Origin of the sequence: Microvirga sp. TS319 (assembly GCF_041276405.1) — a bacterium.
Classification (GTDB): domain Bacteria; phylum Pseudomonadota; class Alphaproteobacteria; order Rhizobiales; family Beijerinckiaceae; genus Microvirga.
Map to the genome: position 1 here is coordinate 734,399 of NZ_JBGGGT010000001.1, position 57,671 is coordinate 792,069.

Annotated in this window: 44 protein-coding genes and 1 riboswitch (2 of these 45 running past the window's edge); of the genes, 26 read left to right on the forward strand and 18 right to left on the reverse strand. The window is 62.8% G+C overall.

Annotated elements, in window-relative coordinates; all coding sequences use genetic code 11:
* Positions 1-470, reverse strand: the 5' portion of a protein-coding gene (locus AB8841_RS03360) for a polyprenyl synthetase family protein (protein ID WP_370434444.1). It extends 550 nt beyond the left edge of the window; only the first 470 of its 1,020 coding nucleotides appear in the window; the start codon lies at positions 468-470; its stop codon lies off the left edge, out of view.
* Positions 471-582: 112 nt separating this feature from the next.
* Between AB8841_RS03360 and AB8841_RS03365 the strand changes: the two genes are divergently transcribed.
* Together AB8841_RS03365 and AB8841_RS03370 are read left to right on the forward strand one after the other, a co-directional pair.
* On the forward strand, positions 583-807 hold the full coding sequence (locus tag AB8841_RS03365) for a DUF2007 domain-containing protein (RefSeq protein WP_370434445.1): 225 nt from the start codon (positions 583-585) through the stop codon (positions 805-807).
* A 4-nt stretch (positions 808-811) separates the two neighbouring features.
* Positions 812-1,552: a tRNA1(Val) (adenine(37)-N6)-methyltransferase gene (locus tag AB8841_RS03370; protein WP_370434446.1), complete on the forward strand. Its 741-nt coding sequence runs from the start codon at positions 812-814 to the stop codon at positions 1,550-1,552.
* 38 nt (positions 1,553-1,590) lie between these two features.
* Here AB8841_RS03370 and AB8841_RS03375 read toward each other — a convergent pair whose 3' ends face one another.
* Positions 1,591-1,884, reverse strand: a complete 294-nt coding sequence (locus AB8841_RS03375) for a hypothetical protein (protein WP_370434447.1) — start codon at positions 1,882-1,884, stop codon at positions 1,591-1,593.
* Between the two features lie 161 nt (positions 1,885-2,045).
* Here AB8841_RS03375 and AB8841_RS03380 point away from each other — a divergent pair, with 161 nt between their 5' ends.
* The 8 genes from AB8841_RS03380 to AB8841_RS03415 all read left to right on the forward strand — a co-directional run bounded on the left by AB8841_RS03380 (position 2,046) and on the right by AB8841_RS03415 (position 11,148).
* Complete coding sequence (locus AB8841_RS03380; protein ID WP_370434448.1) at positions 2,046-2,930, forward strand: S49 family peptidase; 885 nt, start codon at positions 2,046-2,048, stop codon at positions 2,928-2,930.
* Positions 2,931-3,144: 214 nt separating this feature from the next.
* Positions 3,145-4,086, forward strand: coding sequence for a glycine--tRNA ligase subunit alpha (locus AB8841_RS03385; RefSeq protein ID WP_370434449.1), 942 nt, complete (start codon positions 3,145-3,147; stop codon positions 4,084-4,086).
* A gap of 81 nt (positions 4,087-4,167) precedes the next feature.
* On the forward strand, positions 4,168-4,596 hold the full coding sequence (locus AB8841_RS03390) for an endonuclease domain-containing protein (RefSeq protein ID WP_370434450.1): 429 nt from the start codon (positions 4,168-4,170) through the stop codon (positions 4,594-4,596).
* Positions 4,597-4,609: 13 nt separating this feature from the next.
* Entirely contained in the window at positions 4,610-6,865 is a 2,256-nt protein-coding gene (gene glyS, locus AB8841_RS03395; RefSeq protein WP_370434451.1) for a glycine--tRNA ligase subunit beta, read from the forward strand.
* Positions 6,866-6,965: 100 nt separating this feature from the next.
* Positions 6,966-7,616 (forward strand): L,D-transpeptidase, encoded by a 651-nt coding sequence (locus AB8841_RS03400; RefSeq protein WP_370434452.1) that lies wholly within the window; start codon positions 6,966-6,968, stop codon positions 7,614-7,616.
* Between the two features lie 219 nt (positions 7,617-7,835).
* The gene (gene ppdK / locus AB8841_RS03405; protein ID WP_370434453.1) at positions 7,836-10,514 is read left to right on the forward strand and encodes a pyruvate, phosphate dikinase; all 2,679 of its coding nucleotides are present in this window, start codon (positions 7,836-7,838) and stop codon (positions 10,512-10,514) included.
* Position 10,515: 1 nt separating this feature from the next.
* Positions 10,516-10,779: a hypothetical protein gene (locus tag AB8841_RS03410; RefSeq protein ID WP_370434454.1), complete on the forward strand. Its 264-nt coding sequence runs from the start codon at positions 10,516-10,518 to the stop codon at positions 10,777-10,779.
* Positions 10,780-10,797: 18 nt separating this feature from the next.
* Entirely contained in the window at positions 10,798-11,148 is a 351-nt protein-coding gene (locus AB8841_RS03415; protein ID WP_370434455.1) for a GFA family protein, read from the forward strand.
* 334 nt (positions 11,149-11,482) lie between these two features.
* On the opposite strand, the gene AB8841_RS03420 is transcribed toward AB8841_RS03415, so the two are convergent.
* Positions 11,483-11,881: a hypothetical protein gene (locus tag AB8841_RS03420; RefSeq protein ID WP_370434456.1), complete on the reverse strand. Its 399-nt coding sequence runs from the start codon at positions 11,879-11,881 to the stop codon at positions 11,483-11,485.
* A 124-nt stretch (positions 11,882-12,005) separates the two neighbouring features.
* On the opposite strand from AB8841_RS03420, the gene AB8841_RS03425 reads away from it, so the two are divergent.
* The 4 genes from AB8841_RS03425 (at position 12,006) to AB8841_RS03440 (ending at position 16,630) form a co-directional block, all read left to right on the forward strand.
* Positions 12,006-12,845: a helix-turn-helix domain-containing protein gene (locus tag AB8841_RS03425; RefSeq protein WP_370435523.1), complete on the forward strand. Its 840-nt coding sequence runs from the start codon at positions 12,006-12,008 to the stop codon at positions 12,843-12,845.
* 106 nt (positions 12,846-12,951) lie between these two features.
* Positions 12,952-14,181, forward strand: coding sequence for a cell wall hydrolase (locus tag AB8841_RS03430; protein ID WP_370434457.1), 1,230 nt, complete (start codon positions 12,952-12,954; stop codon positions 14,179-14,181).
* A 136-nt stretch (positions 14,182-14,317) separates the two neighbouring features.
* Positions 14,318-15,556, forward strand: a complete 1,239-nt coding sequence (locus tag AB8841_RS03435) for an MFS transporter (RefSeq protein ID WP_370434458.1) — start codon at positions 14,318-14,320, stop codon at positions 15,554-15,556.
* An 87-nt stretch (positions 15,557-15,643) separates the two neighbouring features.
* Positions 15,644-16,630: an MDR family oxidoreductase gene (locus AB8841_RS03440; protein WP_370434459.1), complete on the forward strand. Its 987-nt coding sequence runs from the start codon at positions 15,644-15,646 to the stop codon at positions 16,628-16,630.
* A 206-nt stretch (positions 16,631-16,836) separates the two neighbouring features.
* On the opposite strand, the gene AB8841_RS03445 is transcribed toward AB8841_RS03440, so the two are convergent.
* Positions 16,837-17,769 (reverse strand): LysR family transcriptional regulator, encoded by a 933-nt coding sequence (locus tag AB8841_RS03445; RefSeq protein ID WP_370434460.1) that lies wholly within the window; start codon positions 17,767-17,769, stop codon positions 16,837-16,839.
* 143 nt (positions 17,770-17,912) lie between these two features.
* Here AB8841_RS03445 and wrbA point away from each other — a divergent pair, with 143 nt between their 5' ends.
* Positions 17,913-18,515, forward strand: coding sequence for an NAD(P)H:quinone oxidoreductase (gene wrbA, locus AB8841_RS03450; protein WP_370434461.1), 603 nt, complete (start codon positions 17,913-17,915; stop codon positions 18,513-18,515).
* 155 nt (positions 18,516-18,670) lie between these two features.
* On the opposite strand, the gene AB8841_RS03455 is transcribed toward wrbA, so the two are convergent.
* Complete coding sequence (locus tag AB8841_RS03455; RefSeq protein WP_370434462.1) at positions 18,671-19,642, reverse strand: L-threonylcarbamoyladenylate synthase; 972 nt, start codon at positions 19,640-19,642, stop codon at positions 18,671-18,673.
* 119 nt (positions 19,643-19,761) lie between these two features.
* Here AB8841_RS03455 and AB8841_RS03460 point away from each other — a divergent pair, with 119 nt between their 5' ends.
* From AB8841_RS03460 to AB8841_RS03480, 5 genes are all read left to right on the forward strand, one after another.
* Positions 19,762-21,540 (forward strand): acyl-CoA dehydrogenase, encoded by a 1,779-nt coding sequence (locus AB8841_RS03460; RefSeq protein WP_370434463.1) that lies wholly within the window; start codon positions 19,762-19,764, stop codon positions 21,538-21,540.
* A gap of 4 nt (positions 21,541-21,544) precedes the next feature.
* A complete protein-coding gene (locus tag AB8841_RS03465) occupies positions 21,545-22,390 on the forward strand; it encodes an SDR family oxidoreductase (protein WP_370434464.1) in 846 nt (281 codons plus the stop codon).
* Between the two features lie 126 nt (positions 22,391-22,516).
* Complete coding sequence (locus AB8841_RS03470) at positions 22,517-23,512, forward strand: magnesium transporter CorA family protein (RefSeq protein ID WP_370434465.1); 996 nt, start codon at positions 22,517-22,519, stop codon at positions 23,510-23,512.
* Between the two features lie 294 nt (positions 23,513-23,806).
* A complete protein-coding gene (locus AB8841_RS03475; protein ID WP_370434466.1) occupies positions 23,807-24,556 on the forward strand; it encodes an SOS response-associated peptidase in 750 nt (249 codons plus the stop codon).
* Positions 24,557-25,404: 848 nt separating this feature from the next.
* Positions 25,405-26,223, forward strand: a complete 819-nt coding sequence (locus tag AB8841_RS03480; RefSeq protein WP_370434467.1) for a glycosyltransferase family 2 protein — start codon at positions 25,405-25,407, stop codon at positions 26,221-26,223.
* Between the two features lie 292 nt (positions 26,224-26,515).
* On the opposite strand, the gene AB8841_RS03485 is transcribed toward AB8841_RS03480, so the two are convergent.
* The 9 genes from AB8841_RS03485 to AB8841_RS03525 all read right to left on the reverse strand — a co-directional run bounded on the left by AB8841_RS03485 (position 26,516) and on the right by AB8841_RS03525 (position 41,671).
* The gene (locus AB8841_RS03485; RefSeq protein WP_370434468.1) at positions 26,516-27,160 is read right to left on the reverse strand and encodes a trimeric intracellular cation channel family protein; all 645 of its coding nucleotides are present in this window, start codon (positions 27,158-27,160) and stop codon (positions 26,516-26,518) included.
* Between the two features lie 28 nt (positions 27,161-27,188).
* Entirely contained in the window at positions 27,189-28,826 is a 1,638-nt protein-coding gene (locus AB8841_RS03490; protein WP_370434469.1) for a peptidoglycan D,D-transpeptidase FtsI family protein, read from the reverse strand.
* A 14-nt stretch (positions 28,827-28,840) separates the two neighbouring features.
* Positions 28,841-31,258, reverse strand: coding sequence for a penicillin-binding protein 1A (locus AB8841_RS03495; protein ID WP_370434470.1), 2,418 nt, complete (start codon positions 31,256-31,258; stop codon positions 28,841-28,843).
* Between the two features lie 447 nt (positions 31,259-31,705).
* A riboswitch (glycine riboswitch) is annotated at positions 31,706-31,794 on the reverse strand.
* Between the two features lie 991 nt (positions 31,795-32,785).
* Positions 32,786-34,735: an aconitate hydratase gene (locus AB8841_RS03500; protein WP_370434471.1), complete on the reverse strand. Its 1,950-nt coding sequence runs from the start codon at positions 34,733-34,735 to the stop codon at positions 32,786-32,788.
* 248 nt (positions 34,736-34,983) lie between these two features.
* A complete protein-coding gene (locus AB8841_RS03505; RefSeq protein ID WP_370434472.1) occupies positions 34,984-35,481 on the reverse strand; it encodes a MaoC/PaaZ C-terminal domain-containing protein in 498 nt (165 codons plus the stop codon).
* A gap of 54 nt (positions 35,482-35,535) precedes the next feature.
* A complete protein-coding gene (locus AB8841_RS03510; protein ID WP_370434473.1) occupies positions 35,536-37,467 on the reverse strand; it encodes a PHA/PHB synthase family protein in 1,932 nt (643 codons plus the stop codon).
* 688 nt (positions 37,468-38,155) lie between these two features.
* Positions 38,156-39,526, reverse strand: a complete 1,371-nt coding sequence (gene mgtE / locus AB8841_RS03515) for a magnesium transporter (RefSeq protein ID WP_370434474.1) — start codon at positions 39,524-39,526, stop codon at positions 38,156-38,158.
* A 292-nt stretch (positions 39,527-39,818) separates the two neighbouring features.
* Entirely contained in the window at positions 39,819-40,607 is a 789-nt protein-coding gene (locus AB8841_RS03520; protein WP_370434475.1) for a DUF1194 domain-containing protein, read from the reverse strand.
* Positions 40,608-41,224: 617 nt separating this feature from the next.
* Positions 41,225-41,671, reverse strand: a complete 447-nt coding sequence (locus AB8841_RS03525; protein ID WP_370434476.1) for a hypothetical protein — start codon at positions 41,669-41,671, stop codon at positions 41,225-41,227.
* A 121-nt stretch (positions 41,672-41,792) separates the two neighbouring features.
* On the opposite strand from AB8841_RS03525, the gene AB8841_RS03530 reads away from it, so the two are divergent.
* The 3 genes from AB8841_RS03530 (at position 41,793) to petA (ending at position 44,802) form a co-directional block, all read left to right on the forward strand.
* Positions 41,793-42,974, forward strand: coding sequence for a YncE family protein (locus AB8841_RS03530; RefSeq protein ID WP_370434477.1), 1,182 nt, complete (start codon positions 41,793-41,795; stop codon positions 42,972-42,974).
* A 904-nt stretch (positions 42,975-43,878) separates the two neighbouring features.
* The gene (locus tag AB8841_RS03535) at positions 43,879-44,241 is read left to right on the forward strand and encodes an SPW repeat protein (protein WP_370434478.1); all 363 of its coding nucleotides are present in this window, start codon (positions 43,879-43,881) and stop codon (positions 44,239-44,241) included.
* A gap of 9 nt (positions 44,242-44,250) precedes the next feature.
* Entirely contained in the window at positions 44,251-44,802 is a 552-nt protein-coding gene (gene petA, locus AB8841_RS03540) for a ubiquinol-cytochrome c reductase iron-sulfur subunit (protein WP_370434479.1), read from the forward strand.
* Positions 44,803-44,883: 81 nt separating this feature from the next.
* On the opposite strand, the gene AB8841_RS03545 is transcribed toward petA, so the two are convergent.
* Positions 44,884-45,618 carry a DUF1614 domain-containing protein gene (locus tag AB8841_RS03545; protein WP_370434480.1) on the reverse strand — a complete coding sequence of 245 codons (735 nt, stop codon included), beginning with the start codon at positions 45,616-45,618 and terminating at the stop codon, positions 44,884-44,886.
* A 498-nt stretch (positions 45,619-46,116) separates the two neighbouring features.
* On the opposite strand from AB8841_RS03545, the gene AB8841_RS03550 reads away from it, so the two are divergent.
* The 3 genes from AB8841_RS03550 (at position 46,117) to AB8841_RS03560 (ending at position 52,249) form a co-directional block, all read left to right on the forward strand.
* Complete coding sequence (locus AB8841_RS03550; protein WP_370434481.1) at positions 46,117-47,361, forward strand: adenylate/guanylate cyclase domain-containing protein; 1,245 nt, start codon at positions 46,117-46,119, stop codon at positions 47,359-47,361.
* A gap of 478 nt (positions 47,362-47,839) precedes the next feature.
* The gene (locus tag AB8841_RS03555; protein ID WP_370434482.1) at positions 47,840-48,634 is read left to right on the forward strand and encodes an inositol monophosphatase; all 795 of its coding nucleotides are present in this window, start codon (positions 47,840-47,842) and stop codon (positions 48,632-48,634) included.
* Between the two features lie 1,434 nt (positions 48,635-50,068).
* On the forward strand, positions 50,069-52,249 hold the full coding sequence (locus AB8841_RS03560) for a PAS domain S-box protein (protein ID WP_370434483.1): 2,181 nt from the start codon (positions 50,069-50,071) through the stop codon (positions 52,247-52,249).
* Between the two features lie 317 nt (positions 52,250-52,566).
* Here AB8841_RS03560 and AB8841_RS03565 read toward each other — a convergent pair whose 3' ends face one another.
* From AB8841_RS03565 to AB8841_RS03575, 3 genes are all read right to left on the reverse strand, one after another.
* The gene (locus tag AB8841_RS03565) at positions 52,567-53,235 is read right to left on the reverse strand and encodes a Crp/Fnr family transcriptional regulator (protein ID WP_370434484.1); all 669 of its coding nucleotides are present in this window, start codon (positions 53,233-53,235) and stop codon (positions 52,567-52,569) included.
* Positions 53,236-54,188: 953 nt separating this feature from the next.
* The gene (locus AB8841_RS03570) at positions 54,189-56,642 is read right to left on the reverse strand and encodes a type IA DNA topoisomerase (protein ID WP_370434485.1); all 2,454 of its coding nucleotides are present in this window, start codon (positions 56,640-56,642) and stop codon (positions 54,189-54,191) included.
* A 629-nt stretch (positions 56,643-57,271) separates the two neighbouring features.
* On the reverse strand, positions 57,272-57,671 hold the end of the coding sequence (locus tag AB8841_RS03575; RefSeq protein WP_370434486.1) for a calcium-binding protein. The gene runs 1,925 nt beyond the window's last position; 400 of the gene's 2,325 nt are visible here — the last part of the coding sequence; its start codon lies beyond the right edge, outside the window — the gene reads right to left on this strand; the stop codon is at positions 57,272-57,274.

Genomic DNA, 57,671 nt, shown 5'->3' on the forward strand with positions numbered 1-57,671 from the left:
ATCACGGTCGCGGCGGCGGAGAGAATGTCGAGGGCGCGCAGCGAGCCCACTTCCACCATCATGCGGAAGGCTTGGCCCAAGAGAAAATCTCCCACGAGCACGCTCGCCTCGTTGCCCCATTTGATGCGGGCTGCGATCTTGCCGCGACGCATGTCGCTCTCGTCCACCACATCGTCGTGGAGCAGGGTGGCCGTGTGCATGAACTCGACGGCGGCCGCGAGCTTCACATGGCCGTCGCCCTCGTATCCGGACAGGCCGGCGGTCGCGAGGGTGAGCATGGGGCGCAGGCGCTTGCCGCCGGAGGAGATGAGATGGTTGGCCACCTCCGGAATCATGGTGACCTCGGATCCCGTCCGCGACAGGATCATCGCATTGACCCGCTGCATGTCGGCGGCCACAAGGGAGACGAGCTTCTCGATGCCCGCATTCTTTTCAGGATGCTTATCTTCGAAAGGAACGACGACGCCCACGTCTCAAACCCGGGTTGCCGGCCGGCATGGCCGGTAGGAATATGATTCACCGTGGCATGGCACTTTCCATGCCGCAATGCAAACGCTTGCCACAGAGGAAAGTTGTCAGCCAATGGTCGAAATCGTCCGCACCAACGATCTCGTGTTGGTTGGCTTCCTACAATCCTTATTGGAGAACGCCAATATCTCCGTTCTTGTGGCAGACATGCATATGAGCGCTCTGGAGGGGATGATCGGGGCTTTTCCCAGGCGGCTCCTGGTGCCTGACGACGATGCGGATCAGGCCCGGCGGCTGATCCGCGAGGCGGGGCTCGAAGGCGAGCTGCGCCAAGGATAGTTGCATGAGTGCGTTCACGGAAGATTGTTTGCTCGGCGGGCGTGTATCCCTGGTCCAGCCCGCCAAAGGGCATCGGGCCGGGACGGATGCCGTGCTGCTCGCCGTGTCGGCGTTCGTAAAAGCTGGGGACAGCGTGGTCGACGTCGGCGCATCCACCGGGGCCGTGGGCCTGATGGTGGCGGCCCGCGAACGCCAGGTGAGACTCGCCTTCGTCGAGCGGGACGCGGCTCTCGCCGAGCTGTGCCGCCGGAATTGCCGCGCGAACGGGGTCGAGGCCGAAATTTACGTTACCGACGTCCTGGACAAAGCTGCCCGCCGCTCAGCGGGCCTGCATCCCGAAACAGCCGATCTGGTCGTGACCAATCCCCCTTTTCTGGAAGAGGGACAGGCGCGAATCTCTCCGGACGAGGGAAGGGCGGTCGCCCATGCGCTGCCAGCGGGTGGGCTGGAAGCCTGGCTCAAGGCATGTCTGGGCCTGCTCAAGCCCAAGGGCCGTTTCGTCCTGATTCACCGGGCTGACCGGCTGGCCCAGTGCCTTGAAGGGTTGTGCGGTCCGCTGGGGGAGTTGAAGCTGCGCTTCGTGCATCCGAGCGCCGAGAAACCTGCCATTCGTGTCCTCATCTCCGGCACGAAGGGGAGCCGGGCTCCCTTGACGATCCTGCCGCCTCTCATCCTCAACGGGCACGACGGGCGCTTCACGCCTCGGGCTCAGGCTCTGCATCTGGGAGAGGCGGATCTCCTCTGACACGATGAAAAGGGCGCCTTCGGGCGCCCTTCTCGAGATTACCAGCGGTGGCCGGGCCTGCGGACCGTGCCGCAGACCTCGATGGGACGGTGGACCCAGCGATAGCCGTTCCAGACCCGCCGGGGCTCGACCCAGCAGCGGCGAACCACCCGGGTCGGCCGATAGCCGTAGCCGTGACCGCGATAATAAGGTCGGCGATAGTCCTGGCGCACCACGTCGGGACCTGGCCGGTATCCGTGGCCGTAATAGGGCTGAGCCTCTGCCTGGGGGGCGGCCAGGCCGGCGACGCCGAGGGCGGCAAATCCCAGAAGTCCGAAAAGAAGCTTGCGCATAACGTTTCTCCTTGGCCGTTTCGGGCTCGTATCCGGAGCGGCCGGTGGGTGAATCTCCTCGATGCCCGTTTTCTAGGGAGATTCAACTGAACGAATGCCGAAGGTTTCCCTAACGAGAGGTTCATCTTGGGAAGCTGTGCTTCATGCCCTACATGTGAGCCATGGCCCAGACATCCCTCTCATCCGTGCTTCCCGCCCGTCTTCAGTTCCTTCTGCCAAGCCGGTTCCGTAGCTATCGCGACCCCATCGTGCCGATCGTTCGCCTGTCGGGTCCCATCGGGGCGGTCATGCCGCTTCGCTCGGGGCTGACCATGGCGAACGTGGCGCAGATGCTGGAACGGGCGTTTTCCGTTCCGGGGGCGAAGGCCGTGGCCGTTGTGGTCAATTCGCCCGGCGGATCGGCCGCTCAGTCGCACCTGATCTTCAAGCGCATCCGCGCTCTGGCGGACGAGAAGAAGATCCCGGTCCTCGCCTTCGTGGAGGATGCGGCCGCCTCCGGCGGCTACATGATCGCCTGCGCGGCGGACGAGATTTTCGCGGATCCCGCCTCCATCGTGGGCTCCATCGGCGTGGTCTCGGCGGGCTTCGGTTTCCAGGAGCTGATTGCCCGCATCGGCGTGGAGCGGCGCGTTCATACGGCCGGCCAGAACAAGGCGATGCTCGACCCGTTCAGACCGGAAAACCCGGAGGACGTCGCCCGTCTCAAAGGCCTTCAGAGCAAGATCCACGAGGTCTTCGTCGATCTTGTCCGCACCCGCCGGGGCGGGAGGCTCAATGATTCCTACGAGGACCTCTTTTCCGGTGCTTTTTGGGTCGGAGCGGAGGCTCTGGACCTCGGCCTCGTCGACGGCCTGGGCGATACCCGCTCCGTCCTGCGCGAGCGCTTCGGAGATAAGGTGCAGCTGCGCATGATCGAGCCCGCCCGCCCGCCTTTGCTGGGCCGTCTCCTTGGACGCCGATCGGTAACCGGGGGAAGCCTGATCGATCCGGGCGAAATCGTCGGGGCCCTGGAGGAACGGGCGGCCTGGGCGCGGCTTGGATTGTAGGGCCGCGGTCTTCTCGGCCTCGTGTGGGGGATACGCTTCGTATCGTCATGCCCGCGCCTGTCGCGGACACCCACGCTTTGAGAAACCGTGCAGGAGCAAGACGTGGGTCGCCGGATCAAGTCCTGCCATGACGGTCAGTGAACCCTGCGCTTGACTTGAGACGCCCACCATCCCAAGGGTTCGCCAGACATTTTCTTCAGACCGGACGCCATTGATGACGAGCGAACCCGCGCACATGAATCCCGCGCGCTCTTTCCAGGGCCTGATTCTCACGCTCCAGCGCTATTGGGCCGAGCAGGGCTGCGTCATTCTCCAGCCCTACGACATGGAGGTCGGCGCAGGCACCTTCCATCCAGCCACGACCTTGAGGGCCCTGGGTCCCAAGCCCTGGCGCGCGGCCTATGTGCAGCCTTCCCGCCGTCCGAAGGACGGGCGCTATGGCGAGAATCCGAACCGCCTTCAGCATTATTACCAGTTCCAGGTGATCCTGAAGCCGAACCCGCCGAACCTGCAGGATCTCTATCTCAGATCCCTGAAGGCGATCGGCATCGACACGGCGGTCCACGATGTCCGTTTCGTCGAGGACGACTGGGAAAGCCCGACGCTCGGCGCCTGGGGGCTCGGATGGGAGTGCTGGTGCGACGGCATGGAAGTGTCCCAGTTCACCTATTTCCAGCAGGTCGCGGGCTTCGAGTGCTCGCCGGTTGCCGGCGAACTGACCTACGGGCTAGAGCGCCTCGCCATGTACCTGCAGGGTGTGGAATCGATCTACGACCTCAACTTCAACGGCCTTGAGGGCGACCGCAAGGTCACCTACAGGGACGTGTTTCTGCAAGCCGAGCAGGAATACTCGCGCCACAATTTCGAATATGCCGATACGGAGATGTTGTTCCGTCACTTCCGCGACGCGGAAGCCGCGTGCCGCAAATATCTCGAAGCGGGCGAGCCTCGGTCGGGCACCAACGACAGCCGTCACCTCATGGCGCTGCCGGCCTATGATCAGTGCATCAAGGCGAGCCACATGTTCAACCTGCTCGACGCACGCGGCGTGATCTCGGTCACCGAGCGCCAGAGTTACATCCTGCGCGTCCGCGAGCTGGCGAAGGCCTGCGGCGCGGCATGGCTGAAGACCGAGGGCGGGGGTGTGGCTGCGTGAAACACCCTGTTAACCCTCCCCTCGAGGGGGAGGGTCGGCCGTTAGGCCGGGGTGGGGTGGCGCCGCAACAGAAAACCAGTCATGTCGAACATTGGCCGCTTCAGACGCGAAAGTGCAAAACAGCTTCGCTCGAATACGACCGGGCCTGAGCAGATGCTTTGGCGCGCTCTGAAGAGCATTCCGGTTTACGGGAGCCATTTCAGACGGCAGGTGTCCATCGGTCCTTATGTCGCCGATTTCGTCTGTCTGAAAGCACGCCTCATCGTCGAACTCGATGGCGGCCATCACGCTGACGATGCCGTTGCAGTCAAAGACGAATGCCGGACCCGATGGCTCGAAAGCGAAGGCTATCGTGTCATCCGCTTTTGGAATGTCGAGCTGATCGAGAACATGCCCGGCGTTCTCGACACCATTTATGCGGGCCTGTATGGCTCGCCTCAATCCGAAGCCGTTGCGCTTCCCACCCCACCCCGGCCTGACGGCCGACCCTCCCCCTCGAGGGGAGGGTAGAGAACGCACCGCCATGCCCGATCTTCTCCTTGAACTCTTTTCCGAAGAAATTCCCGCCCGCATGCAGCGCCGCGCGGCGGAGGATCTGAAGAAGCTCGTCACAGACGCGCTGGTGGAGCGCGGCTTCCTTTACGAGGGCGCGCAGGCGTTCTCCACGCCGCGCCGCCTCGCGCTCACCGTCATGGGTCTGCCCGTGAAGGGGCAGGACGTGCGCGAGGAGCGCAAAGGTCCGCGCGTCGGCTCGCCCGATGCGGCGATCCAGGGCTTCCTGAAGGGAGCGGGGCTCGCCTCGATCGATCAGGCGAGGATCGAGAGCGATCCGAAGAAGGGCGAGTTCTACGTCGCGGTGATCGAGAAGCCCGGCCGCGCGACGACGGACGTGCTGGCGGAGATCCTGCCGCAGATCGTCAAGACGTTCCCCTGGCCGAAATCGATGCGCTGGGGCGCAGCTTCCGCCGAGCCCGGCTCGTTGCGCTGGGTGCGTCCCCTGCAATCGGTTCTCTGCACCTTCGGGCCCGAAACGGAGGACCCGGAGGTCGTGCGCTTCGAGGTGGACGGCATCGCCTCCGGCGATGTGACCTACGGGCACCGTTTCCTCGCGCCGGGCCAGATCCGGGTGAAGCGCTTCGACGATTACGTGCCCGCGCTCGAGCGCGCGAAGGTCGTGCTCGATGCGGATCGCCGCAAGGACATGATTCTGCACGACGCGAAGGACCTCGCTTTCGCGCAAGGGCTCGAACTCGTCGAGGACGAGGGCCTGCTGGAGGAGGTCGCCGGGCTGGTCGAATGGCCGGTGGTGCTCATGGGCTCGTTCGACGAAGCCTTTCTCGACATTCCGCCGGAGGTGATCCGCACCACCATCCGGGCGAATCAGAAATGCTTCGTGCTGCGCGATTCCGCGACCGGCAAGCTCGCCAACCGTTTTCTCCTGACGTCCAACCTTGCCGCCAGCGACGGCGGCACGACGATCGTCGGCGGCAACGAGCGCGTGGTGCGGGCCCGTCTGTCCGACGCCAAGTTCTTCTGGGAGACGGACCAGCGCGTGAAGCTGGAAGACCGGCTGGAGAAGCTCAAGGCCATCGTCTTCCACGAAAAGCTCGGTACGCAATATGAGCGTGTCGAGCGCATCGCGGCGCTTGCTAGGGAGCTTGCTCCCGTCGTCGGAGCGGATCCGTCCTTGGCCGAGCGCGCCGCGCATCTCGCCAAGGCCGATCTCGTCACCGAGATGGTCGGCGAGTTTCCCGAGTTGCAGGGTCTCATGGGCCGCTACTATGCGGCCCTGCAGGGCGAGAACCCCTCCGTCGCCGCAGCCATCGAAGAGCACTACAAGCCTCTCGGTCCCTCCGACCGCGTGCCGACCGATCCCGTCTCGGTTGCCGTGGCCCTCGCCGATAAGATCGACACGCTCGTGGGCTTCTGGGCCATCGACGAGAAGCCGACCGGCTCGAAGGATCCCTATGCCTTGCGCCGCGCCGCTCTGGGCGTCATCAGGCTGGTGCTCGAGAACAACATCAAGCTGCAGCTGATCTCCCTGCTGGCGAAGCCGTTCGCCCGGGACGCGAAGGACGTTCTGTTCGAGGAGTTCCTCCAGGCGAAGAAGCTTGTCGAGGCGATCGAGGACAGCGCCTTCGCTCCGCTCGTTTCGCATCCTGCGCTTCCGGATCTGGAGTCGATCTTCCGCCAGCGGCAGTTGGGGAATGCGGAGAGCCTGGCGCGCATCATGTACGTGCGTTCGCTCGACCTGCTTTCCTTCTTCGCCGACCGGCTGAAGGTCTATCTCCGCGATCAGGGCGCACGTCACGATCTCATCGATGCCGTGTTCGCGCTCGAAGGACAGGACGACCTGCTCATGATCGTTCGCCGCGTCGAGGCGCTCGGCCGCTTCCTCGATACCGAGGATGGCGCGAATCTCCTCGCGGGCTACCGCCGTGCGGCGAACATCCTGCGCATCGAGGAGAAGAAGGACGGACGCTCCTACGACGAGGCTCCCGATCTCCAAATCGTGAACGATCACGGTCAGATTGAGGAAAAGGCCCTCGCGGTCGTTCTCCATGGCGCGAAGGAAGAGGCCAGGAAGGCCGTCGAAACGGAGGATTTCGAGGGCGCGATGCGGGCCTTGTCCCGCCTGCGCCAGCCTGTCGACGCGTTTTTCGACAAGGTAACGGTGAATGCGGATGATCCGGCCCTTCGGGCCAACCGCCTGCGCCTGCTCAACAGCATCCGCGAGGCGACACGCACGGTGGCGGACTTCTCCCGGATCGAAGGGTAACAAAGTTAAATTCTCGGAAAGGTGTTGCAGGAGGGGCACAGCCAAATGCCCCACGGGGCTCTAGGTAGTCGGCAACGCCTTTTCCGGTAGAATCAAACCCATGATCCGACGCCTGATTCTCGGCGCTCTCTTGAGCGCTTCGCTTTCTGCCTGCCAGACCGCTCAGCAGCCTTCCGTACCCGTGGAGGCGGCGGCGGACGACTATGCGGCTTGGTACATCGGCTCCATGCCCGACAAGCCGTTCGACGTTCCGCTTGTCGACCGCAGACGGATGGATGCGAAATACGCCAAGCAGACAGTGACCTATGAAGGTCCCGAGAAACCCGGCTCCATCGTGGTCGATATCGACGAGCGTATGCTCTACCTCGTGCAGCCAGACAGGACGGCGATTCGCTACGGCGTCGGCGTCGGCAAGCAGGGCTTTTCCTGGAAGGGCATGGCGTCCGTCGGGCGCAAGGGCGTATGGCCCGCCTGGTCGCCCACCAAGACCATGGTCGGCATCAAGCCCGATCTTCCGCGATTCCGCGAAGCCGGTCTCGACAATCCGCTCGGCGCCCGCGCCCTCTACCTCTATCAGGATGGCCGGGACATTCTCTTCCGCATCCACGGGACGAACGAGCCCTGGAGCATCGGCGAGCAGGTCTCCTCCGGCTGCGTACGCATGCTCAACGAGGACATCGTGGATCTTTACGAGCGCGTTCCCGTCGGAGCGACCGTCTATGTCAAGCGCAACGGGCGCTACCGGGTATGACCCAACGATCCTGACGATGTCACGGCCGGGCCTAGCCCGGCCTTTTCTTTTTTATGGCCTCATGACCGCAAAATGAGGGCGGACCGGCCCGCGGGCATCGAAAAGACTACTTCTTTTGCAATAAAGGAACCTTGGCTGTTCAGCTTGCGTTTGGGGACCAGATGCTTCAAGCCAAGCCTGCGCTGCAGCAGGGCGTTCTAGAAGCCAAGGGGTAAAGCGATGACGCAGTGGGTCTACACCTTCGGGGACGGCAAGGCCGAAGGCCAGGCGGGCATGAAGAATCTGCTCGGCGGCAAGGGCGCCAATCTCGCCGAAATGTCCAATCTGGGACTGCCTGTTCCCCCGGGCTTCACCATCACGACGGAAGTCTGCACCTATTATTACGACCATGGCCGCTCCTATCCCGACGAGCTGAAGGGGCAGGTCGAACAGGCCCTCGCCTTCGTGGGCCGGCTCACGGGCCGTACCTTCGGCGACGCCGAAAACCCGCTTCTCGTCTCCGTCCGCTCCGGCGCGCGCGCCTCGATGCCCGGCATGATGGACACCGTGCTCAATCTCGGCCTCAACGACGTGACCGTCGAGGCGCTGGCCAAGGGTGCCGGCGACGAGCGCTTCGCCTACGATTCCTACCGCCGCTTCATCACCATGTATTCCAACGTGGTGCTGGGTTTGGAGCATCACCACTTCGAAGAGATCCTCGATAAGTACAAGGACCGCAAGGGCTATACCCTCGACACCGACATGACCGCCGGTGACTGGAAGGCCATCCTCCCGCGCTACAAGGCGCTGGTCGAGAAGGAGCTCGGCAAGCCGTTTCCGCAGGAGCCGCAGGAGCAGCTCTGGGGCGCCATCGGGGCCGTGTTCGGCTCCTGGATGAACAGCCGCGCCATCAAGTACCGGGAGTTGCACGCTATCCCGGCGAGCTGGGGCACGGCCGTGAACGTGCAGGCCATGGTGTTCGGCAACATGGGCGAGACCTCGGCCACGGGCGTCGCCTTCACCCGCAACCCCTCGACGGGCGAGAAGCAGCTTTACGGCGAATTCCTCATCAATGCCCAAGGAGAGGACGTCGTGGCGGGCATCCGCACGCCGCAGGACATCACGGAAGCCGCCCGCATCGCGTCCGGCTCTGACAAGCCCTCCATGGAAAACGCGATGCCGCAGGCCTATGCCGAGCTGGTGCGCATCTACGGCATTCTCGAGAAGCACTACCGTGACATGCAGGACATGGAATTCACGGTCGAGACGGGCAAGCTCTGGATGCTCCAGACCCGCAACGGCAAGCGCACGGCGAAAGCCGCTTTGCGCATTGCGGTGGAGCTGGCAAGCGAAGGGCTGATCACGCAGGAGGAGGCGATCACCCGCGTCGAGCCCGCCGCCCTCGATCAATTGCTGCATCCGACCATCGATCCCAAGGCCGAGCGCAAGATCCTGGCCACGGGCCTGCCGGCCTCGCCGGGCGCAGCCTCGGGCGAGATCGTGTTCAACTCGGATGATGCGGAAGCCGCCAAGAAGGCCGGTCGCAAGGTCATCCTCGTGCGCGTCGAGACCTCTCCGGAAGACATCCACGGCATGCATGCGGCGGAGGGCATTCTCACCACCCGCGGCGGCATGACCTCGCACGCGGCGGTGGTCGCGCGCGGCATGGGCAAGCCCTGCGTGTCCGGTGCGGGTTCGATCCGGGTGGATTATCAGAAGCAGACCATGACGGTCGCCGGTCAGACGCTCAAGAAAGGCGACATCCTCACCATCGACGGCTCGAACGGCCAGGTGCTGCTCGGCCAGGTGAAGATGCTGGAGCCGGAGCTGTCGGGCGAGTTCGCGACCCTCATGGGCTGGGCCGACAAGGTGCGCCGCATGAAGGTGCGCGCCAATGCGGAGACGCCGCTCGACGCCAAGACCGCCCGCACCTTCGGGGCGGAGGGCATTGGCCTTTGCCGCACGGAGCACATGTTCTTCGAGGGCGACCGCATCGTCGCGGTGCGCGAGATGATCCTGTCCGACGACGAGGCAGGACGCAGGGCCGCGCTCGCGAAGCTGCTTCCCATGCAGCGCAAGGATTTCGTCGAGCTGTTTTCGATCATGAGCGGCCTGCCGGTGACGATCCGCCTGCTCGATCCGCCCCTGCACGAATTCCTGCCGCACTCGGAAGAGGAGATGGAGGAAGTCGCAAAAGCGATGAACGCCTCCGTCGACAAGCTCAAGCATCGCGCCCGCGAGCTGCACGAGTTCAACCCGATGCTCGGCTTCCGTGGCTGCCGCCTCGCGGTCGCCTACCCTGAGATTGCCGAGATGCAGGCGCGCGCCATCTTCGAGGCCGCGGTGGAAGCAGGCAAGCAGACGGGCAAGCCCGTGGTGCCGGAAGTGATGGTACCGCTCGTGATGACAAAGGCGGAACTCGACCTCGTAAAGGATCGCATCGTCGCCATGGCGGAAGCGGTGGCCAAGGAAAGCGGCGTCAAGGTCGAGTACCAGGTCGGCACCATGATCGAGCTGCCGCGCGCGGCTTTGCGCGCCGGTGAGATCGCGCAATCGGCGGAGTTCTTCTCCTTCGGCACCAACGACCTCACGCAGACGACGCTCGGTATCTCGCGCGACGATGCGGCCTCGTTCCTCGGGCCTTATACGCAGAAGGGCCTTCTGCCCGCCGATCCGTTCGTCACCATCGACCAGGAGGGTGTCGGCGAGCTGGTCAGGCTCGCGGTCGAGCGCGGCAGGCAGACGAAGAGCAACATCAAGCTCGGGATCTGTGGCGAGCATGGCGGCGATCCGGCATCGATCCACTTCTGCCAGTCGGTCGGGCTCGACTACGTGTCCTGCTCGCCCTACCGCGTGCCGATCGCGCGTCTTGCGGCCGCGCAAGCCGCACTGGGCAACAAGGCCGCGAGCCAGGCCTGACATGGCCTTGTCTCGCGCGAGGCTTCTCTATCTGGGGGCGGTGCTGGTATCCGGCATTGCCATCGGTTTTCTCGTCAGGTTCAATCCCGAATGGCAGCAGCTCGCCGTTCCACCTGCTGCATGGCCCTTCGCAGTGTCGCTTATGGCCGATCTCGTCGTCGGGCAGCTCGCGGCGCAAGGCAGGGCGGGGCCGCTGACGATGAACGATCGCTTCATTGCCGTCATCGGGGCGGGGCTCATCGTCACGCTCATCACAGCCTTATGATTTCCGAGGAGAACAAGAATGGCGTTGCACACGGGATCGTGCCACTGCGGCAAGGTCGCATTCGAGGTCGAGACGGATCTTCAGCAAGTCATCGAGTGCAACTGCTCGATCTGCCGCAAGAAGGGCTATCTGCTGGCCTTCGTTCCGCGCGATGCGCTGACTGTGCGCGGTGAGGAGAACTTGTCCACCTACACCTTCAACACGCACACGATCCGGCATCGCTTCTGTGCCACTTGCGGCACGGCAACCTTCGGCGAAGGCAAGCAGCCGACCGGTGAGGCCATGGCGGCGATCAACGTGCGTTGCCTGGATGCCGTCGAGCTGTCTGAGATGAAGCCCATTCCGTTCAATGGACGAGACAAGGGCTAGAGTATCGGACGTGAAAAGCGGAAGCCACTTTTGGGATTGAATCCGATGCTCCCTTCCTGGGAAGAGTGCATCGTTCGAGTGGACCCGAAGAGCCGCGTCAGCGAATACCGGGTCCACTTGTCCGCATGATGCGCTAGCGCGGCCCGCCGGGCCGCACGATTCTCTAGCGGTGCAGAACGACGCTGTGCGGGGCGGGTACGCTTCTCCTCAACGCGTCGTTTTGTGGGACCCTCGCCTTCGCTGGGAGCGCGGGTCTAAGGATGATAGGACGCGTGGATGCCCGGCACGATGCCGGGCATGACGAGGATGCGTATCCTTCTACGGCGGACGACGATCAGGCTGCCGCCGCGTTCGACCGGCGCAGGCCCATGAACTGAAGCTCCGCGTACATCAGCACCACGAGAGCCTGCGCGATCACGAAGGCGTAGCCCGCGCCGGTGGGAGAGACCCACCCGCTGACAAGAAGGAGCAGGCTGTCGGCGGCCCAGAGAACGTTGCCGAGGATGACGGCCCAGATGAACGCCCCGTTCGTTCGCTCGCGCAGGCTGAGCCAAGCGAGGAATGCGACGTAGGGCACGAGGATCGCGCCTGCGACACGCAGGAGCATCTCCGGCAATCCGAGCAGATGGCCCAGCGGACCTGCTGCGAGCAGCATCAGCAGGCCGAAGGCGCCGGTTGTCGTGGCATCGGCGAGCAGGGCCTGACGAAGAAGCGGGGAGGGGTAAAGCATCATGACGTGGTCCTTCTCGATGGGGGCGGGACATCCCGGCCGCATCGAAGGATCGTTCAGTCGGGGAACCGGGTCGATTACCTCCGAGGTCATGGAGCCGGGCGCTTCCCCGCGCTATGGTTCCTGCATGAAACTCACAAAGCCCCCCTCTTCCGCCGTCCACCATTTCGGCGACTACTTGCGTGAATGGCGCCAGCGCCGCCGCTTGAGCCAGCTCGATCTCGCCCTCGAGGCCGAAATCTCCACGCGGCACTTGAGTTTTCTCGAGACGGGCCGCTCGCAGCCGAGCCGCGAGATGGTGCAACTCCTCGCCGAGAAACTCGAGATGCCGCTGCGCGAGCGTAACGTGATGCTCGCTTCCGCGGGCTTTGCACCGGTCTATTCCGAACGGACCCTCGACGATCCCGCCCTGAAGAGCATGCGCGACGCCATCGATCTCGTGCTTCGCGGTCATGAGCCGTATCCCGCGCTCGCCGTCGACCGGCACTGGTCGCTCGTCGCCGCCAATAGCGCGCTGCTCTCGCTCGTCGAGGGCGTCGATCCAGCGCTGCTGAAGCCGCCCGTGAACGTGCTGCGCCTGAGCGTTCATCCGGCAGGCCTTGCGCGGCGCATCGTCAATTTCGTGGAATGGCGGGAGCATCTCATCGTGCGTCTGCATCATCAGGTGAATGTGACGGGCGACGCGGCGCTATCGAGTTTGAGCGAGGAGCTGCGCGCCTATCCGATTCCGGATGCGGCGAGGCGCTCGGCTCAAACCCGCGAGGACCATGCAGGGCTCGTCGTGCCGCTGCAACTGGCGACGGAAGAGGGAGTGCTCACCTTCTTCAGCACGACGACGATCTTCGGCACCCCCGTCGACGTGACCCTGTCGGAGCTTGCCATCGAAGCCTTCTTCCCGGCCGATCCGGAGACGGCGGACGCCTTGCGTCGCATGGCCGAGAAGCGTCAGGCCGCCGCAGGTGCGTGAGGGCAGGAAAGGGTTCCTCTTAACCGCCCATCAACCTTAACCCCGGATAACCATAAGGAACGGAAGCCTTTCGTCCGATGCTTCCATGGTTTGAGTGGGTGTTCGCGTGCGTCTTCGGAATCGTCGCTCTCGGGTGAAATGGATCTGCGCCACGACGGCGCCCTGGGCGCTCGCGACCGGTCTCCTGATCTCGTTCACGGCCTCCGCCAGCAACGACCCGCAGGCGGGGGTGAGCTTCGCGGCGCGCGGCGCGCTGGCGCATCTGACCCAGACCACCCTCGTTCCGCCCATCTCCCTGTCGATCGCAGGCGGGAGGCTCGATCTCGAACGGGACGTGCTGCGGTTCGTGCCCCGCTACGATCTGCCCGACGACATGGCGAATACGGTTCCGCCCAAGGGCGACCGCAAGGCCAATGCGGGTCCCGATCCAGCGGTCGAACGCTCTGGAAAGGGCGATCCCCTCGTCGCGCCGCACGTCACCCTGTCCCTGAGGGCCAGCCAGCTGCGCTCCGACCTCGCGCAGGCCGGCGGCTCCCGTCTTCTCTTCCGGCAGGACGAGCGGCTTCTGCCGCCCACCGTCCTCATGGAGGGCGAATTGGATGCTCCCGACATGGAGCAGAGCTTCGAGCCCTGGGAAGCGCCGGAATTCACGACGACGCGCCAGTCCGTTTCCGTGCAGTCGCCCGCAGCCGCCGCCGCCGGATCGACCGGCGCCGCCGCGAGCCTCACGACGCCGATGGTAAAGCGCGCGGTGACGCTGTCCTCGACGACGCCGGCCCCGATGGAGGCGACCCCCGTCGAGATCGCCGCCGCCCCGGTGTCCCTGCAGTCGCCGCGCCTCGACAAGGGAGGCTTCGGCACGAGCTTCATGCCGAAAGCCGACGATACGGCCGCTCCGCGTTATGCGGACCTGATCGATCCGGACAACATGAACAAGGAACAGCGCTGTCTGGCGGAGGCCGTCTATTTCGAGGCGCGCAGCGAGCCCGAGGAGGGCCAGGCCGCCGTGGCGCAGGTGGTTCTGAACCGCGTGAAGAGTGGTCTCTATCCGTCCTCGATCTGCGGCGTCGTCTACCAGAATCGCCACCGCCATCTGGCCTGCCAGTTCACCTTTGCCTGCGAGGGGAAGGCTCTGCGCGTCACCGATCAGGTCTCCTGGGACCGGGCCAAGCGGGTGGCGAGCGCGGTTCTCGAAGGCAAGACTTATCTCGCCGATGTGGGTGGTGCCACCCACTACCACGCGAACTACGTGCGTCCCTACTGGGCCCGCCGCCTCAAGAAGATGGACGTGATCGGTCGCCACATCTTCTACAAGCTCAAGCCAGGGCAGACCTGAGCCCGAGGGATCGCGTGCCGGAAACGGCCTGCGATCCATCACGGCTTCTCATACCAAAGCCAATAAACTTTCAATGTCGCCGATCCCGCACTTCGGATAGCATCCGCCCTCCGAATTGCCTCTGAGGACCGTGCCGATGTCCGCGCCTTCCACGCAAGCCCGGGTCTCCCCGGAACTAATCGTTCTCGCCGGCTGTCTGATCGCGCTGATCACTTTCGGCCCCCGCGCCTCCGTCGGGCTCTTCCAGATCCCGATGACGACCGAGTTTGGCTGGGGGCGCGACACGTTCAGCCTGGCCATCGCCGTTCAAAACCTTCTCTGGGGTGTCGGGCAACCCTTCGCGGGCGCCGTGGCGGACCGTTTCGGGGCGTTCCGGGTGCTGTGCGCCGGAGCCGTGCTCTATGCGCTCGGCCTTGTGGTGATGGCCAATGCCGCGACGCCCGGTGTTCTTCATCTCGGCGCGGGCGTTCTCATCGGTTTCGGTCTGTCGGGTTGCTCGTTCAATCTCGTCCTCGGCGCCTTCGGCAAGCTCCTGCCGGAAAAGTGGCGTCCCATGGCCTTCGGGGCAGGCACGGCGGCGGGCTCCTTCGGCCAGTTCCTCTTCCCGCCCATCGGCAACGTCCTCATCGATTCGTTCGGCTGGCATCAGGCGCTGGTGATCTTCGCCGGTTCCGTCCTGCTGGTGATGCCTCTGGCGCTGGCGCTCGCGACCCGTCCGGGCGCGGCGGCCCAGGCCAGCGCCGCCAACGTCCCGAACCAGTCCATCAAGCAGGCGCTGACCGAAGCCTTCCGGCATCGCTCCTACGTGCTCCTGGTTCTCGGCTTCTTCACCTGCGGCTTCCAGCTCGCCTTCATCACAGCGCATCTGCCCGCCTATCTGAGGGATGCCGGGCTCTCGGCTGCCGTCGGCGGCTGGACCCTGGCCGTGATTGGTCTCGCCAATGCGTTCGGCTCGCTCGGCTCGGGTTGGCTGTCCACACGCATGTCGAAGCGCTGGCTGCTGGCCTGGATCTATTTCGGCCGATCTCTGGCGATCGCCGCCTTCGTGCTGCTCCCGGCCTCGCCCCTGAGCTCGATCGCCTTCGGCATCGCCATCGGCCTTCTGTGGCTCTCGACCGTGCCGCCCACATCCTCCCTCGTCATGCTGATGTTCGGCACCCGCTACATGGCCATGCTCTACGGCTTCGCCTTCTTCTCGCACCAGGTCGGCGGCTTCCTGGGCGTCTGGCTCGGGGGCGAGCTCTACGAGACCTATGGCAATTACACGCTCGTGTGGTGGCTCTCGGTCGCGCTCGGCGTCGCATCGGCCCTGATCAACCTGCCGATCAAGGAGCGCCCGGTCGAGCGCGGGCCGGTGCTTCAGCCTGCCGAGTGAGGCGTGTCTCGTCCGAAGGGATGAGGTTCGCACGCTTGCCCTGATCGATTCCCGCGCCAACAATCGTGGCCGGGAGGATGGACCGCGATGGGAACATTCAAGGCACTCGTCATCGACAGGACCGATGCCGGTCAGACCGTGACCTTTCGTGACGTCGACGAGGCGGATCTCATGGACGGCGACGTCACGGTCCGCGTGTCGCATTCCACGCTCAATTACAAGGACGGCCTCGCGCTGACCGGCAAGGCGCCGGTGGTGCGGCGTTTCCCGATGATCCCCGGCGTCGATCTCGCCGGCACCGTCGAAGCCTCGTCTCATCCCGAATTCAAGGCGGGCGATGCGGTGCTCCTGAACGGCTGGGGCCTGGGCGAAACGCATCTGGGAGCCTATGCGCAGAAGGTGCGCGTGAAGGGCGACTGGCTGATCCGGCTGCCTGAAGGCCTCACATCGCATCAGGCCATGGCCATCGGCACGGCGGGATACACCGCGATGCTCTGCCTGATGGCGCTTGAGAAGCACGGGCTTGCCCCCGAGCGCGGCCCGGCCATCGTTACCGGCGCCGTGGGCGGCGTCGGTTCGGTCGCCGTCGCCCTGCTCGCCCGGACGGGCTGGCACGTGATGGCCGCAACGGGGAGGCCCGGGGAGGCCGGTTATCTGAAGAGCCTCGGCGCGGCCGAGATCCTGGAGCGGAGCGAGCTCACCGGGCCCGTGCGCCCGCTCGGCAAGGAGCGCTGGGCGGCGGGCATCGACACCGTCGGCTCGATCCCCCTCGCGAACGTGATATCCATGACGAAATACGGCGGCGCCATCGCGGCCTGCGGCCTTGCGGCCGGCATGGATCTGCCCTCGACCGTTGCGCCGTTCATTCTGCGCAACGTGTCGCTGCTCGGCGTCGATTCCGTGATGGCGCCCAAGCCGCTGCGCATCGAGGCATGGGACAGGCTGGCCCATGAACTCGACCACGCCAAGCTCGCCACGATGACGTCCACGATTCCGCTGGACGAGGTGGTGGAGGCGGGCAAGCGGATCGTCGCCGGCCAGGTCAAGGGGCGGGTGGTGGTGGAGATCCGCTAGCGCATCGTGCGGACAAGTGGACCCGGTTTTTCGCGCGATGCGCTGTTCTCTCGTGGAAGCATCGCTCTCGTCATGCTCGGCCCTGAGCCGGGCATCCACGTCTTCCTGGCGCGGTGCATGAAGACGTGAATGGCCGTAAACCAAGTGCGGCCATGACGATGAGTGGTGACAGCATCGGACATGGGTTCGATTTCACGTTGGATGCTCTAATCGGCGGGCTTCCTGCCATGCCCCTCGATCCAGCGCCGCTGCTTCCCGATTTCGGCGGCCATGAAATCCATGAAGGCGCGCACGCGGGCCGATTGGCGAAGATCAGGATGGGTGAGCAGCCATAGGCCTGCGGAGAAATCCGGGTTCACGTCGGAAAGGCGTACCAGGCTGCGCTTCGCATCCGCGATGAAGCAGGGAAGGGGCCCGATGCCGATCCCGGCCTCCACGGCTTCCGCAAGGCCCAGGACCGTGTTCACCTTGTAGACAATGTTCTCCGGCTCCACGCGGTCGCGCACGAAGCGAGCCGCCTTGAGGGTCGCGAGATTGTCGCCGAGCGCAACCCAGGGCCGATCATAGAGCGCAGGCGAGCTCAGATCCGCCGGCTTCTGATGATCCGGAAAATCTTCCAGACGGCCGTAGATGGCCCAGGCGATCGTCGCGACGCGTCGCCCGACGAGGGTCTCCGGCGGGTCATCCGTGGCCCGAATCGCCACGTCCGCATCGCGTTTCGAAAGGTTGAGCGCCTGGTTCGCGAGCACCACGTCGAGCCGCATTTCGGGGCAGGCCTTCACGAAACGCGAGAAGATATGCGTGAGCATGTGAACCAGCAGGGTGTCGTTCGTCGTGACCCGTAGTTCCCCTGCCGGCGCGACGGCCTGGCCAGCGAGCTTGCGCGTGAAGGAGGTGACGTTCTCCTCCATCTGCTCGGCGAGCGCCGACATCTCTTCGCCGGCAGGCGTGAGCACATAGCCGGTCCTGTGCCGCTCGAAGAGCTTGACGCCGAGATTCTCCTCCATTTGGCCAAGCCTGCGAAAGACCGTCGAATGATTGACGCCCAGGCGCTCCGCCGCACCCGCGAGGCCGCTTGCCTCCGCGATGATTTTGACGAGCCTGAAATCGTCCCAGTCGAGCTGATGTTGCTTGGCCATATCAACTTGCACGATTGCAATGGAAACCCTGCATATCTACCACTGGTTTTGCATGTTGGAAAGGTTATCCTTACGTCATCATCCAGCGGCAGAGCGGTCCGGCATTCGGCCCCTGCGCAATCCTCTTTGATAACGGAGATCACATGGCCAAGGTTCTTGTGCTGTATTATTCGTCTTGGGGTCATATCGAGCAGATGGCTTATGCGGCCGCCGAAGGGGCCCGCGAGGCCGGTGCCGAGGTGGTGGTGAAGCGTGTGCCCGAGCTGGTGCCGGCCGAGATCGCCCAGGCAGCCTATTACAAGACCGATCAGAAGGCTCCCATCGCCACCGTCGAGGAGCTGCCGGAATACGACGCGATCATCTTCGGCACGCCGACCCGCTACGGCACCATGACGGCGCAGATGAAGAATTTCCTCGATCAGACCGGCGGCCTCTGGGCTCAAGGCAAGCTCATCGGCAAGGTCGGCTCGGTCTTCACCTCGACGGCGACCCAGCACGGCGGCCAGGAAGCCACCATTCTCACCACGCTGCCGGTGCTGATGCATCACGGCATGGTCATCGTCGGTCTGCCTTACAGCTTCGCAGGTCAGTCTGGCGTCGAAGAGGTGAAGGGCGGCTCGCCTTATGGCGCATCGACCATCGCGGCCGCCGATGGCTCGCGTCAGCCGAGCAAACCCGAACTCGACGGCGCCCGCTTCCAGGGCAGGCACGTGGCCGAGATCGCCGCGAAGCTCGCGGCGAAGTAAGCATCTTCGCATCATTGCCTCTACCGTCTGGGCCATCTCCGGACTTGATCCGGGGATCTGTCCCGGCCATTCACGTCCTCACGAGCCGGGCCAAAGACGTGGATCCCCGGCACAAAAGGCCGGGATGACGGAGAGGAGGCAGGCGCGAAGCGGGATCACCGCTCCGCGGCGGCGCGCCTGAGGCGGTCATTGATGGCTTCGCCCAGGCCGGTCTCCGGGACGGGCGCGACCGCGATGGTCTTAACGCCCGATGCGTCGAGCTGCCGGAGGTATGAGAACAGATGAGCGGCGGCCTCCTTGAGGTCGCCGTTTTCGCTCAAGTTGAGCTGTGCCTTCGCCTGTCCGCTGTCCTGCAGCGGCGTAGCGCCGAACAGCAGGGCGGCCTCGCCGGGCCGGACCTCCGTCGCGTTCAGACGAACCTGCGCGCGCGGGGCGTAATGCGAGGCGAGCATTCCCGGCGCGACCGGGTTTTTCCCTGCCTCCGAGCCACTTTCGAGGCGTCGCCCCAGGAGAGCCTCGATGGCTTCGCTCGGCACGCCGCCGGGGCGGAGCAGGCGCGGCGTGCCGCCGAGGCAAGCGACGATGGTTGATTCGACGCCGACATCCGTCGCGCCTCCATCGAGCACCGCATCGATGCGTCCCTCGAGGTCTCCGAGAACATGATCGGCATCCGTCGGGCTCACGCGGCCCGAGCGGTTGGCCGAAGGGGCGGCGACAGGGCGGCCGGTCGCTTTCAGAAGGGCATGGGCCAGGGGATGCGAGGGCACGCGCAGGCCTACGGAATCGAGGCCGGCGCGGGCGAGATCGGAAACCGTGCAGGTGGAGGCGACGGGCACGACGAGAGTGAGCGGGCCGGGCCAGAAGGCCTCGGCAAGCTTCCAGGCCGTCTCGTCGAAGACGCCGTGGACCCTCGCCGCATCGAAACTGTCGACATGGGAGATCAGCGGATTGAAGCTCGGGCGCTCCTTGGCGGCATAGATGCCCGCTACCGCCTCCGCATTCGTGGCGTCTGCGCCCAGTCCGTAGACCGTCTCCGTCGGGAAGGCCACGAGGTCGCCGCGCCTCAGAATGGCTGCCGCTTCCATCAGGCCGTCGTCGTCAGCCGCAAGACGTGCCGTCCGTCGCATTGACCCATGATCGTTCACGTCTAAACTACCTTTTGTCCGAGGAGCGGTATATCTTCGGCGGGTTTAATGACGCGAAGGAACGCGTCAATATGAAAAGCCGTTGCTCGAAAGGAAATGCCATGGCCTACCGTGCGCCCGTGTCGGACATCCTCTTCACCATGCGCTATGTGGCGGGGTTCGACCGCGCGGTCGCCGATGGTCTTTACGGCGACCTTTCCGTCGACCTTGCCCGGACCATCCTGGAGGAGGCCGGGCGCTTTGCCAATGACGTCATCGCGCCGCTCAACCGCGAGGGGGACGAGCACGGCGCGACCATCGCGGACGGCGCCGTTACCACTGCTCCCGGCTGGAAGGAGGCCTACCGGGCCTGGACCGAGGCCGGATGGAACGCGCTTCCCGGCCCCGCCGAATATGGCGGGCAGGGCCTGCCGACGCTCTTGAACTCGGCCTGCGTGGAGATGTGGAACTCCGCCTCGATGGCCTTCGGCATCGGCCCGGTGCTGACCCATGGCGCGATCGAGGCAATGGCCGTGCATGCCTCGGAGGCGCTGAAGAGCCGCTATCTCGAAAAGCTCGTCTCGGGCGAATGGACGGCGACGATGAATCTCACGGAGCCGCAGGCGGGATCCGATCTGGCGGCTTTGCGCACCCGCGCCGAGCCCGTCGGCGACGGCGCCTACCGGATCACGGGCCAGAAGATCTTCATCACCTACGGCGAGCACGACCTCACCGACAACATCGTCCATCTCGTGCTGGCGCGCCTGCCCGATGCGCCGAAAGGCACGCGCGGCATCTCGCTCTTCCTGGTGCCGAAGATCCTCCCGGACGGCACGCGCAACGATCTGCGCTGCCACAGTCTGGAGCACAAGCTCGGCATTCACGGTTCTCCCACCTGCACGATGATCTTCGGCGATAACGGCGGCGCCGTCGGCTGGCTCGTGGGCGAGGAGAACCGGGGCCTCGCCTGCATGTTCACGATGATGAACAATGCGCGCCTCGCGGTCGGCCTTCAGGGTGTCGCCATTGCCGAGCGCGCCTATCAGCAGGCGCTTGGCTACGCTCGCGAGCGGCGCCAGGGCCGCGCCATCGGGGCCGTGGAGGGCTCGAGTGCCATCGTCGAGCATCCAGACGTGCAGCGTAATCTCCTCACCATGAAGGCGCTCACCGCCGCCGCGCGCGCCATCTGCTACATGACGGCGGAGGCCATCGACCGCGCGCATCTGGAGCGCGATGCGGTCCGGGCCAAGGCGGCGCATGAGCGCGCTTCCCTCCTGACGCCGGTCGCAAAGGCGTTCTCGACCGATATCGGCATGGAGGTTGCGTCGCTCGGCGTGCAGATCCACGGCGGCATGGGCTTCATCGAGGAAACCGGCGCGGCCCAGCATTACCGGGACGCACGCATCGCGCCGATCTACGAAGGCACCAACGGCATCCAGGCGATCGACCTCGTGACGCGCAAGCTGCCGCTGTCCGGCGGCGACACGGTGCGCGCGCAGATCGCCTCCATGCGCGCCGTCGTCATGCGCCTCCTGAAGGAAGGAACGCCCGCTTTCGGGGCGACCGCCTCACGCTTGCGCGATACAGTCGATAGCCTGGACCGCGCGACGAGCCACATGCTCCGGTCAGTCTCCTCCAATGCGCCCGCCGAGGCCCTGGCGGGGGCAACGCCCTACCTGCGTCTCTTCGGTCTGGCTCAGGGCGGCGCGGCGTTGGCGCAAAGCGCGCTCGCGGCGAATGCGCTGATGATCGGCGGCGACACGGATCCCGCCCATGCAGGCCGCATCGCGCTCTGCCGCTTCTTCGCGGAGAGCCTCGCGGTGGGCGCGAAGGGGCTGGAGGACGCGGTGCTCGGCGGCGCGGGCTTCCTGCAGGACGCCAACCTGGCCCTGGCGGGCTGATCCGATGAACCTCAAGGGAAAGACGCTTTTCATCACCGGAGCCTCTCGCGGCATCGGTCTCGCCATCGGGCTGCGCGCGGCCAGAGACGGCGCGAATATCGTCATCGCGGCCAAGACCGCGGAGCCGCATCCCAGGCTCCCCGGAACCATCTACACGGCTGCGGAAGAAATCGAGAAGGCGGGCGGCAAGGCGTTGCCGCTCATCGTCGACGTGCGCGACGAGGCGGCGGTGAGCGGCGCCATCGACAAGGCGGCCGAGACCTTCGGCGGCCTCGATATCGTGGTGAACAACGCCAGCGCCATCAGCCTCACGCCGACTCCGGTGACGGACATGAAGCGGTTCGATCTGATGCACCAGATCAACACGCGCGGCACCTACATGGTGTCGAAATATGCAATCCGGCATCTGGAGAAGGCCCAGAACCCGCACATCCTCATGCTGTCGCCGCCTCTCGACATGAAAGAGAAGTGGTTCGCACCGCATCTGGCCTATTCCCTTGCGAAATACGGAATGAGCCTCTGCGTGCTCGGGCTTGCCGGCGAGCTGCGGGGAAGGGGCATCGCCGTCAATGCGCTCTGGCCGCGCACCACCATCGCGACGAGCGCCGTGAGGAACCTTTTGGGCGGCGAGGAGATCGTGCAGGCGAGCCGAACACCGGAGATCCTGGCCGATGCGGCCTATGCTGTCTTCGGAAAACCCTCGCGGAGCTTCTCCGGCCATTTCCTCATCGACGACGTTTTCCTGAGCGGCGAGGGCGTGACCGATTTCGAGAAGTACCACGTCGATCCCGGCAAGACGCTGATGCCGGATTTCTTCGTGCCGGACGATACGCCGCCGCTGTCCCGATGAGACCGCAGGAGCGATCCACTTCCCGCAGGCCCGGACTTGATCCGGGCATCCAGGTCTCTAAACCTGAGGGGCTCCTGAAGGAGATCCAGGGACCGCCCGGAGATCGCCAGGCGAGCGGAGGTGAGTATGATCGTGATCCATAGACCGGCTCAGGCAGCGGCTTCCTCAGGAGAGTCGCTCGTGCGGTCCGTGCTGCCCCCGGGAGAGCCGATCCCTGACGACACCCTCTGGGTCGATCTGATCGACCCGATACGGGATGAGGATCGGGTCGTCGAACGCCACCTCAATATCGAGATTCCCACCCGCGAGGAGATGGCGGACATCGAGCCGTCCGAGATCCTCTACAGCGAGAACAACGCGCGCTATATGACCGCGCGTGTGCTCTGCAGTTCCGACACGGAGAACCCGAAGCTCATCGACGTTTCGTTCATCCTGACCGAGGGGGCGCTCGTGACCGTGCGCTATGGCGAGCCGCGCTCCTTCAGCATGTTCACGACCCGCTCCGGCAAGCCGGGCGGGTGCCGGCATCAGCCGGAGGCTGTCCTCGATGGTCTTATCGAGACCATCATCGACCGTGCCGCCGAAATTCTTGGAGCGATCGGGCAGCGCATCGACCGCCTGTCGCAATCGATCTTCGAGAACGAGAAGAAGGGCACGCGCCGCACCGCCTCGTTCCGGGTGGCCCTCAAATCCATCGGACGCAAGGCGGACGTGATCTCGAACGTGCGCGAGAGCATGGTCTCGGTCGAGCGCCTGCTGCTCTTCCTGTCCGCCACCATGCCGAGGCCGCAGAAATCGCGCGGCTACCAGGCGGAATGGCGCACCGCCCTGCGCGATGTGCAATCCATCGAGGAGCATGCGACCTTCCTGTCCAACAAGGTCCAGTTCCTGCTCGACGCCACGCTCGGTCTCGTCACCATCGAGCAGAACGATATCATCAAGATCTTCTCGGTGATGTCGGTGATCTTCCTGCCTCCGACCCTGATATCATCGCTCTATGGCATGAACTTCAAGCTCATGCCGGAGCTCGATTGGGAGTTCGGCTATCCCTGGGCGATCGCCCTCATGATCCTCGCGGCCGTGCTGCCCTATCTCTATTTCCGTTGGAAACGATGGCTTTGACGCGCGCATGTCATCCCCACTGTCGTGTCATCCCGGCGCAGGCGGGGACCCATAACGACTCGCGCGTCGTGCGAAAAAGGGGACCCGGTTTTTCGCAGCAAACGATGCGCTGTTCTATAGAGGGAGCATCGGGTGCGATCCCAAAAGTGCAAATGCTCTTCCCGCGTCCGATGCTCTAGAGCCATATCCACTTCGCGGAAAAAAGCTCTCATCGGTGAAGGGAAGCGCAGCGGCCGCCGCCGTGTCAGCCCCGGAACGACAAGTGGGTGTATGAGGAGGTAAAGGAGACCAACCATGTGCGGGCGCTATGCGATCACCCTTCCGCCTGAAACCTACCGGGAGTTCTTCGGCTACCCGGAGCAGCCGAACTTTCCTCCGCGCTACAACGTGGCCCCTACGCAGCCCGTGCCCATCGTGCTGGAGGATCGTGGTGAGCGGCATTTCATGCTGGTACGCTGGGGCTTCCTGCCGTCCTGGGTCAAGGACCCGAAGGACTTTCCCCTCGTCATCAATGCACGCGGCGAGACGCTCGAGACGAAGCCGACATTCAAGGCCGCCCTGAAACGGCGGCGCTGCATCTTTCTGGCCGACGGCTTCTACGAGTGGCAGCGCCACGGCCGCGAGAAGACGCCGTTCCTGATCCGCCCACGCTCGCGCAAGCCCATGCCGATGGCGGGTTTGTGGGAAACCTACATGAGTCCGGACGGCGCCGAGATCGATACTGCCGCGATCGTCACCACGGACGCCAACGGCGCGCTCTCCGCCGTGCATGAGCGCATGCCCGTGATCCTCTCGGAGGAGGAGATCGGCGCGTGGCTCGACGTGCGCGACGAGCGCACCAATGTCATGCGTCTCGTGCGACCGTGCCCCGACGATTGGCTCGAGGTGGTTCCAGTCTCGAGCCGTGTGAACAAGGTCGAGAACGACGACCCGGGCCTGATGGAGCCCCTGATCGCGCCGGAAACCGCACCGGTGCGCAAGAGCAAGCCAAAGGCCAAGCAACCGCTTTCGAGCGACGAGGACGAGCAGGGGAGCCTGTTTTAGCTCCTCTTTCCGTCATGCTCCCGCTTGTTACGGCCATCTCCATCGTCCCGACCGCTGTCTCTAGCGCATCGTGCGGACCCAGCGGGCCGCGCTCGCGCATCGTGCGAAAAGTGGCCCCGGCTTTCACGAACGTGGCCCTTCGGGTCCGAATCAAACGATGCGCTCATCTAAGAAGGGGGTATCGAATCCATTAGGCCAAATCCGCGGATGACGCGAAGCGTTCCAGGGATGAGCGGCTATCGCCGAATGGTTACGGCGACTTGCCTGCAGAGCTTGCAGTAAAATGGGAGACTGGTTCCAGGCATAAGGTGCCGCCATGGCATAACAAAATGCTATATCATGGGGCGGTCGTCCGAGTGATAGGCTGTTGGATCCGCTTCGCGGGAAAGGCGGTCTAGCTTTTAGGCGACGCGACGGGGAGCGACAATTATGCTCGCCGACGACCGGCTTGGTAGTTCGCCGGAGCCAATCCAGACGCATCTCGGCCGGCTTTCGCGGTTTCAAGAGGACCGCTCCTCCACTGAATCATCGCTGGGGCCAGCAGCTTTGTGGCAACGCCCACCCCGGAGCCGACAATCAGCCCCACCGCGACGATGCACAGCAGCTGGCGCCAGTGGCGTGCGTCATTGAACACGGTTCTCATCGTTGCCCCTTCTAAACCTGCCAGGGTTCCCTTTTCTGTTCGACAAGCACATAGCACTTCTCGATCCCCAATGGCGAGACATCAATGACGCAGCCGAGGCCGGTTCCGCCTCGTTCTTCAGGAAAGGCGGGGAGGAGAGGCCCCTAAACGATTGATCGCCGACGCTCTTGCCATCTTTTTCGTGGGCGGCTAGGCAGCCGTTGCCATGCTGCCATTGTCCGTGTTCATCATTGCCAAGAACGAGGCCGACCGGATCGGCGCGACGATCCGCGCCGTGCGCGACCTGACGGACGATATCGTGGTCATCGACTCGGGCTCGACCGACGGCACCCAGGCGCTGGCCGAGGAGCTGGGCGCACGGGTGCTGTTCAATCCGTGGCCGGGCTACGGCCAGCAGAAGCGCTTCGGCGAGGAGCAGTGCCGCCACCCCTGGCTGCTCAACCTCGATGCCGACGAGGAGCTCTCGCCGGCCCTGCGCGCGGAGATCCGGGCGCTGTTCGCGCACGGCGAGCCGCCACGCCCGGCCTATGGGATCCGCATTGCCGAGACCTATCCCGGCGAGGCCGCGCCGCATCCGCTGGCCTACCGGATCGCCCCGGTGCGGCTCTACCACCGCGAGGTCGGGCGCTACTCGACCTCGCTGGTGCACGACCGGGTCGAGCTTAAGCCGGGCACGCGGGTCGGCAAGCTCAAGGGCCTGGTCCATCACCGCTCGATCCGCTCGCTCGGCGACCAGATCGCCAAGCTCAACCTCTACACCGACCAGCTCGCCCTCGACCTCGAGGTGCGCGGCGTCTTGATCCCGACCTGGCGGCTCTATTGCGAGTTCCCGGCCGCCTTTCTCAAGGCCTATTTCGGGCGGCTGCACTTCCTGCGCGGCACCTACGGCTTTCTCATCGCCATGAACTACGCCATCTGGCGTCACCTGCGCCTCGCCAAGCACTACGAGAAAAAACGTCGGAATGCCCTGGAAGCGTATCGAGCCAAGGACGTCCAAGGGTTGGTGCCCCAGGCCAGGGAGTGATGCCCGCGTGCCGCGCGATGCTTCGGATAGTCCGTCGCTCCGCTGTAATCCAAAGTGGCGAGTGCGCCGGAAGTGAAAAGTGGAATCCACGTTTGGGATTTCCTCCGATGCTCCCTTCCTGGAAAGAGCGCATCGTTCTTGCGAAAAACCAGCTCCACTTTCTCGCATGATGCGCTGGGGGAAACAGTATCGAACGTGAAACGGTTGGGCTCACATGTCCGAACACGTCGATGGGAATGAGGCATGTCCATCGAGGATGGCTCGGCGATGGATTCGGCGCCTGACCAGGCCGTCAGCGCTTTATCTCGTCCCGTGTCCGACCTGGCCGGGGGCGATAGCGCGGTAGAGACCAATCCCAGCGGAGTGCCGCTGCCCGGATCACGAATGCAGTCAGGAATCCGCTGGTCAGTGCGAACTCGCGCGTGGTCCCCGCCAGCGCCAAGGCAACGAAGATCGCCGCTCCGGCCAGGGCGGCGGATGCATAGATCTCGCGGCTGAGAATGACCGGGCTTTCGCCACCGAGGACATCCCTGACGACCCCCCCGAAGGTCGCCGTGATCACGCCCATCGCGACGGCGACGATAGGGCTGGCCTCGGCGAGCAGCGCCTTCTCGGCGCCGGTTACCGCGAACAGTGCCATGCCGATTGCGTCGAACCAGAGGAGAAGCTTGAGCCGGGACTGCGGAATGTGGGCAAGAAAGAACGCGGCGCACGAAACCAGCACGCAGGTCACCAGATAGGCCGGTTCCTTTACCCAGAAGACCGGAAGCGCGTTGATGAGCGTGTCGCGGATCGTCCCCCCGCCAATTCCGGTCGCCGTGCCGAGCAGCACGAAGCCAACCAGGTCCATTTGCTTGCGTGAGGCGACCAGGGCCCCCGTGGTTGCAAACACGATGACCCCGAACCAGTCGAGCAAGGCGGCAAAGGTATCGAACATCTCTCTCGTTTCCACTAGAAGGGGCAGGTCATTGGGCGATGACCGTCTCGGGACGGATCCCCAGTAACGGCAGGATCTCGCCCATGACCTGCCGTGTCACCGGCACGGCGTTCCACCCGGAGGTTCGGAAGCCGAAGGTTTCCGGCAGGCCGCGCGGCTCGTCCAGGATCGTCAGGAACAAGTAGCGCGGTGCGTCGATGGGGGCGACGCCGACAAAAAAGGTCATGACCTTATCCTTGGAATAGATCCCGCGGACAACCTTTTCGGAAGTTCCCGTCTTGCCGCCGATCCGGATCGGATCGAGGGCAGCACGACGGGCAGATCCGGCTTCGACATTCAGGCGCATCAGGTCCCGGATGGCTTTGACGGTTGCGGGTTTGATGACGTCCCTGGCGCGAAGGCGGGCCTCAAGGCCATGGTCCGCGAGGAAGGTGGGGGTGATCAGATCGCCGCCGTTGACAAGGGCGGCCACGGCCATGGCGCTCTGGAGCGGAGTCACCGCGATGCCGTGCCCGAACGCGACGGTCGCGGTCGTGACGTCGCTCCATCGCGATGGCACGATGGGCGCGGAGCTCTCGGCGAGTTCCGTCCGGACCTTGTCGAACTGCCCTAGCGTCATCAGGAACGACCGGAGCCTCTTTGCGCCGATGGTCAGCGCCATGCGGCTCATGGCAATGTTCGATGAGTAGATGAAGCTCTCGGGCAGTGTCAGGACCCGTTTCTTCCCGCGGAAATCGTCGATGGCAGCGCCGCCGACGGCAAGCGGCCGGCTGACGTCGAAGGTGGAACCGAGCGTGAACAGCCCGGTCTCCAAGGCCAGTGCGGTCGTCAGGGCCTTGTAGATCGATCCCATCTCGTAGCGGCCTACCTGCATTCGGTTGATGCGATCGGATTGCAGCGCCAGACCGGGCTCGTTCGGATCGAAGTCGGGCAGCGACACAAGGGCGATCACCTCTCCGTTCGTGACGTCGAGGACGAGCCCGGCGGCGGCAATGGCCCCATACGTTTCCACAGCAAGGCGAAGGCGCTCGGCGTAGAGATGCTGGATCCGGAGGTCGATGCTGAGGCGAACGGGCTGAGCGTCGGGTTCTGCCCCCGCCCGGACGGAGGTCGGTTCATGCATTGCCATCGTGGCATCGATCCATTTCTCGATGCCCGCAAGGCCCCGGTTGTCGATATCGACCGCCCCAAGGACATGCGCGGCCGCCGCCCCATTGGGATAGACCCGCGTCGGCTCGTGCCGGAGGTGGATGCCTGCAAGACCGAGGGACCAGACGCGGTCGGCCATCGAGGGCGGAATCGAGCGTTTGATCCAGGCGAAGCCCGACCCCGACGTGAATTTCCGGCGGAGGTCGTGCGGGTCGAGATCGCCGAACACCTCGACCAATCCCTCGACTGCCTCATCCACATCGATAATCCGCCGGGGTTCCGCGTAGACCGAGAAGGCCTTCAGCTCCTTGGCGAGCAGGACGCCGTTTCGGTCGACGATGTCGGGCCGTGCCCGCTGGATCAGGTCCGGAGAGGCCGCCCGCGGCTCGGCAGGGTCTAGGCCGAACGCAACGAGCCTCATCGCAAGTGCGGCGAACAGGCCGATAAACCCGATGGCGGCCAGCCGGATGCGGGCAGGCGTCCGCTCGAATGCGAGCGTGAACAGAGGCTGTGCCATCGCGTCGCCCCGTCTCAGCGGAAATAGATGGGGCCGGAAGGGGCGTAAGCCTCTCGTGCCGGGAGATCGGCCGGGTCCCGGTCGGCGACCGGAGGAAGTTCCGCAGTCGGAGGCTCGGTGCCGGGCTTGAACGCCTCCAGGATCGAGCCCTTGTCGGGAGTGCTGCGTTTTCCGGTGAAGGGATCGACAGCAATCAGCTTGATGCCGGGCGGAACCCGGAAGGCGCTTCGCGGCCTGTCCGCAAGCGCGCGCTTCAGGAAGGCACGGGCGATGGGCGCGGCATATGCTGCTCCGTAGGCGGACCTGCCCAGAGAGCGCGGACGGTCGTAGCCGAGGTACACGCCGACTGCCAGCTCCGGCGTGGAGCCGACGAACCAGAGATCCTTGGCATCGTTCGTCGTGCCGGTCTTGCCGGCAAGGGGCCGGCCAAATCCGGAGAACACCCGCGGCAGCGTGCGCTCGACGACACCCTCCAGCAGGGAGGTCACCTGATAGGCGGTCAACGGATCGATGATCTGCTCTGCCCTATCCGACAGCCTGGGGACATCCTGGTTGCGCCAGGAGGAGGCGGAACAGGCTGGGCATCTCCTCCGGTCGTGCCGGAAGATCGTCTTTCCGTGTCGGTCCTGGATGTGATCGATCAGGGTCGGCCGGATGTAGCGGCCGCCGTTGACGAACATGGCATAGGCGGACGTCATGCGCAGCACCGTCGTCTCGCCGGCTCCGAGCGCCATCGCGAGCAACGGCGGCAGATCGTCCTGGACACCCAGACGCCGCGCATAATCGGCAACGAGCGGCATCCCGACGTCGCGGGCCAGCCGGACGGTCATCACGTTCTTGGACCGCTCCAGCCCGATGCGGAGGGTGGTTGGGCCGTCGTAGCGGCCGTTGTGGTTGCTCGGGGACCACGGCGCCTGTCCAGGGCCTTGGGCGATGGACAGCGGGGCGTCGAGAATCAGGCTGGAGGGCGTGTAGCCGCTGTCCAGCGCGGCCGCATAGACGACCGCCTTGAAGGTCGAGCCGGGCTGGCGCCAAGCCTGCGTGACCCGGTTGAACTCGTTCTGGCTGAACGAGAAGCCCCCGACCATCGCGCGGATCCGGCCGGTGTCCGGCTCCAGCGCGACCAGGGCTCCGGAGATTTCGGGCACCTGCCGCAGCCGGTACTCGTCGGATGCCTTCCCGATCGGCTCGACATGGACGACGTCGCCGACCCGCAGGATGTCGTTCACGCGGCTCCGGCGCGTCCATCGAATGCCCTGAACCGTGATCCGTCCCGTGCGGCGGGCAGCTTCCACGGCGCCGCCGGCGTCCCGGTCAGGCCGCAGGCCGATGCGGGCGCTCTTGGCGTCGACCGCGAGCACGACGGCCTGCCGCCAGGGCCGGATGTCCTCGAACGCGGGCAGTTGGGCGAGCCTCACGCCCCAGTCGCCGTCGATGGCGGCAAGGTGCGTCTCGGCTCCGCGCCAGCCCCGGGTCTCGTCGAAGCGGGTCAGACCGTCGACGAGGCTCTTGCGGGCCGCGGCCTGCATCTTGGGATCGAGCGTTGTGCGGACCGAAAGGCCGCCCTCGTAGAGCGTCGCCTCGCCGTAGCGGTTGGCGAGTTCGCGCCGGACCTCCTCGGCAAAGTAACCGGCCTGCGACTCGGGCGGCGAGACCGGACGCGGATTGACGACGAGCGCCTTCGCCATCGACTCGGCGGCCTCGTGTGCCTCGATGGAGCCGTTGGCGGCCATCCGCTTCAGGACCCAGTTGCGGCGAGCCACCGCCGCCTCGGGCTGGCGGAAAGGGTGATAGTTGTTCGGCCCCTTGGGCAGAGCAGCGAGATAGGCGGCTTCGGCGAGGTTCAGCTCGTGCACGGACTTGTTGAAGTAGCCCAACGCGGCCGCCGCGATGCCGTAATGGCCCATGCCGAAGTAGATCTCGTTGAGATAGAGTTCGAGGATGCGGTTCTTGCCGAACGTCTCCTCGATCCTGAAGGCGAGGAGAAGCTCCTTGATCTTGCGGATGTAGGTCTGTTCGCGCGACAGGAGCAGGTTCTTGGCGACCTGCTGGGTGATCGTCGAGGCACCCTGCAAGCGGTCAGAACCGCTGGAAAGATTGGCCAGCACGGCACGGCCGATGCCCCTGGGATCGATGCCGTTGTGATCGTAGAAATTCTGGTCCTCGGCGGCCAGGAAGGCGGCGGTGATCCGTTGCGGCACCATCGAGAGGGGAAGATACAACCGGTTCTCACGCGCATATTCCGCAATGATGCGCCCGTCGGCGGCATGCAGCCGCGTCGTCATCGCGGGCTCGTAGCGCGCGAGCTCTGCGTGATCGGGCAGATCGGCGGAGACATGCCAGAGCAGAATTCCCACGGCCAGCGAACCGCTGACCAGAACAAGGGAAGCCAAGGCCGTTGCAAAGCCGAAGAAGCGAAGAACGAAGCGCATCGCGAGCATCCGAAATTCATGCGGGTGCGTACGCTGACGCGACGGACCCGTTCACTGGCGGTGAATGACAAAGGGATCGTTTCGCCACATACGGTCATGCGGCGGCTCACTCGAACGGACAGCCGCGCTCATTCCCACGTCACGCGAGAGGCGAAGCGCGTCGGGGAGGCCGGAGCCGGACGTTCAGGAATGAGACGTGGCGTGTCGGTTGTTCAGGGGCGTGGGATCGTGCCGCGTCGGGTTCTTCCCCGGCGGTCGCGGCGAAGGGAATGCATCACGGCTTGCGGATATTCAGAGAAGGGCATGCGTCAGGCTCCATCGATGGCCCGCAGGCGAACCTGCGGCGGAGCCCCCTCTGTCGTTAGCCTGAGAGTTTCGTCGCGATGCGCAGGGCAGCCGCGACTTTCACCGTGGGCGGGAGCAGCCGCTCCACTTTTCAGAGTGTCGAGCAACGAAGCGGTCCTGGGTGCCTGAGAGTTTCCGGGGCGGTTGCTCCTTCGGCGGCCAGCAGGCTGGCTCTCTCCCGCTCATTGATAAGGTCAATCTAGCTCGGTTTGCGGCAGAATTGTGTTCTCCGGACGTCATCCGGTCAGCCCGTTCGGCAATCCCTCAGAGGTTCTCGCCCTCAGAGATTCTCGGTTCGGACAAACCAGGTAAGCAAAAGGCTCTCACGACCATCGCCGCATCCCACCCGGATGCGGAGAAGCTTGGCCAAGTTGCAGGTCGAGTTTTAGGGCATCGCCGCGAATGGAGGCGCGGTAGGTGACAGGCATCCTGTGCGATCCCGGATGCTATCCTGCGGCGGCCGTAGTATGATCCTCGAACATTGGATTTAACGAAACGCGTCTTCCAGCCACGGGAGGTTCTGTGATGGCACACCGCGAACAGCATGGGAATCGGGAGGCCAAGAAGCCGAAGAAGGAAAAGGGTGGCGCAAAAGCTCAACCTTCGAAATGGTCTGTCAGTGAGGCGGTTGAGGCAAACGCTGGTTCCAAGCACTAGCGCATCGTGCAAGAAAGCGGACCCGGTTTATCGCCAGAACCATGCGCTCATCTAAGAAGGGAGCATCGTGCGAGAAAGTGGACCCGGTTCTTCGCAAGAACGATGCGCTTTTCTATAAGAGGAGCATCAAATTGATCCCAAAAGTGGAGTCCACTTTCGGGTCCGATGCTCTAGCGCATCGTTCGGACCCGGCGGGCCGCGCTCGCGAACAGGGGACCCGGTTTTCACGGACGCGGCCCTTCGGGGCCGCTCGAACGATGCGCTGCTCTAGTCTATAGCCTTGAGCATCTTTTCACGCAAAACCGGTTCCCACTTTTGCGTTCGAGGCTCTGGGAGGGAGCATCGGATTCACTCCCAAAAGTGGACTCCACTTTTCACGTCAGATGCTCTAGGCGTCAACGCGACAATACTCTTGCGGCCTCGGTTCCAATCGCAATCGGCGTGCTACCTGCAACCGCCAATACCCTTCGGAAGAGAAACTACCGCGATGATCCGATGTCCCTCTCATGCTCCGTTTCCAGCGTTTCAAGTCGAGTGACCAGTGGCTTCCTTCACCCGGTTGACCAGACCACCACGAAGCACGGCGTCCACCTGCCGGGATGACATGGAGTGGTGAACACGATAACTCCGGCTTCGTGTCACGTTTTCGGCGATAAGCTCATTGCCCATGACCAGGGAACGGTGCAAATCGATCAGGCGCAGTACATCTCCCATCTGGATGTCGTCATAATCGGCGGCGTCACCGAAGGTCAGCGGCAACACTCCAAAATTGATCAGGTTCTGCGAATGAATGCGTGCGAAACTCTTGGCAAAGACCGCGCGCAGACCAAGGAATCTCGGCCCGAGAGCGGCGTGCTCACGGCTTGAGCCTTGGCCATAGTTATCTCCACCCACGATAATGTGGCCCGGCACCTGCTTCGCGCGCGCGACATAGCTCGGATCAACCCCCTCGAACGAAAACTCTGCTATCTTGGGAATGTTGCTCCTGAACGGCAGGACGCGATTCCCCGCAGGCATGATCTCGTCTGTCGAGATATCGTCTGCCACTTTGAGCAGAACGGGAACTTCCAATGAATCGGGCAACGACTCGGAAGGAGGCAAGGAGACGATATTGGGTCCTTTGCGCAGGGCAACCCGCAGCGCAGCTTCAGGCGCCAAGGGTGCGAGGAATGCCTCACGGTTAACGATGGGGTCGTCGGGATCTGCGATCCGTAAGTAAGGAATGCCCAACGTTCGTGGATCCGTGATCACGCCGGTCAGGGCGGACGCGGTGGCCGTCTCAGGGCTTACCAAACACACCTTGTCTTCCCGAGTGCCGGAACGGCCGGGGAAGTTGCGGGGCACCGTTCTCAGAGATAGCTCGTGTGTCGCAGGAGCCTGCCCCATCCCGATGCAGCCGTTACACCCTGCCTGATGCAGTCGCGCTCCCGCATGAATGAGATCTGCGACATGGCCGTCGCGCACCAAGGTCTCCAACTGCGCCCGGGACGTGGGATTGACGTCGAACGAAACGCGATCATGAACACGCCGTCCGCGCACCATCGTGGCGGAAACGGCAAAGTCGCGGAAACCGGGATTGGCCGAAGAGCCGACATAGGCCTGGTAGATGGGCTGACCCGCGACCTCGCGAACGGGCCGCACGTTCCCTGGGCTCGATGGCATGGCAATCAAAGGCTCCAGGCTCGAGAGATCGATCTCATCGTGCAAGTCGTATCCCGCTCCCGGATCCGCAGTAAGTTCGACCCAATCGTTCTCCCTCTTCCAGGCACGCAGGAAACGACGAACCTCCGGATCGGAAGGGAATACCGTGGTGGTCGCCCCGAGCTCTGCGCCCATGTTGGCGATGACATGTCGATCCATCGCGCTCAGCGTACCGAGGCCGGATCCATAATACTCGACGATGCGCCCAAGTCCGCCGGCCACGCCATGACGACGCAACATCTCAAGAATGATATCCTTGGCGCTCACCCATTCCGGCAGCGCGCCTGTGAGCTCAACACCCCAGATTTCCGGCATGCGTGTGAAGAACGGTTCTCCTGCCATGGCTAACGCCACTTCGATGCCTCCGGCACCAATGGCCAACATGCCCAGCGCGCCGGCCGCCGGCGTGTGACTGTCGGAACCAAGCAAAGTCTTTCCTGGCTTGCCGAAGTTCTCCTGATGACAGGGGTGGCTCACCCCGTTTCCAGGCCTGGAATACCACACGCCAAATCGCTGGCATGCGCTCAGAAGAAAAAGATGGTCATCAGGGTTTTTGTAGTCCGCTTGGATCAGGTTGTGGTCGACGTACTGAACACTGACCTCAGTCTTCACACGATCAAGCCCCAGTGCCTCTAGCTCGAGCATGACCATTGTGCCAGTGGCGTCCTGGGTCAGAGTTTGATCGATGTGAATTCCTATCTCCTCACCAGGCGTCATCTCGCCAGAGACAAGGTGCGAGTGAATGAGCTTTTGCGCAACGCTCCAAGGCATCATCGCTCCTCCCTTGTGGAACGGCAGACATTGGCATGCGCCGGTCGGTCACTCGCAGTTTGCAGGCTGAGTAACGAGACACTTTCAAGGATTTGCCTCCTGCCCTTTGCAGGCCTGCGGAACTATCAACGGATCAGCGCAGCTTCCGTCATTTGCGATCAATTGGGTCCATTTCATAAATCCCCCGAACGACGCACCCGACCAGAAATGCGGTTTCTTTTCATAATGACCATGTCTGGTCTTCCCCTGAACTACTCCCGGACGTGATGCCCCTCCGTGTCAAGTGAAACGGCAGGTAAGATTACCCGTTCCCGCGCCACCTTCTCCACAGGGGCAATGACATCTGCAACGCCCTCGATCACAACCTCTCCACGCTGGTTGAGGGCCGTGCATTCAAGACTGACGCGATGATCATGGTCGCTCTTCTGCGCCACCTTAACAATCACGCTGACGGTGTCGTCGAGGATGACCGGCTTTCGAAAGTAAAGGGTCTGAGCGAGATAGATGGTTCCAGGTCCCGGTAGCTTGGTACCGAGGACAGTCGAGATCAGGGCACCGCCCCACATGCCATGGGCAACCACTCTGTGAAACATGTCGCTCTTAGCGAATTCCGGATCGACATGCGCCGGATTGATGTCGCCTGACATGACGGCGAAAAGCTCGATGTCTTTGAAAGTCAACGTACGGGTGATGCTGGCTGTGTCGCCAATCCGCAGCTCATCGAACGTTCTGTTTTCAATCATGCTCATGAGCGGTTCTCCGAGACAATCCTCTCCCGGATTCTGCGGCGGGCGTGCCTGTCGTCAAGATTCAAAAACGTATCGGCCGGGCGCGTCTTCAAGCGGTGGTCCGCCCTTCTCGGGTATTCCGAATGGGGGAGGCTGACCATGTCCATGCGATTGTCTATCCAACCAAGAACTCCAGGCCGGCCACCACGATCCATTATGCAACTCGGTTTGCGCATACCAGGTCTCAGGGTCGACATATTGGGCAGCCGCAGGATGATGAGAGATCCGATAGCGCCTTCCCTGGTGCCCGGGCTCGCTCACAATTCCCGCGTTGTGGCCTCCGCTGGTCAAGACGAAGGTCACGTCCGTGTCCTCGACCAGATTGATCTTGTAGACGGAACGCCATGGCGCAACATGGTCCCTCTCGGTCGCAACCGAAAAGATCGGGAGGCGGATGTCGCCAAGTGCGACCGGGCGCCCGGCCACATCGTAGCGGCCCTCGAACAGATCGTTTCTAAGAAAGAACCGACGCAGATACTCGCTGTGCATGCGATAAGGCATGCGGGTGCTGTCGGCGTTCCAGGCCATCAAATCGGTCATAGCCGGACGCTGTCCAAGCAGGTATTCCTGCACCACCTGAGACCAGATGAGATCGTTGGAGCGCAGAAGCTGAAACGCGCCCGCCATCTGCCGTGTGTCGAGATAACCTTGATCCCACATGATGTCCTCGATGTAGCTGAGTTGGCTGTCATCGATGAACAGAGATAACTCGCCGGCATCGGTGAAATCGACCTGAGCCGCCAGCAGCGTGATCGAATTCAGGATATTCGTTCGCTTGCGCGCCAGATATGCCGCGGCGATCGCAAGCAGTGTCCCGCCGAGGCAGTAACCGACGGCGTTGACTTTCGCATCGGGCGCAATTGCCTCGATCACCTTCAGGGCGTCGAGTATGCCATGCGTGAGATAATCATTGATTTCGAGATCACGATCCTCAATCGTTGGATTGTGCCATGAGATCATGAACACCGTATGCCCGGCTTCGACGAGATATCTGACAAGGGAGTTCCCCGGCGACAGATCGAGAATGTAATACTTCATGATCCACGCGGGCACTATGAGGATCGGCTCCTTTCGAACCCGACGGGTCATTGGTGCGTACTGAAGGAGTTCGATAAGCCGGTTTCGGTAGATGACTTTGCCTTTTGTCGCTGCGACCTGGTCACCCGGTCGGAAATCCTCAGTCCCAACGGGCGGCTTTCTGCCAACGATATGCTCCCAGTCCGCCCAAAAATTCATTGCGCCACGGAGAAGGTTCTGGCCGCCTTCGTGGAAGGTCGCCGAGAGGACATTGGGATTCGTTGCGACGAAGTTGACGGGCGAGACGGCATCAAGCAGCTGGCGCGTCATGAACGAGACAACCTGCTCGTGGTGTGGCGAGACACCCGGGATCCCTGTCGTGGCGTCGTGCCACCACCGTTGATTCAACAGAAAGGCTTGAGAGATCAGGTTGAACGGGGGCTGCCGCCAGGCCCCGCTTCGGAAGCGACGGTCTTGCGGCAGTTGTTCAATACAAAGGGGGCATTCAGTGTTGAAAGTGACGTGGAAGGCGTAATGTAGGAACCGGAAGGTGTCGCTGAAACGCTTTTCTGCAAGTTGCTGATGCTTGCCCGGCGATACCCACAGATGAATGGCCCAGTCGGCATAGGCGAGGCAGAGTGCTGCGGGCGAGAGCCCAAGGGTAAAGCGCCCCATGGTGGCGTGAATCAACCGATCGACGCTCGTCGGGGCGCTGACTTCGGTTGGAGCTAAAGGCGGACCGAGTTGTCCCGCCTTGCTTTTCTTGACATCTGCATTGTCATGCTCCGGCGAAGCATGAGGCGATCCTTGTAACCAAAAGAGGAACGGATTCGATGCTGCTGCGGTAGGCCAACCGAATGGCGCGCCAATTGACGTCGACGGAGCGCTGGTGGAATTTGCATTGCCGGGTGGAAGAGCTGCGCGAGCCATTGGCACTGCCGACCTATCCAGAGGGCCCTCTTAACCTAGAACTGCTTCCATTTGCGGGGAATCATCTCTCTTCATGGGCCCGCCCGCCTTTTTGACGGTGAACCGGATCCGCTTCACCGAAAGTGGCTCTAACGAAGCAATATCGTCGTTTCGCAGATCAATCGCTCCGCTTTGTCGCGCGAGCTCGAGTCGCAGTGGCCAAGTTCTGCCGTAGAGCGTGCGCGGTGGGAAAGCAGGCTTCGTATTGATTGCCCTCGCGGTAGGTCTGCATCCGCTCCAGAGCCTTATGAGCATCTGCGGGAGGCATGTTTCGAATGGCGTCGATGAGCCGCTCGCATCTTGTCTTCGCTGATCCGCTCTCTGCCCGAGCTGGACCCATGGACAGGATCACTGAGCACGTTATCAAGAGGAGGCGCGGCAATGTCTTTGGCGTCATGTGAAGTCATCCTGACTGCTCGGAGAAAGCTCTCAGGCCGGCGATATTGACGAATAATTCGTCCTCCTGCTCGGCCGTTCCTCAGATCGGTTGCGGCAGGCCGAAAGATTGTACGCTAGCGAGCCGTGTGGGTATGCGGCTACGCCGGACGGAGAGCGTCGTCCCTGGGAGAGCGTCGTCCCTGGGATAGCGTCGGCGGATCCCAAGGACCTCGATATGGAGGCTCGTTCAGTCGAAGAAAATGCGCTTCGTTCAGAGCAGAGTGCCTCTGAGGATGGCAAGCGCGACCGTGAAGTAGATCACCAGTCCCGTCACATCGACCAGCGTGGCCACGAAGGGAGCCGATGCGCTCGCTGGATCAAACCCGGTCCGTTGCAGGATGAAGGGCAGCATCGAGCCAGCCAGCGAGCCGAAGGTCACGATCCCGACCAAGGCTGCTCCCACCGTGAAGGCGATGAGCACCCAGTGCTCGCCGTAGTCATAGAAGCCAAGCTGCTGCCACAGGGTAATGCGGACCATGCCGATCAGGCCCAGGATTGCCCCGAGGGTCACCCCCATGGGCAACTCCCGCAGGGCGACACGCCACCAGTCGCGCAGCCGCACCTCCCGCAAGGCGAGCGCCCGGATCAGCAGCGAGGTCGCCTGCGATCCGGAGTTTCCGCCGGAACTCATGATCAGTGGAATGAACAGAGTCAGCACCAGAGCCTTCTCCAGCTCGCCCTCGAAAAACTGCATGGCGCTGGCGGTCAGCATCTCGCTCAGGAACAGGATGCACAGCCACCCGGCGCGCTTGCGGATCATCTCGCCGAAGCCGATCTGCATATAGGGCTCCGTCAGGGCCTCCATGCCGCCGAACTTCTGCACGTCCTCGGTGCTCTCCTGGACGATAGCGTCGATCACATCGTCCACTGTCACGATGCCGATGACTTGTCCCCTGTCCACGACCGGTACAGCCAACAGGTCGTACTTGGAGATGATGCGCGCGACCTCCTCGCGGTCAGTGAGCGGCGTGACCGTCACGGGGCGGCGTGGACGCGCGACGGACAGGATCGGGGCCTGTGGCTCGCCCGAGATCAGCCGTCGCAGCGAGACGGTCTGGACCAGCTTCCTCGTCCGGGGATCGAGCACGTAGATCGCGTAGACGGTCTCGCGCGTGCGCTCGACCCGGCGGATGTGATCGAGCGTTTGCGCCACCGACCAGGTGGTCGGTACGCTGGCGAACTCTGTGGTCATCATGCTGCCTGCCGTATTCGGGGGATAGGACAGGAGCCGCAGGACCGCGAGCCTCATATCGTCGTCGAGGCGATCCAGCAGCGCGGAGCGGCGGGGGTCCTCGATCTCGCGGAAGACCTCGGCGACCCGGTCGGCGGACATGCCGGACAGGAGGTCCGTCGCCCGATCCTCCGGCAGGGTCGCGATCACATCGGCGGACGATTCCAGCTCCGGCTGGTCGAGCACCGCGACCGCCTGGTCGAGCGGCAGGCGGGCAAGCACCTCCGAGGCGATCTCGGTGGGCTGCTCGTTCAGAATCTCGGCGATGTCGGCGACGTGTTCGTTGGCCAGCTCCGCCGCGAGGGCGGAGGGATCGCGAACGACCTCGGTTGTGTTGGTGTTGTCCTGCATGGCTCACCTCGTTCTCGACCAGCCGTCATGGGCCGGTCGCGGGCGAGCCGATCAAGCGATCAGGTGTCCGCGCGGGCCGGCGACGGCAGAGGCAATCGACTGTGACTGTCGCTTGGCATTTCGTTCAGGTTCCAGTGGGTCCGCCGTCGGGCCGAAGCGGGACGGCAACGTCATGCAGGCATGCGCCTCCCCGCAGTGGCTGTCAACCAGGAACATAGCCTTGCGGCCCAAGGCGAACAAAGCGCCTGTTCGGTGCGTCCGCATTGATGACAGGCAGCCGTGATGCCCTGTGCTATTCCCCGGCTGGCCTTCTGGAGTGAGTGCCTCCCGCAGAGCAATCCGCCGGCGTATCGACCAGGGCGCGGCGGACGAACGTTTCGGGCATCCGCCGGTCGGAGACCTCGCGGACGATCTTGGTCCGGATCGCATCGAGAAACTGATGCCGCTCGCGGATCGGGATCATGAAGGCCCCCGCGCCACCGATGACGCAGTCGCGGTAGTACAGGTCGAGATCCGGGATGTCCCAAGGGCCTCGGGGCTGTTCCAGCATGATCGGCAGGCCGTTGATCGTGGTCCCCTGACTGACTGCCTCGTCGCGGGCCGCCGTCACGGAGCGGCCCTGGTTGTTCGGCCCATCGCCGGAGATGTCGACGACCCGGCGGGTCGAATCGAATCCGCTTTCACGCAGCAGACCGAGGCTGAAATCGATCGCCCCGGAGATGGACGTATACCCTGCCCGGTGAATCGGGATCCGTGCCAGACGCTCGGCGAACCCGAGCGCATCCGCAGGCTGCTCGATCACGGTCCAGGGGACGAGGATCTGTTGCTCCTCCGCCCCTGACCACTCCACATAGGTCACTGCAATACGTCCCAGCAGGCCCTGGCGGATCGCGCGCTGCACGTCGGGGGAGCGGAAGGCCTCGACATAGCCCTGCCGCTGCAGATCCTGCTCGTCGGGCTCCATAGACTGGGAAATGTCGACCGCCAACACGAGGGCGAGATCGATGCTGGGTTCGCCCTCGGCGCCCCATGCGCCCGAAATCGACAGGGTGGCTGCCAGGGTAAGCATGAGTCCGCGCATGATGCCGATCATCCTAGGCTCCCGTTCAGGCGTTCGAGGCTACGGTTTTCATAAGGGCAGCAGGGAAATGGGACGATTGTTGGTTGCCCGCCGAGGCAGGAGAGAGGACGTAGCGACACGGCGCCTCCGATTGGAGGCGTAGCAACCGCGACCGGGACTTGGAAAAGGCGGGTAGGGCGATATGAAGGCGATCTGAGGCACCCCTCGATACAATCCCGGCGGTGCTTCTGAGGTGATCGCGTCCCTTTATGCCACTCCGAATAGGAATCGTCGCAAACCACCGCCTTCCCCCACCCCATGATGGTTTTATCCAACGACCCCGTAAAGCTGTCGGCTCATCTCGAGACCACGCTCCACTCCGGGCGCATCTGCGGGGACTGATGGGCACCGGGGGCGGAATTCCATCTGGCCGACATGGTCCAAACCTCGGACGCATGGCGCAGCTGACAGCGGCCGCGGCTGCCTGGGCGAGACGGCAGGTCACGATCCAGCCAGCGGAGTTTCTGAATGGCAGCGACCCTCCTTGTCCGCCGACCTGGGATTCTGCGTCGGACCGGCGGGCAGAGGGTTCCCAGCATAGGACTCCTTCCTTGCCGTCCTGGCGGAGGATTATGTATTCACGGGACGTGGAGGCATCCCATGGACGAGACCTTCACCGCGAGCCTTACCTCCGCGTAGCCGGGGGATTGGCCCACCGGCACGGGCGAGATGTCCCGGCGCATCCAGAGACACGACTGGGCGGCAACGCCGCTCGGACCGCTGGAGACGTGGCCGCAGAGCCTCAAGAGCGCCGTCGACCTGATCCTCCCGAACGGCTTCCTCATGATCATCCTCTGGGGGCCCAGCTCATCCAGGTCTACAACGATGGCTATGCCCAAATCATGGGCCTCAAGCATCCGGCCGGACTGGGCCAGCCCACCCGCGACTGCTGGCCCGAGGTCTGGCACATCAACGAGCCGATCTACGAGCGTGTCCGGCTCGGCGAGACGGTCGCCTTCGATGACGCCTAGGGGTATGGCGAGCGCCGTATCCGGACTGATGACTCGAACGAGACGGAGCCCCAATCCTCTCCCAGGGACAGCAAGGGCCTGGGCGGCCAGTTCCGACCGCGCATTTCTATCCTATGGTGTGGAGATGAGGCGTGCCGATTCCCGCCGGCCATTCTGGATTTTGTCGGAGTGCATCATGTCCCGTCAGAACCGATCCGATCGGATAGCCCCCTGCCTGATGGCGCTGCTGCTCTGTGCACCGCAAGGAGCATGGGCCCAGCACGCGAACGAACCGGCCGCCATTGACGTCTGGCCAGGGATGCCGCCTTTAATCGACCCGGATAATCTCTACGGCGAAGCTGCGGCCGGCCAGCTGAGCCCGGCCGCGGCTTCGGCCCTGCCAAGGGTTTACGTGCCCAACGTGAAGTCCGGCAATGTCGACGTGATCGATCCCGAAACCCTCAAGATCGTGGGCCGTTTCAGGGCGGGGCCAAGCCCGCAGCACGTGGTACCCTCCTGGGACCTCAGGACATTGTGGGTGACCAACAGCGCGGATCGCCGACACGGGCAAGGCAGCCTCCTGCCGATCGACCCTGTCACGGGCCAGCCGGGCCGCCCGATCCCGGTACCCGATGCCTACAACATGTACTTCATGCCAGACGGCCGCTCGGCCATCGTTGTCGCCGAAGCCTATCGGCGGCTGGAATTCCGCGATCCGAGGACGATGGCGCTGCAGCACAGCCTGCCGGTTCCGCAATGCGCGGGGATTAATCATGCCGATTTCTCCATCGATGGGCGCTACGCCATCTTCACCTGCGAGTTTGGCGGCAGCCTCGTCAAGATCGATCTCGTCAAGGGTGCGGTGGACGGCTCCCTGAGGCTCTCGAAGGGGGGCATGCCCCAGGACATCCGGATCTCGCCTGACGGAAAGGTCTTCTACGTGGCCGACATGCGGGCCGATGGCGTGTTCCTGGTGGATGGCGGATCCCTCACCGAAACCGGATTTATCCCCACGGGCCCCGGCACGCACGGTCTTTACCCGAGCCGGGATGGCACGAAGCTCTACGTGGCAAACCGGGGTTCTCACAGGACCGACGGGCCGCCCCATGGGCCAGGCAGCGTTTCGGTGATCGACTTCGCGGCCCGCAGGGTCGAGGCCACTTGGCCGATCCCTGGCGGTGGCAGCCCGGATATGGGCAATGTCAGTGCGGACGGAACGCGGCTCTGGCTGTCCGGCCGCTACGATGGCGTAGTCTACGCGATCGACACCTCAACTGGCGAGACGAGGACCGTTCGGGTCGGCGAGAGCCCGCACGGCCTCACCGTCTGGCCGCAGCCCGGGCGCTACTCGCTCGGGCATACGGGAAACATGCGCTAAGGGGGATCCCAAAAGCGAGAAGTGCTCCCGGTCCTTGTCAGGAACACCTTCTGTGCCGGGACAAATCAGTGACTCGGGTTGTCCTAATCCGCCCCCAGGGACTGTTGGCGTCGGGCGATTCCATTCTCGTGACCTCCCCGCTTTTCACGTAGCACGAGATTATCGGTCCGAACGGTATCGCCGCACTCATCGAGGCAGTTGAGAGAGAAGGGGCGGTGTGAGAAGCCATCATTCTCGAAGTTTAAGGTTCCTAGCTTCCAAATGAGGGAACAATCCGACCCCTCCTAATTTGCCTTTAAGTCATCCCGCTTACAGTGAAATTCACGGAGGGGAGCCGAACGGTCCCTCCCGTTACCGCCGCGGTCGTCTTGAGCGCTGTACCAATGGCATATGCGGCCCCGGTTTATGGGAACCATCACGTGATGCGGCCGGCGATCGACCGTCGCATCGCACCTCTTGAGAGGAGGGTCGATGGCGGACCGGACCCCTGGTCCTCATGTCTCCAAGGTCCGCCTGAGTGTACGGCAGCCGATTACCCGGATCTGAGCGATGCCAGCAGGATTTACGAGGCTCTATTGTAGGGCGAATGCCTCGCGAGCGCCGGATGAGCGCGAATATGCGCCCGTTGAACGCAGTCATCACCGGATGCCCCAGGGCGGCGCTGTCCACGAGCCGCTTTGAGGTCAATGAATGAACCGAGATGCAGGAGGAGGGACCGTCGTCGATGGATTGCCTGACCTACAGCATCGGACGTGCAACCGAACCTCCGATGCTGTCAGTCTATGGTCTCGAGCATCCTTTCACGCAGAACCGGTGCCCGCTTCCCGCGTTCGATGCTCCAGATCGTGACCTCTTGCCCCTGGAGGGCTGGCCTGCAGCTGCACTTTGGAAGGGAGTTCCACCAATGCTGAAGAATTCGTCTCAACTGACGGTCATGAACATCGTCAACGTACTCCTGGCCATTTTTCTCTTTATCTCACCTTGGATCCTTGGCTTTCGCGAGAACCAGGCGGCATCCTGGAATGCTTGGGTTTGTGGCGTTCTCATTGCTGCATTGGCAGTGGCTGCCCTCGGCGCACTGCAGGAGTGGGAGGAATGGTGCAGCGCCGTTGTCGGGCTGTGGACACTGATCGCACCGTGGGTTCTCGGATTCACCGACGTGCGCAATGCAATGTGGGTCCATATAGGAGTTGGCATCGTCGTGGCGATCATTTCCATCGTCGAAGCCTGGCTTTTGCACGGAAATCTGCCGACTCGAGCCGCATAAGACCGCACCATGTCGGAGACCCGCGTGACATCCGTCGCGACACCCACCCGCCGAGACTTTCTGTTCGTGGCGACAGGGGCGGCAGCCGCCGTTGGGACAGCGGCAACAATCTGGCCGTTCATCTCGTCATTGGCACCTGACGCCTCGACCATTGCCGCAGGCGCGCCTGTCGACGTCGATTTGGCACCCATTGCGATCGGGCAGATCGTCAAGGTATTCTGGCGCGGAAAGTTGGTTTTCGTGCGCCATCGCAACGAAAACGAAATCGCGGAAGCACGCGCGACGCCTCTGTCGGAACTTATCGATCCACAGACCGATCAGGAACGGGTCAAACCCGGCCATGCGGAATGGCTTATCGTATTTGGAAATTGCACGCACCTTGGCTGTGTCCCGCTTGGCCACCAGGGGCCATACGATGGCTGGTTCTGTCCATGCCACGGGTCCTTGTACGACACGTCCGGTCGCGTCCGACGCGGCCCCGCCCCGCTCAACCTGCCGATCCCGCCCTATGAGTTCGTTTCAGACACCAAGATCCAGATCGGGCAGGACGCGTCAGGTTGAGCAGTCCACGATTATCGATATGGCCGCGTCATGGGCTCAGGCGAAGGTCTGATCTCGATATCGGGCATCGCCTGGACATTGTCAGGTGGCCGCGCCCGAATGCCGCCCATCCGGTCCACGTGCGCCCGTGAGACTGGCTAGCAGAACAGCGATCACACCTGTCACGAAAACTCCGTCGAACGTTCCCGCGCCACCGATCGACACGATCGGCGCACCGAGACCTTGAACCTTATCCAGGTTGAGAAGATCCGCGCCGATCAGAGCGCCCAAGCTGCCGCCGATATAGGCAAGTGGAGCCGCATGGCGGCGCGACAGCAACAGTGCAATGATCGCGCTGGAAAGCGCTGGCACGAAGACTGGTAGTGCGATCCCCAGTCCGCGAACGGGCTGCGCAAGCGTGTGACAGACCCCTGCAACACCCACGACGCAAATCGCTGCGAGCAACCAGATCCGATTTCTTGAAGCAAGATAGATAGACGTCAGACTAGGGATCAACGCGCCGCCGACATTCACGGCAATGATGGTGCCAGGCCAGTCGACCACAATCGGAACAACGTATTTCATGCCAAAGAAGTCGATCACCTGACCGGACACGACCTGCTGTTCGGGCAGGTGCACGATGGGCACATTGACATAGCTCCCCAGGAGAGAGCCCAGAAGCAATAACCAAGCGGCGCCCGGATGAAGCCCCATCCGGCGGTACGCGAATTGCAGAGCTCCGATCTGAACGAGAATGAAAACGAGTGACAGAAGCCCAAAGAGAGAGAGAAAGAATGGGCCGGAGAGCGGTAGATAGTTTGTTTGGCTGATGTGCATGCTACAAATCTCGCCATAAGATCTTGTCTTAGATCGTCATAAGGGATGCCAGTATCACTTTGCACCTCATAATATGACCGGTGACCTCTGCCGATCGGTCGTTTTACTGAGACTTGAGTGAAGAATGCGGCACATCGTTTGAGATTACTTACATTACGTGAGAGACAGCCAAACGAGTGCCTCGATCACATCGTCTCGGCATAACTGGATCTCGTATCATCCGCCCGGCCGATCCGCGCTGGCCGGAGACATAGCGTCGCGATCTACTGTCCCGAGCCCGATTATCGAACGCACCGAACGCTTTGCGACAGTAATTCGCAACCTCGCGAAGAGGCGACCGCGTTAACCTGCATGATCGTGACCTCGCCACGAAAATCCCAGGCCGAAACCGATAGCGCGTCAGCATCGCATGTTCCCACAAGCTACGCTGCTGGATTGGAAGTCAATGACAAGATTGCCAGTCAACTCCTTTTCGAGGCCGAGATTCAGGCGGAATGGATGATTGCCTGGCTTCGGCTTACCGTTGCGCTTCTGCTCGCCTCGTTCCTGGTTGCCAGCTATGTCGCTTTGGGGATCGGTGCGGGCATTCGCACGCTCAGGCCCCCAGTGCCTTCGCTTTTCATGATCGGCGGCTTCTCCCTGACCTCGCTCGCGGCCCTTACGCTGATCCGGATGCGGCGCTACCGTCCGACAATGGGCTGGGCTTTTGCCTCCCTGGATGTCGCCATCACGATTGCAGCGATTGCCGAAGGTGTTCTCCGTAACCGGCTCAGCGGCAATAATATCTTTCTCTTGGCCTCTGCTTGGGCTGCCCCGCTGGTCCTTGCTTTCAACGCCATGCGTTATCGGCCGGCGATCGTCGCGGGCACGGCCGTATCCTTGGTTCTGGGGAGCTTGGCGGTCGCGTTTTGGGCTGGGGTTTCACTCCTGGCTCCTCCTTTGCCGCCTGGCTACGCACGTTTCGCGGATCTTCCCGCCAATGCGGTTCGCGCCAGCATCTTCATTCTTGTCGGGCTCTGCCTCACGCTCGTGGTTCAGAGGGAGCGCCGATTGCTCGTGCGCGCCCTGACAGAGCAGCGCGAGCGATCGATCCTGACGCGTTTCCTGCCAACCGAAGTTGTTCCGGAGCTCACCCGCCCTGAGTCACGTCTTCGTCGTGGCATAAGTCAGCAATGCACCATCCTGTTCGTCGATCTGCGGAATTCGACCCATCTGACCGAGCGCATGCTACCGGAGCAGGTCGCGGATTTTTTGACGCGTTTCCGCCGACGCATCACGCGGGGTGTCCACGAGCATGGCGGTCTCATTGAAAAATTCGCTGGCGATGGGGCCCTGATCGTCTTTGGCGTGCCCGACCCTCAACCGGACGACGCCTGTCGGGCACTTGCCTGTGCCAAGAGCCTGGTCAGCGCCATCGCCGAGTGGAACAGGAACCGGCCTCCGGCGGCGCCGTTGACGGTCGCCATGGGGCTCCACACCGGAGAGTGCTTCTGCGGTGTCGTCGGCGAGGAGGCACGCCTTGAGTTCACCGTGCTCGGGGACGCGGTCAATGTTGCGGCACGGCTCGAAAGCTTCGCCAAGCACCGCAACGAGATGCTCATCGCCTCCAAGCGAGTCCTAGCAGAAGCTCATGAGCCTTTGGACCGGCACACATGGCAACATCTTGGAATCGAATGGCTTCGCGGGCATGAAGCCTCAATCGATGTATACGCATACAGGTACGGGGACACCGGCGGAAAATGACCGAGAATATAACCTATGCCCGAATGCCTATAAGGCTCACTCAAACGCGCAGAAGTCTGACTCAACTCTGGAACGGGCATCGTAAACCATGAACAGAGATCCCGAGGCCTCGCATGCTGAGAGACCATTTTATCCTTGTATCAGCATCCGTAAACGTCTGCTCAACGCTCATATCCCGACTGGTGAAAGGTCTCAGGGGTACCAAGAGGCGCCGTTCAGGCTTGCTTCAGGGTTCTTCTTCAGTCGACCGTTAGAGCATCGGACGTGAAAAGTGGACTCCACTTTTGGGAGTGAATCCGATGCTCCAAGGGGATCAGCAGCCGTTTTCCTGAAGGACCGATCCTGAGCCCTGCTTTTACGGCATTCGGTAGCACAAGCCACCAATCTCTAGTAAGTCTTTGAAGGGCATCCTGTTTTCGTGAGTATTTCTGCCGCCCGAAAGTCATAAACACGTTAGAGGGGGCCTATGCACTCTGGATTGATCGACGAGGTTTCTGCCGTATTGCGACAAGCCTCTGCCGAGGCAGTTCTTCCCCGTTTCCAGAATCTGCATGCGGGTCAGGTTGAGGAGAAAACACCAGGAGAGGTGGTCACCATCGCGGATCGTGAAGCAGAGCGGATCATCACGCCCCGGTTGATGTCGCTCCTGCCCGGATCACGGGTGGTCGGGGAAGAAGCGGCCGCAGAAACACCAGCCTTGATGGATGAACTTGATGAAGGCGATGTCTGGCTTGTCGATCCACTCGACGGAACGGCGAATTTCGTTGCTGGTTCACCTGAGTTCTCGGTTATGGTTGCTTTGCTGCGCCATGGGCAAATTGTAGCTGGCTGGCTCCTCAATCCCGTCAATGACCATCTCGCGGTTGCCTCCCTTGGCTCTGGGGCCTTCATCGACGGGGCTCGCATCCAAACGGAGACGACCTTTCCGAACGCCGCCTCTTGTCGGGGGGCGGTTCTCACTCGGTTCCTGCCCGAGCAGATGAAAGATCAAGTGACCGCAAACTCTTCGCGGTTCTCTGCCATTCTGCCAGGCGCGAGATGCGCAGGAGTAGACTACCCTGCCGTTGCAACAGGAAATCAGCACTTCGTGATGTTCTGGCGGCTGCTGCCTTGGGATCACGCCCCTGGCGCGTTGCTCGTGTCGGAGGCTGGCGGGTGTGTCGCCCGCCTCGACGGCTCCAGATACCGTCCCTCCAATCGCCAGCCTGGCCTCCTCGTGGCGCAGAACGACGAGGTATGGGACACCGTAAGCCGGGAACCGCCGTTGCTCTAGTGTTACAACAAGAGAGGCGCACGTCACCGCGCTTGGCACTTTTCGAGAAGCTACCAGACAGTCTCAATCAAGTCTGGCGGCTTTTGCTACCGAATGCCGTGCTTTTATCCGTTTTTCCTATCGGGCTTCGCCGTAAGCTACCGTCTCCTGCACAATGGCAAGCGTCAGGTTATAGCCGTTCACGTCCCCGGCGACTTCGTCGCTCTCCGCCGCTTTTTGGTGAAGAAGATGACCACGCTGTCGTGGCGATTACCTCTGCACGGTCGGCATGATCCCCATAGGACGCTGCGCGGGATCTCCGAAACCGCGCTCCCGTAGCCCAGCGCGAAGATGAAGGGGACGCTCAAGCCCCAGAGCACATTCGCGACTTGGCAGGCCAGCACACCGATCGCTGAACCTGCCTACTTTGATTTCGAAGGTGGGGGAGGACCTCCTTGTGTGCCTGGCTGAGCGGTCACACCCGGTGCTCCCACTGCAGGGGCAGCCTCTTTGGCCTGCTCACCTGCTGCCGAGGGTTTCGGAGTTAGCGGAGGCGGCCCTCCCTGTGTGCCGGGCTCAGCAGTCACACCTGGATCCCCGACCGCAGTCGCCCCCTCTTTGGCCTGCTCTCCGACGGATTGGGTTGGATTTGCAGAATCCTGCTTCTGGGTGGCCGTACTGGGCTCCACAGCAGTGCCTACCGCCGGGCCTGAAGTAGTCCCTTGCTGTTGCGCCATCGCAGCCGGCGCTAGAGCAAACACGACCGTCAATACGACTCCTGATATGTAGAGGCGAGCAATCATCGGTAGCTCCTCTCAGCATGATAGCCGGCGCCTTCTGCTCCGGGCAGGGCTCCAAGTCAGCTCCGAACATGAAAGAATACCATGTACAGCGTGCGTGGGATAGCGGCATGGTTCTGGTGCAGCTTTGAGGCTCATGCAACTGAACAGACGGGAGCGCACCAGCGGGTTAAGGGCTCAGTTATTTCCAGCTTGTCATAACAGAGGCGTCGGAAAGTCGGTCCGGGCTCAAACAGAGCCGAGTGCGGGAGCACTTGAATGTCCGCTCTTCGGCGCCACTGCGGAAATTCGAATAAGGACAGCCCCGTGCCACTACCGGACCTTCGTGGGTGGCAGCGATTGTGCCCAGAACGTTCGGGTTGGGTCGAGGTCGGCTTTGATCGCGACTGCGGATTGCTTTCCGCTCGGATGCTAAACCTTGGCTCTGGTTAGCCTCAGTGCCATTTCCGGAGATCTCCATTCCAGGGACGATAATCTTGACGGGCTGTCGAAATCGACCGAGAACGCCCTATTTGTAGCTGTTCACCACGGGCCTGAGGGCGAGGGTTTCAATGGCCCCTCATCGCGAGTAGGCCTATCATTCTGCCGAGGCGTCGCGGTGGTTGCCCGGATTGCCTCTGCGAGAGGTGGTTGGCGTAAAGGAAGATGAATCCCGATGATGGTCGCCGCGCTTCCCTCCTGCAATCCTTTGTCCCGGTCCAGCCTTCACGAGCTCGCCACCGTCAGTCAGGCTATCCTGGATGTCATGCCTACAGCCCTGTATGTCTGCTCGGCGGACGGAACCATCCTGCGCTACAATCGGCGGGCCGCCGAACTGTGGGGCCGCACGCCACGCCTGGGCGAACCCAACGAACGTTATTGCGGCTCCTTTCGCCTCTACCACCTGGATGGACGCGCGCTTGCTCACGCCGACACCCCGATGGCACAGGTCCTGCGCACGGGCGAGCCTGCCCACGGGCTTGAGGTTCTGATCGAGCGGCCGGATGGAAGCCGCTGCATCGCTCTGGCCCAGATCGAGCCGCTGCTGGACGAGCGAGGCGGCGTTCTCGGGGCAATCAACTGCTTTCAGGACATCTCCGACCGCAAGGCCATGGAGACCGAGCTACGCCACAGCCGGCAGGATCTCGAGGACTTCTTCGAGAACGGGGCGGTGGGGCTCCACCTGGTGGGCGCGGATGGAACCATCCTGCGCGCGAACCGGGCTGAGCTTGAACTCCTCGGCTATACGGCGGACGAGTACATCGGACGAAAAATCTCCGAATTCCATGCCGACGCACCCGTGATCGAAGACATTCTCCGGCGCCTCTCCCGGGGCGAGAAGCTGGACAAGTATCCGGCCCGCCTGAAGGCAAGGGACGGTTCGATCCGGCATGTCCTGATCACGTCCAACGTGCATTTCCGCCATGGCGAGTTCCGCAACACACGCTGTTTTACCGTCGACGTGACCGACCAGCATAGGGCCGACGAGGCCCTGCGGGAGAGCCAGCAGCGGCTGGCCGTGACCTACGAGAAGGCTCCCATCGGCATCGCCGAGATGGATGCTGCCGGGCGCTTCGTCCGTGTCAACGCCGCACTTTCCGTCATCATTGGATATGCTCCGGAAGAGCTTCTGGGACGTTCCTTCATTGATCTGACCCACCCTGAGGATCGGGACGACGATACCGAGCGGTACGCGCGCCAGGTGCGCGGCGAGATTGCCCATTACTCAACGCAGAAGCGCTTTCTGCGCAAGGACGGCCGCATCGTCTTCGTGAATGTTCTCAGCTCATCCGTGCTCGACCAGCACGGGCGGTTCCGCTATGGCGTGCGCGTGGTTCAGGACGTGACCGAACGGCTCCGCGCAGAGGAGCGGCTGCGCGAGAGCGAGCGCCACGTTCGGGAACTCCTCGACGCGCTCCCGGCGGCGATCTACACCACCGATGCCGACGGCCGGATCACCTACTACAACCAGGCCGCCGTCGCTTTCTCCGGAAGGACGCCCACCCTCGGCAGTGATGAGTGGTGCGTGACCTGGCGCCTCTTCACACCGGACGGGACCCCGCTGCCGCACGATCAATGCCCGATGGCTGTCGCTCTGAAGGAGGGGCGCCCTATTCGCGGTGAGGAAGCAATCGCTGAGCGCCCGGACGGCACCCGGGTTCCGTTCATTCCCTTCCCCACACCGCTGCGTGATGCTTCGGGCCGAATCATCGGTGCGGTCAACATGCTGGTGGACATCACGGAGCGCAAGCAGGCGGAGGAGCATCAGAGGGTGCTGATCGACGAGTTGAACCACCGGGTGAAGAACACCCTCGCGACCGTGCAGTCGATTGCAATACAGACCATCCGGACCTCGCCGGACCTGAAGATCTTCTCCGAGAACTTCGAGGCTCGCCTCCTGTCCCTGAGCAAGGCGCACGAGCTGCTGACACGCCGGGCATGGACGGGCGTCAATCTGCGTGACATCGTCTGTCAGGAACTGGAGCCCTACGACGATGGCTCCGCCACGCGGGTACGGCTAGACGGCCTGGACCTCACGCTGGAGCCCCGGATCGGCCTTGCCCTCAGCCTGGTCCTGCACGAGCTGACCACCAATGCCGCCAAGTACGGCGCCCTGTCGACCGGGCAGGGTCTCGTCACCGTGCGGTGGAGCGCTCCTGAATCCGGCCCTCCGGACGTCCTCCGGATCGATTGGATCGAAAGCGGCGGACCGACTGTCAAGCCACCTGCCAAGCGCAGTTTCGGCACCCGCCTGATCGAACGCAGCATGACCAAGGATCTTCAGGGCGTGGCCAGGTTCGATTTCGACCCCGCGGGCCTGCATTGCACCCTCGAACTGCCGCTCCATCAACTCTGAGCTCATTCACGTCCGTACTGCGTGGATTGCGCCTCCTCCTGGTGGAAGTTGGAAGCCATGCGGCGGGCTCTGGACCGACCGCGAAGATGGACTTGGGCGCAGGCAGTGAAATTCGCAGACCTTGGGAAACGTCCGTTCACGCGAGGATTACTGCCCTCTGGCTTACGTCTCACAATTACCACGTGTGGACGGCTCCCGTTTGCAAGGAATCTGTTGAATGCTGCGGCAGGGCTGGCCGGTGCTGTGCGGCGGGAGCCGTCCACAATAGCAGCAGGGAGGCTATACCGATCATACGTTCACGGATCGTCGTGATATGTTTATTCTGTCTGCCGGTCTTCTCGATACCAGCCCTCTTTCAGAGCGTGAGGGAGGATTCGTTTGAACATTTCACCAATCCTCCAGTAGCATTCACACGTTGCCCTTTCGAGGCCAGCCCGATCGGTAACGATAATCCCGCCCCTGATCTGCCGAATGAGACCCCGCTCTTGGAGCTTTTTCAGGATGGCACTCATCGTGGAGCGTTGAACACCTATTACCTCTGCGAGCCGCTCATGCGTTAGCGGAATGGTCTCTTGATCAATCCTGACGCAGGTGCTGAGAATCCACCGGCAGGTGCGAGCTTCCACATCGTGAATGGCATTGCAGGCAACACTTTGGAGAGTACGCAACGATAGCGCTTCCAAATAGCGCTGAATGATCTGATGAATGGCTGGGCGGGTGATGACGATTTCCTCCAGCTTTCCGATCTCGATCCGTGACGCTGTACCGTCAAACTGCACAATGTAACGCCCGAAGGATTGGCGGTTTACGAGTGAATTCAGGAGACCCGTTGCGCCCTCGCGACCGTAGACAACCATCTCGGCAGAACGACCGTCCTGCATGATGTTACAAAGCGCTATGATCGTATCGTGAGGGAAGTAGGTATAGCGAAGTGGCTCTCCAGCCTCGTAGAGAACCTGCCCTTGGTGCAGTTCGACAATGCTCAAGAACGGTTCCAAGGACCTGAAATCGTCGGGGTCCAAAGAAGCCAAGAGCCGATTGGCCCGATGATGTTTAGCCGCTTGCACCTTCCACCTCCGATTCAGCTCGATCAACCTCAATACTTAAGGAACGGCGTGTACCCCTCAGGCTGGACCGGAGGATATGACATACGTTGATGATTGCGGATGCAAGCTGTTACTGTCGGCATGGACTGTCGACTAAGTGGTCAGCGGAGGCAGCATCAAGCATTGAAGGTGCTGGACAGAGAAGCGCTGGCCCTGGGGAACGAACGACTTCGTGGGGTCTGATGAGCCGACTGGAACTGGCGCAGGCGATCAAGGCCTGTCCGGATTGGCCCAGATCCCAATCATCCTGATGAGTGGGGCACAAGGGGCAATTGCCTATAGCCGTCGGGACCTGTTCGCGGTCATTTCCGGCAAGCCAACAGGCTCAAGAACATCTTTGCGGCAGTGGTCGAGACGACAGGGCCGAGAGCAAGTCATCGACCCGACGCAGCGCGTGCCGCTCTGAGCCAATGATCGGTCAACGGCTTGGTCACCAGAGTAAACGTCGGCACTGGGTCAGAAGGAGGCCAAGAGCCGGTCGCCTTGAAGGTCCGCTTTGCCTCAGGAATCCGACGATCGCTCCCCTGATAGGCTGCAATACCTATCGAGTCAGACTTTGATGTTAAGCGAACCCTCGAGTGACTGCCTTCTCTGAAACTTGGGGTAGATTTTTGGTGTCAGCTCCTCAGAGGAATCGGCTGGCTTTGAGTCAGACTTTTAGTGTCGGTTACACCTACAGCATCGGACGTGACATCGAATTCCCATTCGATGCTGTCAGTCCATGGTGTTGCGCATCATGTCGCGCAAAACCGGTCCCCACTTCCCGCATTCGATGCTGTAACATCTGGACCATGCACAGTTTCGGTCTTTTCGGCGCGCATGTTGGGCGATGCTTATCGCGATGGCTGGGTGGGATTCGTGGGATGTGCCCGTGCATGGCCTCGGGTCGATCGACCCTTGGCTGCGGTGGATCGCTTGGTCGCGGGAGTTCCAGCGCGGCGCTTGCCAGGATTACCGCTCGGGGCTGCAGCTGAGCGGTTCTTGCGGGCGGTGATCTTACTCGCGTTCTCCGCTTTCGCCGCCGGGCTTGAGGCATGTGCGTCGAGGAAAGCCCTGCAGGCGGCAAAGTCCGTCATGACATCTGGGGGACACTCCAAACCGTGTTCTTCGATCAGTCCCCGTGCGTAGCGCACCATCGCTTCACTCGGAGGGCGAGAGCCACTCCGAGGTTGGTGCTCTCCCGCCTCGGATGATCGTGCTGGCGCATGCTGGTCGAGAAAGGCCCGGCAGATCGCACCATTGCTCTTCAGACCTCGCGGCAGCTTGAGTCCCTTGCGGGCCGCAAGGGACATGGCAAAGTCAACCATCGCCTTGGTTGGCGACTTCCCGGCCGGGGCAGTCCGCGCTGGGACCGCTCCCGGATCAACGGCGACGGTCTGGGACATCGCGATGGCTTCGATCAGCTCCTGTACGCGGGCGCGCGTCCGCTCCTGATAGGATGCGGCTCGCCGAAGGGCCTCACCCCGTGTCGCTGCACGCCCAATCTCCGCCAAATCGGCCTCGAACATCGCTCGTCCGACAGGGTCACCGTAGCTGGGAAAAACGCGGCGAACGGCTGCAATGAATGCAAGTCCGATTTCCGTTACCTGGATCGGAGGATCCTTGCCCTTCAGCAGATCAACATACTGGCTTTTCTGAAGCTTCGGCAGGATCGTGTCACGCGTTGCCGCTGTTCCGAGCCCCTTGGGCTCGTTCGGGTTTACCGGATTTTCCAGAGCCGTCCTGAGGGCAGGGTCTTCCACCTGGTCGATGAGGCGGCCCATGACGACCGGCAGTTCGCCACGGGTGATCCGGCGCGGCGGCTCGGTTTTAGCTGTCTCGATCCGGGCACCGGTCGCCCTCCCGGGCTCGTTGTCGCGGACCGGCGGCAGACGCGCGATGGTAGGCTCCTCGTCGGGCTTGGCCTTGCCAGGAACAGCCTCGGCCTCCTCATGGGCCTCGGCCCCATAGACAGCGCGCCAGCCCGGTGACTTGATGACGCTGCCGCTGATCGAAAATCGTTTGGGGCCAAGTGGTGTCGCGATCTGCACAGCGATTGTGGTGCGTGCATCGATACCGTCAGGCAGGTGAGCTGCCAGGAAGCTCTTGGCCACCAGATCCCAGAGGCGAAGATGATCTCCGCTGATGCTGCCCGACTGGGGTGCCTTGCGCAACGGCACAATGGCGTGGTGCTCGCCGGGATCCTTGACGTAGTGGCCTTTGTTGCCCTTGCGGAAGACGAGATTGCTTGCGGCTGGCACCAAGCTCGCAAGCTCGGACAAGACCCCAATGATGCTGTCGATGACCGCGTGGGCATCACCGGTCTGGCTCTCAGGCAGGTGCTCGGATTCGGTGCGGGGATAGGTTAGATACCCCTGATCGTAGAGGTCCTGGGCGAGTTTGGCCGTATGTTGCGGATCCCAGCCGAACCGCTTGGCGCAACGGCGGGCAAGTGTATCCTTAGAGAACAGGCGAGGGGGTGACCGGCGCACATCCTTCTGCTCGACGCCAAGCGGCCCTGACCAGGAGGCGGCTGCCTGCTGGATCGTCTCAGCGACCTGCTTGTCGAGAATTTTGTCCTTCGGCGCATGCCACAGGGTCATCTCGGCGCCAGTCTCTGTTGTGACGCCCAGAGCGATCTTGAAATAATCCTGTGGGACGAAGTCGCGGATGCGCTTCTCCAAGTCAGCCAGGATCGCGAGCGTCGGCGTCTGCACGCCGCCAAAGCGCCAAGGCTCTCGGAACGCAGGCGGGCGCAGCCGCAGGGAGATCGCGCGGGTGCCGTTGAGCCCCAGGTGGTAGTCTTCATACTGGCGGCAGAGGGCCTCAAGGTAGGCGGCATAGTCCCGTTCGCCGGAATCCGGTTCCTTGGCCATGACCGCAAAGGCTCGCCGGATCGAGACTTCGTCGAGCGCGCCCAGTTTGAGGCGGTCCACGCGGCCTCTATATCCAAGATGCTCAAGCACCTCCCAGGCGATCATTGAGCCCTCCCGGCCCGGATCGGTGGCAATGATCACCCGCTCGACGCCCTGAAGAGCCTGCTTGATCGCCTCGACATTTGGTTTGTGCGATTGGCCCGAGCGGCTGGTGCCGTAGGTGACCGGAATGCGCTCGAGCATGATCGGGAGCGTGTCGAAACGCCACGCCTTCCATTCACCCCGCACATTCCCAGGCTCCTCGGCCGCCAGGAGGTGCCCCTCGGCCGAGACGCAGATCGTGCTGGGCGATTTGAAGAACCGCTGCAGTTGACGCATGGCCGAGGGCTTCTCGAAGAAGAACAGCGTGCGCGATGCCGAGTGAGCAGTCATGAGCCAAGTGGCCTTGATTGGAACGAAGAGAGAACATTATCTTGAGAGCTGGAGCCGGTCAATGACCGGAGGCGCTGTGGCGAGATGGTCGCGGATCCCTTTCCAGACAGACGCGGATCCGCCATATCAGTGGTCGGGTGGAGCTAGCGACCCACTGTACCTTGGGAAACCAAGAGAAAAACTGCTGCCGGGGGCTCTGATCCGCGGTGTTCTAGACTCCACTGCGGATCATCCCTTGATGAAGCCCATTCGGGCACGATACCGAGAGAATCTTCCAGCATTCGACAATCGTCGCTAAGGCTGGCTCCATGATTATCTGGAGTGAATACGTCAGGATTCTCGATGGATGGCAGCGTGGAGGACGAAGACGCCGCGTTCAGTCACCATCTCTTGCAACTGTCGAAGGGTCGAGATCGTAAGCCAAATATCAGGAAACGCAGGACGGTATCACGGATTGATCAAAATGCTCGCCGTCAAACACGCCAACCTCTGCCTCTGAACTGACCTCACAGTGGCGGGAACTCCGAGCCAAACCGTTCGCGGCGGAGCCCAATGAGACCTACTGATCGTAAGTTTCTTCGGCTCTCCCCAATCAGGATCGGGGAGAGCGCGGCTTGAATCACGAGATCTCAGATGACGAAGAAATCGTGGTAGCTGAGTGTCGTCTTGTTGCTGATGATAGCAATCTTCACCTGGGCTGCTGAGCCGGTGCCGTCCGGATCGTAGTAGAGTGAACCCGTCTTCTTGTCGTAGATGATCCGGTCCTCCTTGTCCTGAGCCTTGGTGCCGACCACGAACATGTCCGAATTGAACATCTTTGGGCTTGAGGCAGAACCCGATCCCAGCTTGGTGAAGTACTTGTTATCGAGCCAGATCGCGTCATCGGACGACTTGAAGTCAAGGATCTTGTCCACGTTCGTGCTCGCGCTCGGCTTGCTGTCGAACACGAAAGTGTCCTTGCCCGCTCCGCCTTTCAGCACGTCGTTGCCCAACCCTCCGTAGAGTTTGTTGGCACCGGCATTGCCGGTG

Coding starts and splice junctions, on each gene's coding strand:
- AB8841_RS03365 (WP_370434445.1), top strand. CDS start 583: ATGGTCGAAATCGTCCGCACCAACGATCTCGTGTTGGTTGGCTTCCTA.
- AB8841_RS03370 (WP_370434446.1), top strand. CDS start 812: ATGAGTGCGTTCACGGAAGATTGTTTGCTCGGCGGGCGTGTATCCCTG.
- AB8841_RS03375 (WP_370434447.1), bottom strand. CDS start 1,884: ATGCGCAAGCTTCTTTTCGGACTTCTGGGATTTGCCGCCCTCGGCGTC.
- AB8841_RS03380 (WP_370434448.1), top strand. CDS start 2,046: ATGGCCCAGACATCCCTCTCATCCGTGCTTCCCGCCCGTCTTCAGTTC.
- AB8841_RS03385 (WP_370434449.1), top strand. CDS start 3,145: ATGACGAGCGAACCCGCGCACATGAATCCCGCGCGCTCTTTCCAGGGC.
- AB8841_RS03390 (WP_370434450.1), top strand. CDS start 4,168: ATGTCGAACATTGGCCGCTTCAGACGCGAAAGTGCAAAACAGCTTCGC.
- glyS (WP_370434451.1), top strand. CDS start 4,610: ATGCCCGATCTTCTCCTTGAACTCTTTTCCGAAGAAATTCCCGCCCGC.
- AB8841_RS03400 (WP_370434452.1), top strand. CDS start 6,966: ATGATCCGACGCCTGATTCTCGGCGCTCTCTTGAGCGCTTCGCTTTCT.
- ppdK (WP_370434453.1), top strand. CDS start 7,836: ATGACGCAGTGGGTCTACACCTTCGGGGACGGCAAGGCCGAAGGCCAG.
- AB8841_RS03410 (WP_370434454.1), top strand. CDS start 10,516: ATGGCCTTGTCTCGCGCGAGGCTTCTCTATCTGGGGGCGGTGCTGGTA.
- AB8841_RS03415 (WP_370434455.1), top strand. CDS start 10,798: ATGGCGTTGCACACGGGATCGTGCCACTGCGGCAAGGTCGCATTCGAG.
- AB8841_RS03420 (WP_370434456.1), bottom strand. CDS start 11,881: ATGATGCTTTACCCCTCCCCGCTTCTTCGTCAGGCCCTGCTCGCCGAT.
- AB8841_RS03425 (WP_370435523.1), top strand. CDS start 12,006: ATGAAACTCACAAAGCCCCCCTCTTCCGCCGTCCACCATTTCGGCGAC.
- AB8841_RS03435 (WP_370434458.1), top strand. CDS start 14,318: ATGTCCGCGCCTTCCACGCAAGCCCGGGTCTCCCCGGAACTAATCGTT.
- AB8841_RS03440 (WP_370434459.1), top strand. CDS start 15,644: ATGGGAACATTCAAGGCACTCGTCATCGACAGGACCGATGCCGGTCAG.
- AB8841_RS03445 (WP_370434460.1), bottom strand. CDS start 17,769: ATGGCCAAGCAACATCAGCTCGACTGGGACGATTTCAGGCTCGTCAAA.
- wrbA (WP_370434461.1), top strand. CDS start 17,913: ATGGCCAAGGTTCTTGTGCTGTATTATTCGTCTTGGGGTCATATCGAG.
- AB8841_RS03455 (WP_370434462.1), bottom strand. CDS start 19,642: ATGCGACGGACGGCACGTCTTGCGGCTGACGACGACGGCCTGATGGAA.
- AB8841_RS03460 (WP_370434463.1), top strand. CDS start 19,762: ATGGCCTACCGTGCGCCCGTGTCGGACATCCTCTTCACCATGCGCTAT.
- AB8841_RS03465 (WP_370434464.1), top strand. CDS start 21,545: ATGAACCTCAAGGGAAAGACGCTTTTCATCACCGGAGCCTCTCGCGGC.
- AB8841_RS03470 (WP_370434465.1), top strand. CDS start 22,517: ATGATCGTGATCCATAGACCGGCTCAGGCAGCGGCTTCCTCAGGAGAG.
- AB8841_RS03475 (WP_370434466.1), top strand. CDS start 23,807: ATGTGCGGGCGCTATGCGATCACCCTTCCGCCTGAAACCTACCGGGAG.
- AB8841_RS03480 (WP_370434467.1), top strand. CDS start 25,405: ATGCTGCCATTGTCCGTGTTCATCATTGCCAAGAACGAGGCCGACCGG.
- AB8841_RS03485 (WP_370434468.1), bottom strand. CDS start 27,160: ATGTTCGATACCTTTGCCGCCTTGCTCGACTGGTTCGGGGTCATCGTG.
- AB8841_RS03490 (WP_370434469.1), bottom strand. CDS start 28,826: ATGGCACAGCCTCTGTTCACGCTCGCATTCGAGCGGACGCCTGCCCGC.
- AB8841_RS03495 (WP_370434470.1), bottom strand. CDS start 31,258: ATGCGCTTCGTTCTTCGCTTCTTCGGCTTTGCAACGGCCTTGGCTTCC.
- AB8841_RS03500 (WP_370434471.1), bottom strand. CDS start 34,735: ATGATGCCTTGGAGCGTTGCGCAAAAGCTCATTCACTCGCACCTTGTC.
- AB8841_RS03505 (WP_370434472.1), bottom strand. CDS start 35,481: ATGAGCATGATTGAAAACAGAACGTTCGATGAGCTGCGGATTGGCGAC.
- AB8841_RS03510 (WP_370434473.1), bottom strand. CDS start 37,467: ATGGCTCGCGCAGCTCTTCCACCCGGCAATGCAAATTCCACCAGCGCT.
- mgtE (WP_370434474.1), bottom strand. CDS start 39,526: ATGCAGGACAACACCAACACAACCGAGGTCGTTCGCGATCCCTCCGCC.
- AB8841_RS03520 (WP_370434475.1), bottom strand. CDS start 40,607: ATGCGCGGACTCATGCTTACCCTGGCAGCCACCCTGTCGATTTCGGGC.
- AB8841_RS03530 (WP_370434477.1), top strand. CDS start 41,793: ATGTCCCGTCAGAACCGATCCGATCGGATAGCCCCCTGCCTGATGGCG.
- AB8841_RS03535 (WP_370434478.1), top strand. CDS start 43,879: ATGCTGAAGAATTCGTCTCAACTGACGGTCATGAACATCGTCAACGTA.
- petA (WP_370434479.1), top strand. CDS start 44,251: ATGTCGGAGACCCGCGTGACATCCGTCGCGACACCCACCCGCCGAGAC.
- AB8841_RS03545 (WP_370434480.1), bottom strand. CDS start 45,618: ATGCACATCAGCCAAACAAACTATCTACCGCTCTCCGGCCCATTCTTT.
- AB8841_RS03550 (WP_370434481.1), top strand. CDS start 46,117: ATGATTGCCTGGCTTCGGCTTACCGTTGCGCTTCTGCTCGCCTCGTTC.
- AB8841_RS03560 (WP_370434483.1), top strand. CDS start 50,069: ATGATGGTCGCCGCGCTTCCCTCCTGCAATCCTTTGTCCCGGTCCAGC.
- AB8841_RS03570 (WP_370434485.1), bottom strand. CDS start 56,642: ATGACTGCTCACTCGGCATCGCGCACGCTGTTCTTCTTCGAGAAGCCC.